Source organism: Streptomyces sp. NPDC054847 (genome assembly GCF_053610925.1).
In genome coordinates this window covers 1-50,468 of record NZ_JBSGZJ010000004.1, presented here as the reverse complement: position 1 = coordinate 50,468, position 50,468 = coordinate 1, and the positions used below count along the sequence as shown (strand labels likewise).

Below are 50,468 nucleotides of genomic sequence, written 5' to 3'. Positions count from 1 at the left end.
CGCGCCCCCCCCCGCGGGCTCACCCCCTTGCCCAACCACCCCGGGGCGCCGCGCGCGGTGCCCCCGGCGGGGCCACGGCCACGCCCGCCGGACACGACCGCGCCCCCGGCCCGGCCCGCACGGCGCAGCGGGGCCCGGACGCCCTGGCTCTATCTCGCACCCGCCCTCGTGGTGCTCGCCGGACTGCTCGTCTACCCGATCTACCAGCTCGGCCTGATCTCCTTCCTGGAATACACACAGGCACAGGTCAGCGGCGGTGAACCGACCACCTTCCAGGGCCTCGGCAACTACCGGACGCTCTTCGCAGACAGCCAGTTCTGGCAGGTGCTCCTCGCAACGGTGCTCTTCGCGGCCGCGTGCGTGGTCTCCACACTCGCCGTCGGCTGCGCCCTGGCCGTCCTGCTGACCCGCGTACGCGCCCTGCCGCGGCTCGCCCTGATGCTGGCGGCGCTCGGTGCCTGGGCGACCCCGGCCATCACCGGCTCCACCGTGTGGGTCTTCCTCTTCGACCCCGACTACGGCCCCGTGAACCGGATGCTGGGACTGGGCGACTTCTCCTGGACGTACGGGCGCGTCAGCGCCTTCGCCCTCGTCATGTTCGAAGTCGTGTGGTGCTCCTTCCCGTTCGTGATGGTCACCGTGTACGCGGGCATCAAGGCCATTCCGGGAGAGGTGCTCGAGGCGGCCTCGCTGGACGGCGCCTCGCAATGGCGCATCTGGCGGTCCGTCACGGCGCCGATGCTCCGGCCCATTCTCGTGGTCGTCACCATCCAGTCGGTCATCTGGGACTTCAAGGTCTTCACCCAGATCTATGTGATGACGAACGGCGGAGGCATCGCCGGACAGAATCTCGTGCTCAATGTGTACGCCTATCAGAAGGCCTTCGCGTCCTCCCAGTACAGCCTGGGCTCCGCGATCGGCGTCGTCATGCTGCTGATTCTGCTGGCGGTCACGCTCGTGTATCTGCGGCTGCTGCGCCGTGAGGGAGAAGAGATATGAGCCTGATTCCCGCGCCGCTGAGGGTGCGGCGCCCCGGGCGGCTGCTGGCGGAGGCCGCGGCGCTGGTCATCGCGATCGTCGTCGCCTTCCCGCTGTACTGGATGGTCCTCTCCGCCTTCAAACCCGCCGGGGAGATCCAGTCGACGGACGCGAAGCCGTGGACCCTTTCCCCGTCGCTCGACTCGTTCCGCCGGGTCTTCCAACAGGAGGAATTCGGCCGGTATTTCGTCAACAGCCTGATCGTCGCCGGCACGGTCGTCGTCGCCTCCGCGCTGATCGCCTTCCTGGCCGCCACCGCCGTCACCCGCTTCCGTTTCAGGTTCCGTACGACGCTGCTCATCATGTTCCTGGTGGCGCAGATGGTTCCGATCGAGGCGCTGACGATTCCGCTGTTCTTCCTGATGCGCGACTTCGGACAGCTCAACACCCTCGGCTCGCTGATCCTGCCGCACATCGCCTTCTCGCTGCCGTTCGCGATCTGGATGCTGCGCGGCTTCGTCAAGGCCGTTCCGGAGGCGCTGGAGGAGGCGGCTTACATCGACGGAGCGAGCCGCGCGCGCTTCCTGTGGCAGATCCTCTTTCCGCTGGTCTTCCCCGGGCTGGTGGCGACGAGCGTGTTCTCGTTCATCTCGACCTGGAACGACTTCCTGTTCGCCAAGTCGTTCATCATCAGCGACACCTCGCAGTCGACGCTGCCGATGGCGCTGCTGGTCTTCTTCAAGCCGGACGAGAACGACTGGGGCGGGATCATGGCGGCCTCTACCGTGATGACCGTGCCGGTGCTCGTCTTCTTCGTACTCGTTCAGCGACGTCTGGTCTCCGGCCTGGGCGGCGCGGTGAAGGACTGACGCGATGACTTCCACAAACCTGATCCCGGCGCCGCGCGTCGTGCGCTCCATCCCGGCCGCAGGCGGCTTCGTCCTGGACGAGTCGACCGTCGTGGACGCGGGCCCCGGCACGGAGGCGGCCGCGCGATGGCTGCGCCGTACTGTAGGCGCGGCCACCGGGCTGCCATTGGCATCCGGAGCCGGTGATGACGGAGAAACGATCCGACTGCGCGTCGACACCGCGGACGCCGGGCATCTCGGTCCCGAGGGCTACAAGCTGTACGTCGACGGCGACGGCATCACCGTCCACGGCGGCGGAGCCGCCGGAGTGTTCTGGGGCGTGCAGACGCTCCGTCAGCTCCTTGGGCCCGAGGCGTACCGCAAGGCGCCCGTGGCGACGGACGGGCGCTGGGAGGTGCCGTACACCGTTGTGGAGGACGCGCCCCGGTTCTCCTGGCGCGGCCTCATGCTCGACGTGTCACGGCACTTCATGCCCAAGGAGGGCGTGCTGCGCTACCTCGACCTGCTCGCCGCGCACAAGCTCAACGTCTTCCACTTCCACCTCACCGACGACCAGGGCTGGCGCATCGAGATCAAGCGCCACCCGAGGCTGACCGAGGTGGGCGCCTGGCGGTCGCGGACCAAATACGGGCACCGGGCCTCACCGCTCTGGGACGAGGCCCCCCACGGCGGTTACTACACCCAGGACGACATTCGGGAGATCGTCGCCTACGCCGCCGAACGGCACATCACCGTCGTCCCCGAGATCGACATCCCCGGGCACTCGCAGGCCGCCATCGCCGCGTATCCGGAACTGGGCAACACCGACGTCATCGACACGGCCTCCCTGACCGTCTGGGACAACTGGGGCATCAACCCCAACGTACTCGCCCCCACCGACACCACCCTCCGCTTCTACGAGGGCGTGCTCGAGGAGGTCCTCGGTCTCTTCCCGTCCACCTTCGTGCACATCGGCGGCGACGAATGCCCCAAGGACCAGTGGAAGGCGTCGGCCGCCGCCCAGGCACGCATCAAGGAACAGGGCCTGGCCGACGAGGACGAGCTCCAGTCGTGGTTCGTCCGGCACTTCGACCGCTGGCTCACCGACCGTGGCCGCCGCCTCATCGGCTGGGACGAGATCCTCGAAGGGGGTCTGGCGCCCGGCGCGGCCGTCTCCTCCTGGCGCGGATACCGCGGCGGCATCGCCGCCGCGGAGGCCGGCCACGACGTCGTCATGTGCCCGGAGCAGCAGGTGTACCTGGACCACCGGCAGGCCGCCGGCGACGACGAGCCCATGCCCATCGGCTACGTACGCACCCTCGAGGACGTCTACCGCTTCGAGCCCGTACCACCGGCGCTCGCCCCGGAGGCCGCCCGGCACGTACTGGGCACCCAGGCGAACGTCTGGACCGAGGTGATGCAGGACAGCGCCCGCGTCGACTACCAGGTCTTCCCGCGACTTGCCGCGTTCGCCGAGGTCGCCTGGTCCACGCTGCCCCCGTCCGCGGAGCGCGACTTCGCGGACTTCGAACGCCGAATGACCGCCCACTACGCGCGCCTTGACGCGCTCGGGGTCCACTACCGGCCCCCCGGCGGCCCGTTGCCGTGGCAGCGTCGCCCCGGCGTCGCCGGACGTCCGATCGACGGTGTGCCCCCGAACGTGTGAGCCCGGCCGGAGGCCGCCTCCCGGCGGCCCCGGCCCTGAGACGGTAGGAGAGTGGCACGGCAAGGAGAAAGGCGTACAAGCGCCGCTGAAGAACGGCAATCCGCCCGCGGCGGTACGGGAGTACGAAACCGGACGATTGTCGCGGGTCCGCACGTGTGGGGCGGATGTGCCCTTCGCGGACCCTCCCGACGGTCCGCCCGGAAGATGTGCCAGAGTTGCCACGTCCGGCCTGTGAGCACGTACGGTACGGCAACACAGGCGGGACAGCCGGGACACCGGGAAGGGGCAGCTTGGTGACCACGCACGCACCGCGAACGGCACAGTCGGTGACGCTGCCGGCCTCGCTCGACGAGGCCGTGGCGGCGCTCAGCGCCATGCCCGCCGCCGTCCCCGTCGCCGGCGGCACCGACCTCATGGCCGCGGTCAACAAGGGCCAGCTCCGCCCCGCGGGCCTCGTCGGCCTCGGCCGCATCAGCGAGATCCGCGGCTGGCGCTACCAGGACGGGCACGCCCTGCTCGGCGCCGGCCTCACCCACGCCCGGATGGGCCGGCCCGACTTCGCCGCCCTCATCCCCGCCCTCGCCGCGTCCGCGCGTGCGGCCGGGCCGCCCCAGATCCGCAACGCGGGCACCCTCGGCGGCAACATCGCCAGCTCCGCGCCCACCGGCGACAGCCTGCCGGTGCTGGCCGCCCTCGAGGCCGACCTGGTGATCGCCGGCCCGGGCGGCGCCCGCCGCGAGATCCCCGTGTCGCACCTGCTGGCCGGCCGGGAGATGCTCGGCCCGGCCGAACTGATCGGCTTCGTACGCGTACCCCTCCTGCACGCCCCGCAGGTCTTCCTGAAGGCGACCGGCCGCACCGGCCCGGGCCGCGCCACGGCCTCCGTGGCCCTCGTCCTCGACCCGGCCCGGCGCGGTGTGCGCTGCGCGGTGGGCGCCATCGCGCCCATGCCGCTGCGGCCGCTCGAGGCCGAGCGGTGGATCGGCTCGCTCATCGACTGGGACGGCGAGCGGGGCCTCGAGGGCGAGGCGCTGACGGCGTTCGGCGAGTACGTCGCCGCGGCGTGCATCCCCGACCCTGCTCCGGCGCCCGAGGGCGAGGAGCAACCGGTGCTGTCGCCGGCCGTACTGCATCTGCGGCGCACTGTCGCCGCGCTGGCCCGACGGGCACTGGGGAGGGCGCTGTCGTGAGCAACGAGAACAACCCGCACGGCCTTCCGCCGGAGTTCCAGGAGCTCCCGGAGGGCTTCGAGCCCGATCGCGACGGCGACCGGTACGACGGTCAGGACCAGCGGGATCCCTACGGCCGGCAGCACGGCCAGGGGGGACCGTACGAGCAGCACGGTCACGGCGAGTCGTACGGGCAGCACGGTGATGCGGAGCCGTACGGGCAGTACGAACAGGGCGAGTCGTACGGGCAGTACGAGCAGGGGCAGCCTTATGGGCAGCCCGAGCACGGGGAGGCGTACGGCCGGCACGAGCCGCCGCAGGGTTCCTACGGTGATTCGTACGGCTCGTACGGGGACCAGGGCGGCGGCTGGCAGCCCACGCCGCAGGGCGGCGAGTACGACGGCGAGGCCACGGCCTTCTTCCAGCTGCCGCAGGAGTTCACCACCTCCGACTCCGCCCCGCTCGAGGCGCCGGGGCACGGCTACGTACCGCCGATGATCAGGCCGCTGACGCCTGCCGCGGGTACGGACCCGACGGCGGCCGGCGGCTGGGCGACGCCGTGGCCGGAGCCTGCCGGGCAGGGGGCGGACGGCGCGTCCGACGCGAACACGAACGTGAACGTGAACGAGACGGGGCAGTGGGCCTTCCACGAGTCTCAGGACGTCCACGAGACGCACAACGCCCATGACTCCCACGACGCCCATGGCACCCACGAGGCTCATGGCGCCCAGGGCTTTCAGGATGCGCGCGATGTGCAGGATGTCCCCGGTGCGCATGGTGCGCGCGAGGCCTATGAGGCCCGTGAGTCAGGGCAGTCCGCGGAGCCCCATGCGTTCCAGGGTGCTCCGGATGCCCAAGGGCCGCAGGCGGCCTCGCACTTCCCCCAGTTCCCACAGTTCTCCGAGTTCGCGGAGGCGCAGGAGGCGGAGCCCGCTGCGGCGTCCGATTCCGACTCCGGCGAGTTCCCGCTACCGCCCGGCGCCGACGCGCCCTGGGGCAATGCGACCCCGTCCGCGACGCTCCCCGGAGGCGCGCCGGCGCCCTGGGCGACGCTGCCGGGCGGCGCCTCCGCGCCCTGGGCGGCGGACGAGTCGCAGCGGGCGGAGGAGCCGGGCGGGTCCGGGCCGGAGTCTGTGGCCGCTGAGGAGGACGCCGCGGAGGACGTGGCGGTGACCGGACCGGTCCAGGCCGCGGAGCCCGCCGCCACGGTGCGGGAGCCGGGCGAGACGTCCGCCGGGGCCGAGGCCGAGGTCGAACACCCGTCTCGGCCCGAGGCCGGATCCCGATCGGAATCGGGATCCGAGCCCGAGCCGGTGGCCGGACCCCAGGCCGAGGCCGGAGCCGACACCGAAGCAGCAGCCGACGCCGAGGCCGTGCCGGCCGACCCCGCCCCGGCCGATGAGCCCGTGGCGCCCGCCGGGACCGAGGAGCACCCGCCCACCTCGTACGTCCTGCGCGTCAACGGCACGGACCGCCCGGTCAGCGACGCCTGGATAGGCGAGTCACTGCTCTACGTCCTGCGCGAGCGCCTCGGCCTCGCGGGCGCCAAGGACGGCTGCTCCCAGGGCGAATGCGGCGCCTGCAACGTGCAGGTCGACGGCCGGCTCGTCGCCTCCTGCCTGGTTCCCGCGGCGACCGCCGCCGGCTCCGAGGTGCGCACGGTCGAAGGCCTCGCCACCGACGGCGAACCCTCCGACGTCCAGCGGGCGCTGGCGGCGTGCGGCGCCGTCCAGTGCGGCTTCTGCATCCCCGGTATGGCGATGACCGTCCACGACCTCCTCGAGGGCAACCACGCCCCCACGGAACTGGAGACCCGCCAGGCCCTGTGCGGCAACCTCTGCCGCTGCTCCGGCTACCGCGGCGTCCTCGACGCCGTGCGCGAGGTGGTCGCCGAACGCGCGGCGAGCGCCACCGCCGCCGCCGAGGAGGCGGAGGCCGGTGACGAAGCCCGCATCCCGCACCAGGCGGCACCCGGCGCAGGTAGTGTGCAGATTCACCCGCACGACGGAGGCATGGCGTGAGCAACGACGCGGCCACCACTGCGATGCCGCAGCCGGTCGACAGCCCCCGGCCGGAGGCTCCGGCCCACGGCCTCGGCGCGTCGCTCCCCGCCGCCGACACCCGCGCCAAGAGCGAGGGCACGTTCCCCTACGCCTCCGACCTGTGGGCAGAGGGCCTGCTGTGGGCGGCGCTGCTGCGCTCGCCGCACCCGCACGCCCGCATCGTGTCCGTGGACACGTCCGCGGCCGTCGAGATGCCGGGCGTACACGCCGTGATCACCCACCAGGACATTCCCGGGGACGGTGCGTACGGCAGGCGCATCGCCGACCGGCCCGTCTTCGCGTCCGAGATCGTCCGCCACCACGGCGAGGCGATCGCCGCGGTCGCCGCCGACCACCCCGACACGGCCCGCCTCGCGGCGGCGGCCATCGCGGTGGAGTACGAGGTCCTCGAGCCGGTCACCGACCCCGAGAAGGCCTTCGCCGCCGAACCTCTGCACCCCGACGGCAACCTCATCCGCCACATCCCGCTCCGCTACGGCGACCCGGACGCGACGGGCGACGTGATCGTCGAGGGCCTGTACCGCATCGGCCGCCAGGACCCGGCACCCATCGGCGCCGAGGCCGGCCTCGCCGTGCCCCGTCCCGACGGCGGCGTCGAGCTCTACGTGGCGTCCACCGACCCGCACACGGACCGCGACCTCGCCGCGGCCTGCTTCGGCCTCGAACCGGAACGCGTCAAGGTCGTCGTCACCGGCGTACCGGGTGCGACGGGCGACCGCGAGGACCCGGGCTTCCAGCTGCCCCTCGGACTGCTCGCCCTGCGTACCGGCTGCCCGGTCAAACTCGCCGCCACCCGCGAGGAGTCCTTCCTCGGCCACGCCCACCGCCACCCGACGCTGCTGCGCTACCGGCATCACGCTGACGCGGAGGGCCACCTCGTCAAGGTCGAGGCGCAGCTGCTGCTCGACGCGGGCGCGTACGCCGACGCCTCCTCCGAGTCGCTGGCCGCCGCCGTAGCGTTCGCCTGCGGACCGTACGTCGTCCCGCACGCCCACATCGAGGGCTGGGCGGTACGCACGAACAACCCGCCCTCCGGCCATGTACGGGGCGAGGGAGCGATGCAGGTCTGCGCCGCGTACGAGGCGCAGATGGACAAGCTCGCCGCGAAACTCGGCCTGGACCAGACCGAGATCCGCCTGCGCAACGTTCTCGCCACCGGCGACATCCTGCCCACCGGCCAGACCGTCACCTGCCCGGCGCCCGTCGCCGAACTGCTCCAGGCCGTACGGGACTTCCCGCTGCCGCCCCTCCCCAAGGACTCCCCGGAGGACGACTGGCTCCTCCCGGGCGGCCCCGAAGGAGCCGGCGAACCGGGCGCGGTACGCCGCGGCGTCGGCTACGCCCTCGGCATGGTCCACATGCTCGGCGCGGAAGGCACCGACGAGGTCTCCACGGCCACGGTCAAGGTCCACGACGGAGTCGCCACGGTCATCTGCGCGGCTGTCGAGACGGGCTCCGGATTCACGACGCTCGCCCGGCAGATCGTCCAGGAGACCCTGGGCATCGACGACGTCCGCGTCGCCTCCGTGGACACCGACCAGCCACCGGCCGGCCCCGCCGCCCACGGCCGCCACACCTGGGTGTCGGGCGGCGCGGTCGAACGCGCCGCGAAGATGGTCCGCACACAGCTTCTCCAGCCGCTGGCCCACAAGTTCGGCATGTCCACCGAACTGCTCCAGATCACCGACGGCAAGATCACGTCGTACGACGGTGTCCTGTCGACGACGGTCACGGAGGCCATGGACGGCAAGGAACTCTGGGCCACCGCCCAGTGCCGCCCTCACCCCACAGAGCCGCTCGACGAGTCGGGCCAGGGCGACGCCTTCGTGGGCCTGGCGTTCTGCGCGATCCGCGCGGTGGTGGACGTCGACATCGAGCTGGGCTCGGTCCGCGTGGTCGAGATGGCGGTGGCGCAGGACGTCGGCCGCGTCCTCAACCCCGCGCAGCTGGCCACCCGCATAGAGGCCGGCGTCACCCAGGGCGTCGGCGCGGCCCTCACGGAGAACCTCCGCACGGCCCGCGGCGTGATCCGCCACCCCGACCTCACCGGCTACGCCCTCCCGACGGCCCTGGACGCGCCGGACATTCGCATCGTGAAACTCGTCGAGGAACGCGACGTGGTGGCCCCCTTCGGGGCCAAGCCCGCGAGCGCCGCGCCGGTGGTCACGTCCCCGGCCGCGGTCGCTTCCGCGGTCCGCGCGGCGACGGGCCGCCCGATCAACCGCCTCCCGATCCGGCCGCAGGCGGCGGTGGCTGTTCCAAACTCGTGACGTAGTCGGCGGGTTGCTAGTGCAATCCAGGGGTGCGCTGTGTCATGCCCACTCGGTAGAGTGATCCCTGCAGACGTGTGTAAACGGGGAGGCATTCGTGGCGGAGGACGACGGGACGGGGCGGCCGGTGTACGGCCCGCCGGTACCGAGGCCGAGTGCGCCGAGCGGGGGTGGCAGCGGCAAGGACCTGGATGTCGATGCCGGGGAACTCGCCGCGTTCAAGGGGCGGGTGGACAAGCTCCTTCTGCGGCTCGAGGGGTCACCGGCGGCACCGGGGAAGCTCGCTGACGGAGAGATTCCCGAAGGAGACATGGGCACGGGCTTCAGCGAGGCCAAGGCGCTTTTCGGTATCTATCAGCGGGTGCACGCAGAGCTCAAGAACCTGTCCAAGGGGCTCGCTGGTCAGATCGAAGGCCTGGGCATCGCGGTGGATGGGTCGTCAAAGGGCTATCAGAACATCGACGACGACATCAAAGAGCGCATGCGGCGCATTAGTGCCGACGCTCAAGCAGCCGTCGATCGGCGCGAGCAGGAACGACGCGAGGCTGAGAAGCCCAAGGACGAAAAGCCGAAGGACGAGGCCGGCCAGGGCGACTCCTCGGGCGGCACGGACTTCTGATGTCGGCAGACATGAAGGCACGGGGAAGGGTGGGGAAGAATAATGGCTGAACCGAGCGAGGGCGGCGGAGTGGTCATGCCTCCGCTGGGAATCCTGGGTCTCTTTTTCGGAACCACCGACTTCGAGTCCAAGACGCATGAACAGATGCTCGCCATGGTGAAGGCGGCGAACCCGGAGACGCTCAAGAATCTGTCCGACCAGCTGACCGACGCCGGGAAGACGATCACTGAGATCGGCGAAGACCTCAGGGCGTACATCAAGGGCGTCCGCTGGGAGGGTGAAGCCGGCAAGGCCATGGAGACATGGGGCGACCAGGCATGGAAGGCGACGCTCCAGCTCGGGACGTACAGCGCTGTCGGCGGTACGTGGATCGGCAATGCGGCTCAGACACTCCGAGAGGTGAAGGCCAACCTCCCGGAGAAGGACGCGACTGCCCAAGCCAACTACGACGCCGCCGTCAAGTACCGCAACGACCCTGACTCCGAGGACATCCGGCGCGAGGCGTGGTCCAAGATGACCGAGGACCACGCCCAGGCTGTGCAGCAGATGAACAAGCTGGCCCAGTCCTACTCGTTCTCGACGTTCGTGATCAGCGCAGCGGAGCCGCCGACGTTTCCGCCGCCGCCGGGTGAATTCGTGCCGCCTGAGCCCAGGAACAGCCGGTCCATCGGCGGCACGGCCGATCGCAGCATCGGGATGGATCGCGGAACGGCTGACCAGTATGTGCCTGCCTCGAATCCTGACGTCAAGGGGGGTCGACCCGACTCCACCACGGTCGTACAGACCGATGTGATCGCGCCAAAGCAAGAGCGCCCTGTGGAAATGGGAATCGACAGCCTGGACACGCTGCCGCCTCAGACACAGCTTCCCCCGACGCCCGTTGGGCCGTCTCCTACCGGCCGGCCCGAAACCAATGTGCTTCCACCAGTTGTGGGAATCCCGCCGACGCAGATGGGTAAGACCGTGGGGCCCGCCTCCGCGCCTCCGGGCGGTGGCAAGGGCTTCCCGAACGCGAGGAACGTCGTGCCGCCGAGTGGTGGCGGCATCAATTCCAGAATGCCCCGAGACAGCGGCATCACGGGTGGCCGCCCTGTCGCACCTTCCGTCGGTCGGCCGACGGGCGGGATTCCGCGCACCAACGTCATCGGCGGTGAAGGTAACGCCCGTGGACCTATGGGACGCGGCATGGGGCACATGCCAGGGATGCCCGGCGGCCCCACCGGGGCCGGACAGAGTGGTGCTTTCAGCGGCCGTCGTCTGGCTTCGGAGAGTGGTGGCGTAATCGGTGGCCGCCCGCCCCAGGCGGGTCAGGCAGGAGCCCGCCCGTTCACAGCAGGTGGTTCTGGTCTGGTGCGTGGTACGCCCACTGGCGGCGGGGCGGGATCAGGCCAAGTAGGACGTACGGGCGCGATGGGCGCGGGGACCAACAGCAGTGGTCGGCGTCGGGACGACGAACGTGGTGAGCGCCCCGACTACCTGTCAGAGGACGACGAGACCTGGCAGCAGGGCGCCCGGCGGGTCGTTCCACCCGTCATCGACTGAAGTAGGTAGAGCGAAGGATGAGGATGAACACCAGCAGCCGTCAACAGCTTCGGCTTGGCCGAGCGCTATCGGCCACTTTGGGACTGCTGCTGGTGGGCATCGCAGCTACACCCGCTCATGCGGAATCTCTTCGGTCGAAGCAATGGCACCTCGACGCCATGAATGCCGATGAGATGTGGAAGACGAGTACCGGCGAGGGCGTAACGGTCGCCGTCATCGACACGGGAGTGGACCCAAGTCTTCCTGATCTGCGCGGTCAGGTACTGGAGGGGCGGGACTTCTCCCCTGAATCCGGGACTTACGCCGACGACGTCGACGGCCACGGGACGGGCATGGCGGCTCTGATCGCCGGAACCGGCAAGGGTGGCGGAAGCTACGGCCTTGCACCCGGCGCCAAGATTCTGCCCATCCGCCTCTGGAAAGAGGACGGCGAGCAAATGGGCATGGACGCCGAGAGAGCAGAAGCAGCGGCCATCCGCTACGCTGCAGACTCCTCCGCCAAGGTCATCAATATTTCCTTGGGCGGGGTCATGCAGTCCGAGGTTGTTGAGGAAGCTGTGCAATACGCCCTCGGCAAGAACAAGCTTATTTTCGCCGCCGCGGGCAACTCGGGAACCTCATTCGTCGAATATCCGGCAGCGGTGCCTGGCGTTGTGGCAGTCGGCAGCGTGGACAAGAAGGTGAACAAGACGGCTGAGTCGGCAACCGGCCCGGAAGTCGACTTGGTTGCGCCAGGTGTGGACATCGTCTCTGCCTGCAAGGAGGCCGGCCCGGGTCGCTACTGCGTATCCAACGGCACGAGTGATGCCACCGCCCTCGCCTCCGCCTCCGCCGCCCTGATCTGGTCCAAGTACCCGGAATGGACCAACAACCAGGTCCTGCGCGTCATGCTCAACACCGCAGGCGGTCCTCGGAGCGGCAACAAGCGCAACGACTCGATCGGTTACGGCGTCGTCCGCCCGCGCATCGCGCTCAAGTCGCCCGGAGACCCTGGCCCTGCCAACGAGTACCCGCTGCCCGACCTGGCGGAGGCTGCCTCTCCGTCCTCGGCGCCGTCGCCCGATGCTTCGGAGCCTGCTGCAGGAAGCGAGGACAGCAAGGAACAACCGGCCGTGGCCGCTCCTGCGTCCGAGGACGAAAGCAATTCGGGCCTCTGGATCGGTCTGGGGGTGGCCGCGGCGCTGCTCATCGGAGCCGCGATCGGCATTCCCGTCGTCCGGGCACGTCGAGGCTGAAGCCAGGGCGCGCCCCCTACAGGACAGGCACAGCGGTCACGTTTCCGTCGCTCACGAGGAACACCCGACGGCCGGCACCCGCCATCACGGTCGGCGCCCCTGTGTCGGACTTGTAGACCCAGGCACGCCTGGAGGGAGGGTCGTAGAAGACCGACACCCCCTCAGCTCCGTCGACCAGGAGGCTTCTGCCCTCGGCCACGGGTGGAAGGCTGCTCAACACGTCCGCTTCCATCGAGTCGTTCCCCATCAAGTCCGTGTCTCCATTGGACATGCGCACCGCTTGCGGCCTGCCGCCGACGATGGCACAGACATTCAGCTCCTTGACCCACGGCGCGCCCCATCCGTCCGCGGCGGAGGAGGTGTAGCCAGAGACGGTCCATCGCTCCGTGCCGTCCGCCACCATCAGGGCGGCGAGTTCTCTGCCTCCGAGATACACACTGGACCGGTCGATGGCCGGCATGGCCGGCCCGAACCCTTGGCTACGCCGCCAGACTTCACGTCCGGTGTCCGTGCTCAGGGCGATCACGACTCCGTTCGAACCCGAGACGACAAGGCGCTCGGCACCGGCCGCGGCGAGCGGCCGGTCGGCAGACTGCATGCCCTCCGGCGCAGTCACCGTCCACAACGGCTTGCGCCCGGAGATCTCCACGGCACGGATCTCCTCGGCCCGTGTGAGTACATAGACGCATGTTTCGTCCAGAGCGAGCAGCTGGACCGCCTCCGCGGACGCTGCCCATTGCTGTTCTCCTGTGGAGGCGTCCAGGGAAGCCACCTCGCCGCCGTCCGTCACTGCGATGAAGTGCGTCTCTGATAGTTGGAGCATGCCCGCTGTGCCGGACGCTTCAGATAGATTCCACACCTCCTCGCCGTCTACGGCCTTGTGCGCAGCAAGGCCACCGTCACGAGCGCTGAAGATCACTACCCCATGCATTGCGATCGGCGGCGGGACCGGGCCTTCTGCCGCCACATTCAGCGGCCCCCACAGCGGCCGGGGGGTCCTTCCGTCGGCGTACTCCTGGTTTGCCACCGGCTCCGCGTCCGGTGGGATCGCAACCGGCCCGCCCGCAATGTGGTTCAGCCACCAGGCCGTGGTCCCGCCGGCTGCTGCCAGCACCGCGCCTCCGGCCGACAGCGACGCGACGAGGAACCGGCGGCGCGACGGCTGTTGTCCCGCTCGCGGTCCGACGGCTGTCACGAAGCGATTTACTTCCGTCTCGCGCTCCTTGATGTCGGAAGCGAGGGCACCGGTGCGCCAACTCTTTTCGTCTCCGCGCCGAGTGGCGAACGCCTGTGCAATGTGCTCAGGCCGAGGGCGATTTCCAGGGGCTTTCGACAGACAGGGCTCGATGAGACTGCGGAACTGCCAAGGTACGGCGTCGAGTCGCGGCTGCCCGTGGACGACCTCGTACTGCACAGCCGCGACGTGCGCGCCGTCGAACACGCGGCGCCCGCTGGCCGCGTAGGCGAGAACGGCGCCCAGCGAGAACACGTCGGCCGAAGGATCCACCCGCTGGCCGAGCACCTGTTCCGGCGCACCGTACCCGGGTGTTGCGGGTGCCTGCCCGGTGGTCGTGAGCGTGAGGCCGTGCTCGGGCCGAGCGATTCCGAAGTCGATGATGCGTGGACCGGTCCTGGTGAGGATGATGTTGGACGGCTTGATGTCCCGGTGGATCAGCCCGGCGCGGTGGATGTCGCAGAGGGTGTGGGCCAGCGAATGGGCCAGGTGGCGCAGAGCGCGCTCGTCGAACGGGCCGTGGCGTTCCACGGCACTGTCGAGCGTCGGTCCGGCCAGGAATTCGGTGGAGATCCACAGCCTCCGGGCCTCCGTCTGAGCGGCGAGCAACCGGGCCACGCCGGGGCTCGTCACCGCTTGTGCGGCCTCCGCCTCACGCACGAACCTCTGGGTGAGATTCAGGTCGTTCGTCAGGCCGGGGTGCAGCACCTTCACCGCGGCGGTCCGACCCGAACCGTCCCGACCGAGGTACACCCTTCCCATACCCCCGGCTCCCAGGACTCCCAGGAGCCGATAGGGGCCGAGTCGAATCGGATCGCCGGGGCCGAGGGGCTGCATCGAAACTCTTTCCGTGTGGGGGAGGGGGGAACGGGGGGTACGTCACTCCACGGAGTAGCCGGCAATCACGTCCGTCTGTACAGCGACGAACATGCCGTTGTCCGCGCGGACGTAGCGGGCGTCCTGCGGCATCGTCACGGTGTTGCGCGTCCGGCGCGTACGAATGTCGATCACCTCGAGCCCGGCCTTACCGATGATGTAGAGGTCCTGTTCGCCGACGAAGGCGACGCCGTAGCGGTCCGGTACGGGAGACGACTCCCAGACGAGGCTTCCCTCGGCGGCGTCGATCGCTGTGACGATCCCGCCGAAGCGCATGGTGTACAGCACGTCCCCGCCGAGGACCGGATGCGGTAGGTCCTGGGGGACGTCCTCGCCGTACTCCCACACCGTTCTTCCGTCTGTCAGACGCACGGCGATGACCTGATGGCGTTCGGTGCTGAGCCCGAAGGTATTGGCGCCCAGGTACACATGTCTCTCATCCATCACGATGCCGGCGACAAGAGGGGCATCGGGCTTGACCGCCCAGCGGAAGGAGCCGGTCGCGGCGTCGTAGCACTCGAGGCGCGCCTCGCTCTCGGAGTCGCCGACCGTCATGAGGAAGCTCCCCGCGAGGGAGCGTGCAGAGTAGAAGGACTTCAGGGCCGGGTTTTCCAAAGGGCCCAGCTCGCTGCGCCAGAGCTCCTCGCCGGAGGAGACGTCGGCGGCGACCAGATACCAGGTGGCGCGGGCATCGGTTTCCCCTTGGCCGGCGACGAGGAAGGCGGTGCCGTCCGAGACGCAGAGCAGCTTCCCGTTCTTGAGGGCGCTGTTGAAGTCGTCGAGTACCAGTACGAGTTCCAGAGAGCCGTCCGCCAGGTCCACCGTACAAAGGGTCAGTTCACTCGGATCCGGCGTGATTGCGTAGATGCGCCGGCCATCGGTTGTCACCGCACTGGCCGACACCATTTCCTTGCGGAGCCACCTGTCCTCTCCCGTCGCTACATCGACACCGATCAGGCCTTCGACTGTCGTGATCGCCAGGCAGTCACCCGCCAGCAGCGGAGCAGTGTCGACTTCCTGCGAGTTCCTCGAGATGCCCCTGGTCCAGACAGAGCCCGGCAGTTTGGGGACCCCAGAGGCAGGGGACGGCGCAGCCGTGTCCTCGGCGGCGCTTGTACCGCGGTTGTCGAGCCAGGCCCAGATGCCGGCTCCGAGCGCGATTGCGCCTGCGGCGGTTCCTCCACCGCGCTTGAGAAGCGTGCGACGGGAGACCGCGGCGCGTCCAGCGGCTGCTTCCGTGATCGGCGGGGTATGCGCCGGCTCTGGAAGCCGGTGGGGGTGGTGGGCCCACACGTCCGTGGCGCGTCGCGCGATGTCGGTCAGGAGGGCATGGGGCAGGTGGTCGGCGAACTGACCCTTCCCGTCGTGAAGTTGGGCGGCCAGCTCTCCGGTGGTGGGGCGCTCGGCGGGGTCCTTGCTGAGGCAGCGGCTGAGGACGGGCGCGAGGGCCGAGGGGAGCCCTGTGAGGTCGGGTTCGGTGTAGCGGATGCGGTAGAGAAGGTCGGCCGCCTGTCCCGTGCCGAAGGGCGGCCGGCCGGTGGCGGCGTACACCAGGACGCCGGCGAGGGCGAAGGTGTCGCCGGCGGGGGTGTGTTCCTGCCCGGTGGCCTGCTCGGGGGACATGTAGGCGGGAGTGCCCGCCGCGGCTCCGGTGCGGGTGAGGCGGTCGTCTCCCGCGGCGCGAGCGATGCCGAAGTCGATGATCTTGGGCCCGTAGGCGGTGATCATGACGTTGGAGGGCTTGAGGTCGCGGTGGACGACGTCCGAGGTGTGGAGCTGGGTCAGGGCCCCGGCGAGGGCGGCGCCGATGGCGCGGACGGAGGCTTCGGGGAGGGGCCCGCAGAGGTCGACGGCGTCGTCGAGGGGTGGGCCCAGGACGTATTCGGTGGCGAGCCAGGGCGTTTCGGCGGTGGGGTCGGCCCCGACGACGGTGGCGCCGTGGTGGCCCCCGATGATGCGGGCGGCGTCGGTCTCGAGGTGGAAACGGGTGCGGGCGGCGGGGTCCGTGGCGATGGCGGCGTGCATGGTTTTCAGCGCCAGGACGCGTCCGCCGGAGGTACGGGCGAGATAGACGGTGCCCATGCCGCCGTGACCGAGCCGGGCGAGCAGGCGGTGGCCGGCGATCTCGACCGGATCGTCGTGCGTCAAAGGGGAAAGCATCGCCGTCAGACTCCGGACATCCGACGGGCGGCACCTTGCGAAGTCCGGCCGACACGGGCCGGCGCGCGGTTCAGCCCGCGCATTGGCGCACGTTCCATCTGTGAATCCCCCCGAGGCATGGCTACGCAAGTGGAGCCTACCGGCGCACGCCGCTGCGTCCTGCTCCAGGGCATGTCCCTACCCGACACAACCCAAGCGGCACTTGGATGCAGAGATGCTGGGCGGGGCATTTGGTCTGTCCGGATTCCGTCGTAGGGTGGTTCGGTCCGACTGCCCATTGGCACGCCACCTATCGTTTGCACAGGTTCCGGGGGATTCATGTCGTTCGACACCGAGTGGTCTTCGGTCCGTTCCGAGTCGACTGCGAATGTCAGCATGCGTTTGAACCAACTGCCTGCGGAGGGGGGTGGTGGCAGCAGCACGGCCGATCTTCAGGCCAATCAGGACAAGCTGGGTGCTATTGGAAACGCCGCATTCCTCCTGCACGGCCGCTTGAACACGGTCGGGAAGAAAGCGAATGCGAGCACGTCGGAAGCGGCGACGATGATGACCGTCAACGGTTTCCGGACCGGTGCCGCGATGGCGACGGTGCACGAGACCTGGGGCTCTCAACTGCAGACGCTGCTCGATGCGTGCGCGAACATCTCGAACCATCTCGATTACAGCGCCGCGTCGCACGCGCAGGACGAGAAGGACATCGCGGCGTCCCTGAGCGTGTCGAAGATCAACGAGTACCTGAAGTAGGCGGGGGAGCCATGCTGACGTTCGACAACGTGTACCACGCTCCACTCGACAAGCTGAAGGCGTCGGTGGACGACTGGTCGAAGATGACGACCGACCTCGAGACGCTCGCCACCGACGCGGGTTCCACCATGGCGGCCAAGGCGAAGGACGACTACTGGCGCGGGGTGAACGCCGAAGTCACCAAGCCGTTCGTCGACAAGACGGCCAAGGAGTTCGACGACGCGGCGAAGGCGGCCAAGGGGATCAAGCAGATCCTCTCGGACGGGTACGAGGCGTTCAAGAAGGCCAAGGACGACCTCAAGAAGCTCATGGACACCGAGGCGCCGGCCCAGCATCTCGTCATCACCGCCCAAGGCAAGGTCGAGGCGTCGTATCCCCTCGAGAAGGACCAGGGAGCGCGGCACGACCCCGACTATCCGGAGGCGTTGCGGGCTCAGCGGGCGAAGATCGAGGCCATGCAGAAGCGTGTCGACGCGATCATCGAGACGTGCGACGACGCGGACATCGCCGTGTCCAACGCCCTCAAGGCGAACATCACCGGCGACAAGCACAACTTCAGCGCTCCGAAGTACAGCAGCATCGACGCCGAAGAGGCCCAGCGGGCGGTCGATCTCGCGAAGAAGGGCCGCGACCTCTCGCACAAGGAGCTTGAGCAGCTCAACGAGCTCCTCAAGGACAACCACGACTCGAAGGTGTTCTCCCGGACCTTCTACGACGGCCTCGGGCCGAAGGGCTCCCTGGAGTTCTTCGGGCAGCTCTCCACGGACACGTATGACTTGTCGAAGCAGGACAAGGAGCGGCTGAAGGACGTTCAGGAGCTACAGAGAAATCTGGGTCTCAACCTTGCCACAGCAACTGACCCCACTGGCAAGGATGACAAGTGGACCCAGAAGTGGGGCGACGAGATGCGCAAGCTGGGCACCGAGCGCATCCCGTTGACCAAGCATGACTACAGCGGTCCCTTCGGATATCAGTTGCTCGGCGGCATCATGCGGTACGGCAACTACGACCCGAAGTTCTTGAATCCGATCGCGGAGCATGTGGTCCAGCTGCATGCCAAAGACCCGTACATGTTCGCCGACTCGAAGGGCATGGCCGGTTACGACAAGCATCCCTTGAACCCGTCGGGCAAGAACGGATCCGGCTACGACCCGGTCGTCAGTATGTTGGAAGCGCTTGGGCACAGCCCAGAGGCCTCGAAGGAGTTCTTCTCGTCCGAACCGAAGGCGTATAACGAGGACGGCAGCTACAAGGGTGGCGCCCCGAAGGGTGCCGACGGCAAGGAAATTACGAGCTATTTTGACTACTTCACAAACAAGGACTACAAGTCCTTCCCGGACATCGTCGGGCATAATCTGGATGAAGCCAAAGAGTCGTTGAACTTCATGCCCGATGCTTTCGGGCACGCCCTGGAATCGGCGACGCTCGGTCACGCCTACGATGATCCGAACCCCAAACTCGTACGGGACGAGGCGTCCGCCGAGCTTATGGAGAAGGTCGTCGAAAAGTACGGGGGAGACCCGGAGTTCCTCAAGAAGGATCATTCGGCGCTGGCCGACAGCCTGGGCCATATGGGTGCGGGATACGTTGATGACATCAACTGGGCGTTGAACGAGAACGAATCGGACAGCCTCTACGCGCCGGACAAGAACACGGAAGCGCACGGGGTCTTCGGTCGTGACGGAGCACGCCAGTTCCTCAGCGCACTGGGTCAGTACCCGGATGCCTATGCGTCCGTCTCCACAGCTGAGCGTGTCTACACGAGCAGCATGCTTGAGGCACAGGTCGGTCCGGGCGGCCAGATCAATGAGGCGCACGCACGAGAGGTGGTGCGTACGGGTTCGGAGGTCCAAGGCATGTTGGACCAGTCGCGCGCCGACCAGGTCGAGGCTGAAGGGCTCAAGAAGGACGAGGAGTACAACAAGGCTCTTGAGAAGCGCTCTGCGTGGATCAAGTTCGGCGCCGTGGCTGCGGTCGGCGCAGGAGTAGCCTTCCTGCCGGCGACGGCGGCCGGTGCTGGTGTGGCGGCCATCCTGGTGCCCCTTGCCGTTGACACCGCGAGCGGAGCCGTTGGGGAAAAAATCGGCCAAGTGGTCGGGGACTGGACAGAGACCAAGCAGCAGGACAGCAAGGACGATATTCAGCTTCAGCGACGAGAGATTTTCAGAGCTGGAGAACTCACAGCTGAATCGCCGATGAAGCACTTCATGCAAGAGCACAACGTCGACCCCAATGGCGATTTCGGTCAGGACATGGAGGAAGCTGTAATCTCCGGTTACGGCAAGGGTATCGATCGTGAGAATCAGCAGGGTCACCGTCCCGAAACAGATGACTGAGTGAAGTGACTGGAGAAACGAACGTGCGAAGGAGCGCGGCAGCGGCGATCGCGGTGGGTCTCCTCTTGACTGCAGTGGCGTGCACGGAGGGCGGCGATCCTGAGACAGGTAAGCCTTCCGAGGGTAAAATGGTGGGCGCGGCCCGGCTGTGCGACGGCGTCTTTCGGAGCCCATCGGCTTCTAGGGCGCTGGAGACCGTGACAGGTGCCCGGGAATTCGATCCTGAAGGCACCGGAGAAGGCCTTGAGGGTGCAGCTGCAACGCTGAAGGGTGAATTCGAACAGGCGGGCGTCTCCAAGGGTTCCGAGGTTGAACTCTGTTCCGTCTATGCATCGGCCTCCTCTGACCTGGACGATGTCAGTCTTGAATTTGCGCTGGACGATGGAGAATTTCTCGACAGTTCGGAGCATGCGGATGAGCTGACGCCGTACAAGGTGGGCCGAAAGGCGCTGGCAGGCTCCAAGCGGGCTTCTCTTTACTTCGAATGTGTCAGTCCGCTCCTTGGTGAACAAGCGGCGAAGGCAGTCATTCTGCGTGGCGAGATCTCGAACAGAGATGAGCCGACCGGCGACATGAAGCAGCTGCGTGAGGCGAATTTGACGCTTCTCAACGCGGCAGCGTTTGCCCTGGCCGGGGAACTGCGATGCGAGAAGCGGGGGGGCCTTTCCGAAACCGCGACCCTTGACCGGGCTTGACCGTGCGGACCAGGCGCTGCGACAACCTCGGGGGTTCAGCCTGATCCGGCGCAGGTTCACTGTGCCTGGTCGGCGATGTCCCGCACGGCGCGGCCGTCGGTCGTAGACGGCGATGACCTGACCGGGCAGGGATGTGATGGCAAAGAGGCCTTGGACGCGACGTCTGTCTGTCGGCGCGAGCCCGGACCCGTCGGTGCTCGTCTCTGGCGGATGTTGGGCCGACGTCGGCCGAATACCGTTGATCCGGTTGATCCGCTGACTCCGATCCTCAGACCCACAGCCCCGGCGCAACGAGGGACGTACGCGCGTGGCGACGCCGTCATGCGGGAGGTGCTTCGCCGTCAGACTGCGAACGTCCGGGGCGTACGGACTTCGGCGGCCAGCACTTCCGACGACTGACGGGCGATGGCCGCCACGACCCGCCCGGGCAGCCAGCCGGGTGCCAGGAGAGCGCCGGCGGAGTCCAGGACCGTGGCCGCGGGGGCGGCGGACGACGGGGGCAGCGCGTGCAGGAGTTCGGGCGCGGTCGGCCGGGCCGCCGCGTCGCGGGTCAGGCATCGCGCGATCAACGGGCGAAGGGATTCCGGGAGTTCGTCGCTGTCGGGGACCGTGTGGCCGGTGGCGGCGTAGGCCAGGACCGCGCCCAGGCCGTGGATGTCGCCCGGTGGGCGGGGGCGCCCGCCCGCCGCCGCCTCGGGCGCGAGGCTGCCGGGCTCGAGGCCGGCCAGGCCGGTGCGGCGTTCGCCGTCCGGTGCCGCCGCGCGTGCCGCGCCGAAGCAGGTGAGGCGAGGCCCGTCCCAGGCCAGCAGTACGGAGGCGGGGGAGACGCCCGCGTGGGTGATGCCGGCCGCGTGCGCGCCCGCGAGGGTCTCGGCAAGGGCCGTGCCCAGGGCTCGGACCGTGAGTTCGGGCAGCGGACCGCCGTGTACGGCCAGGGCCACGGGCAACGGCAGCACCGGGAGATAGGGACAGGCGTACCAGGGGGCTGCGGGCGTCGGTGAGAGCTCGGTGACCGGGAGGGTCCATGGGCCCTGGAGGCGACGGGCCGCGTCCGCCTCGACGAGGAAGCGGCCGGGATCGGCGCTTTCGTGCGGCGCGCTGATCAGGACCGTGCGCTCTCCGTCCGCGCTGCGCGCGATGAAGCGCTGCTCGGGGACGGCGGGGGAGCCGGGGCCGGTCGGGTCGAGGCGGGTGAGGAGGTGGTACGTGCCGAACCGGTGCGGCCCGCCCTGCCGTGGCCGTTCCGTCTGTGCGCGTTCCATCTGCGAATCCCCCTAGACATGACAACGGCATAGGAGACTACCGGCCCTCTGTTCCGTGCCGGGCGTACGGCCGGAGGGCTCCCCCGGGGGAGGACGCCCGACCGTCACCCGCGGGCACTTCCGGTCCCGGGCGCGCGGAGGTCGGGCCTGCGCGTCCGATGGGCGGACAGAAGCCGGGCGCCGCGGCCCGGGGTGGCCCTCGGCGAGCCCGCCGTCACCGGATCGGGGTCGCCCGGGAGCTCCGTCGTCGTGGCTCGCTCGGCGGGGCCCTGGCCAATTAGCGTTCAGCACCGGGAGCAACGCGGCCGGCACCCCGGACAGGTCCGGGGTGGAATGGCGGACCCGTGGACGCGGGGGACCGCCGCGAGCCGTCCTCACTCGGGTGCGACGACGGCCGCCCCCCGGTCATGAGGGGCGGCCGTCGTCGTACCGCTGTCCGCGGAGGCCGTGACCGGATTCGAACCGGTGTAACTCGAGTTGCAGTCGAGCCCCTGAGCCACTCGGGCACACGGCCGTGTCTTCCAACTCCTCGACCGTACGGGGCCGGTGCGGCGGGCCTCAACGATCCGGTCCGTGCCGCAACACGACTGCCATACGCCGTTCATGGTCGTACGACGAAGGGACCAGTCCGGCCCCGCCGACCGACAGGGCCCAATGGTGCTCTTGCCCCTTACTCTTGAGCCCATGACCGTCCCCCTCGAGCCGAGTGACGCCGATGTCGCTCCCCGCCCGGCAGCAGCAGCCGGAGCCTTCGCCGACGACAAGCGTGACGACGAGCGTGACGACGAGCCCGGTGGCCGGCACGGCGACCCGCAGGCCGCCGGGCAGGGCACCCGGTACGAGGGGCGGCCGGACGCCGCGCCGGACGGCGCGCACGACGTCCGGGCGGACGGCACGCACCTGGGCGCGCACCACGGCAAGCCGCAAGGCAGGCAGAGCGGTGTTCTCGGTCGTGAGCACCGGGCGCTCAGCATCGGGATCGTCGCCGTCGTCTTCCTGATCGCCTTCGAGGCCACCGCCGTCGGTACGGCCATGCCGGTCGCCGCCCGCGAGCTGCACGGCATCCCGCTGTACGCCTTCGCCTTCTCCGCGTACTTCACCACCAGCCTCTTCGGCATGGTCGTCAGTGGGCAGTGGGCGGACCGCAGGGGCCCGCTCGGCGCGCTGGCGGGCGGGATGAGCGCCTTCGCCGCGGGGCTGATGCTGTCGGGCACCGCGGGTGCCATGTGGGTGTTCGTGCTCGGACGCGCCGTGCAGGGCCTGGGTGGCGGACTGGTCATCGTCGCGCTCTACGTCGTGGTGAGCCGCGCCTATCCACGGCGGCTCCAGCCCGCGATCATGGCGGCGTTCGCGGCGAGCTGGGTGATCCCGTCGGTCGTCGGGCCGCTCGCCGCCGGCACGGTCACCGAGCAGCTCGGCTGGCGCTGGGTGTTCATCGGCATCCCCGCCCTGGTCCTCCTGCCGCTCACGCTCGCGCTGCCCGCGATCCGCCGCACCGCCGCCGGACCCGCGGACGCCTCCGCGCCCGTGCCGCCCTTCGACCGGCGGCGGATCCGGCTGGCCCTCGGCATCTCGATCGGCGCCGGCTTCCTCCAGTACGCCGGCCAGGACCTGCGCTGGCTGTCCCTGCTGCCCGCGGCCCTGGGCGCGGCGCTGCTCGTACCGTCGGCGCTCGGCCTGCTGCCCGCCGGGACGTACCGGGCGGCGCGCGGCCTGCCGTCCGTGGTCCTGCTGCGGGGCGTGGCGGCCGGGTCGTTCATCGCGGCCGAGTCCTTCGTCCCGCTGATGCTGGTCACGCAGCGTGGGCTGTCCCCGACGATGGCGGGCCTGTCGCTGGCGGTCGGGGGCGCGACATGGGCGCTGGGCTCGTACGTTCAGTCACGGCCGCGGACCGAGCCGTACCGGGAACGTCTGGTGGTGCTCGGCATGCTGCTCGTCGCGGCGGCCATCGCGACCGCGCCGAGCGTGCTGATCGAAGCGGTCCCGGTGTGGACCGTCGGGGTCGCCTGGGGCTTCGGGTGCTTCGGCATGGGACTGGTGATCGGCTCGACCAGTGTGCTGCTGCTGAAGCTGTCCGCTCCCGAGGAGGCCGGGGCCAACTCGGCCGCGCTCCAGATCTCCGACGCCCTGTCGAACGTGCTGCTCCTCGCGGCGGGCGGCGCGGCCTTCGCCGCCCTCGGCGGCGGCGTGGCGGGCGCGGCCCACGCCGTGTCCGACGGCGTCTCCGGCGCCCACCCGGCGGCCTTCGCGGCGGTGTTCCTGCCGATGGCGGGAGTGGCGCTGGCGGGGGCGTGGGTGGCCACGCGGCTGCGGGTGCCCTCCCCAACTTAGTACCACAATGACCCCACCGATGGTACCGTTCTGGTATGGCCATGAACCTGCGTCTTCGCGACGACCAGACGGAAGCCCTCAAGCGGCGCGCCGAGGAGGAGGGCACCAGCATGCACGCCATAGTGCTCACGGCCGTCGACGACTACCTGGCCAGAACCGCTCACCAGGCAATGGTCCGCAAGACCGCCAAGGAGCAGGTGGCCAAGTGGTCCGAGCTGCTGGAGCGGCTCAAGTGACGTGCGTCTACAACGACGCCGAGGACGTCCTGGCCATCGCCGCTGCCGCGGTGGATGACCAGGACGTAGTGGTTCGCGACCTGGGCCTGTTGGAGTCCGCGGTGCACCGCCCATCGGCTTCCATGTTCGGGCAGGAGGCGTACACCGATCTCTTCGACAAGGCGGCGGCACTCCTCCAGTCGCTGGCGGTCAACCACCCCTTCATCGACGGGAACAAGCGCACGGCGTGGACCTCCTGCATGGTCTTCCTCGCCATGAACGACGTGCAGCTGCGCCCGGACATCGATGCGGCCGAGCGTCTGGTGATCGCGGTGTCGACCGGCCGGATGGACGAAGTGAAAGGGATCTCGGAGGCGCTGCGGGCGCTGGCCGATCCAGGCGTGTGACATGGACCGCAATGCCGCCGGGCGCTGCCCCGTCTGTCCCGGACCGCGACCGGGCCACCGGTAGGGTGGCCCGGTTGTCGTACGTAACGACGCCGATGCCGACGCCCGCGCCCCGCACCGAGAGCCCGAACCGGAGACCGTGACTACTACCGCCTCCCACCACCTCTCACCCGCCTTCCCCGGCCGTGCCCCCTGGGGCACGGCGAACAAGCTGCGTGCCTGGCAGCAGGGCGCCATGGAGAAGTACCTCCAGGAGCAGCCGCGAGACTTCCTCGCCGTCGCCACGCCCGGCGCCGGCAAGACGACGTTCGCGCTCACCCTCGCGTCCTGGCTGCTGCACCACCATGTCGTGCAGCAGGTGACCGTCGTCGCGCCGACCGAGCACCTGAAGAAGCAGTGGGCGGCCGCGGCGGCGCGGATAGGGATCAAGCTGGACCCGGAGTACAGCGCGGGACCGCTGAGCAAGGAGTACCACGGGGTCGCCGTCACCTACGCCGGTGTCGGGGTGCGCCCCATGCTGCACCGCAACCGCTGCGAGCAGCGCAAGACGCTCGTCATCCTCGACGAGATCCACCACGCCGGTGACTCCAAGTCGTGGGGCGAGGCGTGTCTCGAGGCGTTCGAGCCGGCGACCCGCCGCCTCGCCCTCACCGGCACGCCCTTCCGCTCGGACACCAATCCGATCCCGTTCGTCACGTACGAGGAGGGCAACGACGGCATCCGCCGTTCCGCCGCCGACTACACCTACGGCTACGGCAACGCCCTCGGCGACGGCGTCGTCCGGCCCGTCATCTTCCTCTCCTACAGCGGCAACATGCGCTGGCGCACCAAGGCCGGTGACGAGGTCGCCGCGCGGCTCGGCGAGCCGATGACGAAGGACGCGATCTCGCAGGCCTGGCGCACCGCGCTCGACCCGCGCGGCGACTGGATGCCGAACGTCCTGCGCGCCGCCGACCAGCGGCTGACCGAGGTCAGGAAGGGCATCCCCGACGCGGGCGGCCTCGTCATCGCCTCCGACCAGGACTCGGCCCGCTCGTACGCCAAACTGATCCGCGAGATCACGGGGACCAAGGCCACCGTCGTGCTCTCCGACGAGGCCGCGGCGTCCAAGCGGATCGAGGAGTTCAGCGAGGACGGGTCACGCTGGATGGTCGCCGTCCGCATGGTGTCCGAAGGCGTCGACGTACCGCGCCTCGCGGTCGGTGTGTACGCGACGACGATCTCGACGCCGCTGTTCTTCGCGCAGGCCGTGGGCCGTTTCGTACGGTCCCGCCGGCGCGGCGAAACGGCCTCCGTCTTCCTCCCCACCATCCCGAACCTGCTCGGCTTCGCCTCCGAGATGGAGGTCGAGCGCGACCACGCCCTCGACAAGCCGAAGAAGGACGGCGACGAGGACCCGTACGCCGAGTCCGAGAAGGAGATGGCGGAGGCCGAGAAGCAGCAGGACGAGGACACCGGCGAGCAGGACATGCTGCCCTTCGAGGCGCTCGAGTCCGACGCCGTCTTCGACCGTGTGCTGTACGACGGGGCCGAGTTCGGCATGCAGGCGCACCCGGGCAGCGAGGAGGAGCAGGACTACCTGGGCATCCCCGGGCTCCTCGAACCGGACCAGGTGCAGCTGCTGCTCCAGAAGCGGCAGGCACGGCAGATCGCGCACAGCCGCAAGAAGCCCGACGAGGAGGCCGACCTCCTCGAGCTGCCGGCCGAGCGCCGCCCGGTCGTCTCCCACAAGGAACTGCTGGAACTGCGCAAGCAGTTGAACACGATGGTCGGCGCGTACGTACACCAGAGCGGCAAACCGCACGGGGTGATCCACACCGAGCTGCGCCGGGTGTGCGGCGGTCCGCCGAGCGCGGAGGCGACGGCCGGTCAGATCCGGGAGCGGATCAAGAAGGTCCAGGAGTGGGCCACGCGGATGCGCTGACCCGGCGCCGCCCGCGCCGTACGCCACCGGACGACCGTCGTCCGGCGCCGCCGACCGCACCACGGCGGACGACGGCCGGGCCGCATCGCGCCGCGGCCGACGGCGGTCGTGCCGGCGCCAGCCCACATGGCCCGTACGGGGATCAATAACCCGTCGTTGAAGGAAGATCGCCCGGATTCTGGACGAGGGCTTCCGCTGAGCGGTGCCGGTCGCTACTGTCCCCGCAATGCAAACGCCCCGTGGCAGCGCCGCCGCGGAGCGCAGTCGGTGTGCCATGGCCTGCCGGCGGCCTCTGGGTGCGTCGCCGATGGGACCGGTGCCGCGACATCCCTTGTGAGGATCGCCGTCACTCACTCCGAAGGAGAGGGCGTCGTGACCGCGGAGACCTCCCAGACGCTCGACAGGGGACTACGTGTCCTCAAGCTGCTCGCCGATACCGACCACGGGCTGACCGTCACCGAGTTGTCCACCAAACTCGGCGTCAACCGCACCGTCGTCTACCGGCTGCTCGCCACCCTCGAGCAGCACGCCCTCGTCCGACGCGACCTCGGCGGCCGCGCCAGGGTCGGCCTGGGCGTGCTGCGCCTCGGCCGCCAGGTCCACCCGCTGGTGCGGGAGGCCGCGATGCCGGCCCTGCGCTCGCTCGCGGAGGACATAGGGGCAACGGCCCACCTGACCCTCGTCGACGGGGCGGAGGCCCTCGCGGTCGCCGTCGTCGAACCGACGTGGACGGACTACCACGTGGCCTACCGGGCCGGCTTCCGGCACCCGTTGGACCGGGGCGCGGCCGGCAAGGCGATCCTCGCCGCCCGCCAGACCAAGAGCACCGAGCCCGGATACACGCTCACCCACGGGGAACTGGAGGCGGGCGCGAGCGGCGCCGCCGCGGCCCTGGTGGGGGTGACGGGCATAGAGGGCAGCGTCGGTGTGGTGATGCTGGCAGACGCCGTACCGGAGAGGGTGGGGCCGCGCGTCGTGGACGCGGCGCGCGAGGTCGCGGACGCGCTCCGGTAGCGATCGCGGCCCGCGGACGGCGGGCCGCGGCACCGGACCCGCCGCCCGCCGACCGCGACGGGTCCGCGCCGGATAGATTGACGCCGTGCTCTCCAGTCTCACGCGCCCCCGCGCCCTCGCTCTCTGTGCCCTGCCCGTCGTGGCGCTGTTCGCCGTCGCCGGGCTGGCACCCCTGCCGTTCGTCGTCGCCCAGCCGGGCATGACCGCGGATGTGCTCGGCGAGGACCAGGGGACGCCGGTGATCACGATCTCCGGTGCGCCGACCCGCGAGACGGAGGGGGCGCTGCGGATGACGACGATCGTCGCGACGGGACCGGCCACCGACGTCGACCTCGGGGACGTGGCCGACGGCTGGTTCCGCGCCGACCGTGCCGTGCTGCCGCGCGACGCCGTCTACCCGGCGGGCAAGTCGGACAAGGAGATCGAGCGGCGCAACGTCGCGGACATGGAGAAGTCGCAGGACGTCGCCGCCCGTGCGGCCCTCTCCTACCTCGGTGAGGACCCCGCCGAGGTCAAGGTGTCGCTGCACCTCGCCGACGTGGGCGGGCCCAGCGCCGGGCTGCTGTTCTCCCTCGGCATCATCGACAAGCTCGCGGGCGACGGCGCGGGCGGCGACCTCACCGGTGGCCGCAACATCGCGGGTACGGGGACGATCAGCGCCGACGGCAAGGTCGGCGCGGTCGGCGGGGTGTCGCTGAAGACCCAGGCGGCGCGGCGTGACGGGGCGACCGTCTTCCTGGTGCCCAAGGACGAGTGCTCCGACGCGCAGGCCGAACTGCCCGAGGGAATGCGCCTGATCCCCGTGACGACGCTCAAGGGCGCGGTGGAGTCGCTGCGTTCGCTGGAGAAGGGCGGGAAGGTCCCGAGCTGCTGAGGTCCGGACCGTCGGTCTTGGCCCCCGGGCTCCCGTCGGCGACGCCGTCGGCCTTCGGACCCGGACCGCCGTCGACGACGCCGCCGTCCGCGGGCGCCGCGTCCATCTCGCGCCAGCGCGGGAACACCGCCGGGGCAAGGGTCGTCAGGAAGTACAGCCCGCCCAAGGTCAGCAGCGCCGTCGCCAGGCCCGCCTGTTCGATGAGGTAGCCGGCCGCCAGGCCGCCGAGCGGTGTGGTCATCAGCACCCCGGCGGTGCTGGCGCTCGCGACCCGGCTGCGCAGCCGCTCGGGCACGCGCTCGTACATCACCGTGGTCAGGATCGGGTTCAGCATCCCGGCCGCCAGCCCGCCCGCCGCCATGGTCACGGCGAGCGGCACCGTGCCGTCCACCAGCGCCGCCACGACGAACCGTGGCAGGCCGCAGATCAGGAACGCACAGGTGAAGAGCGTCCACCGGCGGAAGCGGTGCCCGACCGCCGCGTACAGCAGGGCTCCGAGCAGTGCGCAGCCCCCGAAGGCGGCGACCAGCAGACCGAGGTCACGGGCGCCGTCCAGGTTCTCCTTGGCGTGCACGGGCAGCAGCACCGAACTCCAGCCCTGGTCCAGGCCGTTGGTGACCATCACCATCAGTACGACGCCGAGCAGCAGCCGGGCGCGCAGCAGGAAGGCGTAGCCCTCGCGCAGTTCGGCCCGGTACGCCGTGAAGGACACCCGGGGCGCGTCCCGCCGTGGTTCGGCGGCGGCGACCCGCCGCAGCCCCAGGCGGATCAGCAGCGCGGAGCCGCAGAAGGTGGCCGCGTCGACCAGCAGGACGGCCTCCGCGCCGATCAGGGCGATGAGTACGCCGGCGAGCGCCGCGCCGGACATCCGCGCGCCGCGCGAGACGGCGTCGAAGAGGCTCGCGGCCCGCGACAGGCTGGTTCCCGCGACCCGGGCCAGGTCGGGCACGAGCACGTAGCGGGCGGTCTCGCCGGGGGCGTGGAACAGGCCCGTGACGGCCATCAGCGCGCACAGCATCCAGAACCGGAGCGCTCCCGCGTAGTGCAGCAGGGGGATCGCGGCGAGGGTGAGGGCGCAGACGAGGTCGGTGACGATGCTGACGCGGCGCCGGCCGACGCGGTCGATGACCGGGCCGCCGGCGATCGCGGAGATGACGACCGGCAGGGTCGCGCAGAAGGCGACCAGGCCGGCCTTGGCGGGGCTGCCCGTGGTCTGGAGGGCGAACCACGGTACGCCGATGAGTGTGAGCGAATTGCCGGTGATGGAGACGGCGTTGGCGGCCAGCACGGCGGCCAGCGGTCCGCGCCGCCCCCGCGCGGCCACGGCCGCGGCGGTTCCCCCCTGCCCGCTCATGCGAGACGGGTCGTGCACCGGGCCTGCGCGGGCGGCTGCCGCAGCAGCCGCATCCCCCACTCGACGAGGGCGAGGCCCAGTCGGGTGCGCAGCCGTTCGCGTGGCACGTGGCCGGTGGCCGCCGCGCGCAGTTCACCGGCGCGCAGCTCGTGCAGTGTCAGATGTATGTCGGTGTGCATGACCCTGTGTCCCCTCAGCCGGTGGAGCGTGGGAATGCGTGCGTGTGCAGGCGGACCTGTGCGGCGCCTTCGGTGCCGGGCGCGGGCTCGAGGTCGCGGTAGCTCTCGATGAGCTCGTGGATCTTCTGGTTGAGTTCGTACATCTGCGCCGCGGTCAGGAGCAGTGTGAAGTCACTGAGGTCGGAGCTGCGCCGCCACTCCTCGGGCCAGTCCCGCTGGTTGCCGAGCCAGGTGGCGACCTCCTGGGTGTGCATGGTCGCGTGCTCGTGGAGGTACAGGTCCGCCGCTCCGCGCACCGCCGGGTCGGGGTCGCTGTACAGCGACTCGTCGAAGAGCATGCCGTCCATGGACGCCTTCCACCACCGCTCCCGGCCCTTGCCGCGCTCCGGATCGTCCTCGACGAAGCCGTGCGCCGCGAGCTGGCGCAGGTGGTAGCTCGTGGCGCCGCTGGACTCGCCGAGCTTCTCCGCGAGCCGGGAGGCGGTCGCGGGGCCGTCCTGTCGCAGCACCGTCAGCAGGCGCATCCGCAGCGGGTGGGCGATGCCGCGCAGGGAGCGTGGGTCAAGTCTGTGGAGCTTGCGTGCGCCGGGTCCCGCCTCGGCCGCACGTTCTTCCTCGTGCTCGCTCATGCATGCAAAGGTAGCGTTGCAAAGAAATCCTTGCAACGCTTTTTATGCAACCAGTTCTTTGTAAGTGCCTCAGGATGCCTTGGAGTCCTCCGCCGCCTGCTCCACGAGCGGGATGATCCGCAGCGGCACCGGGTTTTCCATCACGATCGCCGTCGACGCGCGCACGATCCCCTCGAAGCCGACGACTCGGTCGATCACCCGCTGGAGGTCCGCGTTGGAACGGGCGACCAGCCGGCAGAGCATGTCCCCGTGACCGGTGGTGGTATGCAGCTCGAGCACCTCCGGGACGGTCGTGAGGTGCGCCCGCACGTCCGCGCCCTGCCCCTGCTTGATCTCCAGCGTCGCGAACGCCGTCACCGGATAGCCGAGCGCCGCCGGATCGACGTCCGGCCCGAATCCGCGGACCACCCCCTGCGACTGGAGCCGGTCCATCCGCGCCTGCACCGTCCCGCGCGCCACCCCCAGCCGCCGCGACGCCTCCAGCACGCCGATCCTCGGTTCCCGCGCCAGCAGCACGATGAGCCGCCCGTCCAGATGATCGATCGCCATGGCGCCCTCCCGATGGTCATCCTGTACACAACGTCCGCCGATTCCGGACCTCGTCTGGGCAGATTGCCCAGCCGACACACAAACTATTGCGCACCTTGTGGATCGGCGGGAGCCTTCTTCCATGACTGAGACCATCGATCACACCCCCGACACCGCGCGGCAGGCCGACCCCTTCCCGGTGAAGGGAATGGACGCGGTCGTCTTCGCCGTGGGCAACGCCAAGCAGGCCGCGCACTACTACTCCACGGCCTTCGGCATGAAGCTCGTCGCCTACTCCGGACCGGAGAACGGCAGCCGCGAGACCGCGAGTTACGTCCTCACCAACGGCGCCGCCCGCTTCGTCTTCACCTCCGTGATCAAGGCGTCCACCGACTGGGGCCGCTTCCTCGCCGAGCACGTCGCCGCCCACGGCGACGGCGTCGTCGACCTGGCCATCGAGGTGCCGGACGCCCGCAAGGCGTACGCGTACGCCGTCGAGCACGGCGCCACCGGCATCACCGAGCCGTACGAGGTCAAGGACGAGCACGGCACCGTGGTGATGGCCGCCATCGCCACCTACGGCAAGACCCGCCACACCCTCGTCGAGCGCGGCGGCTACGACGGCCCGTACCTGCCCGGCTTCGTCGCCGCCGACCCGATCGTCGAGCCGCCGGCCAAGCGCACCTTCCAGGCCATCGACCACTGCGTGGGCAACGTCGAGCTCGGCCGGATGAACGAGTGGGTCGGCTTCTACAACAAGGTCATGGGCTTCACCAACATGAAGGAGTTCGTGGGAGACGACATCGCCACCGAGTACTCCGCGCTCATGTCGAAGGTCGTCGCGGACGGCACCCTCAAGGTGAAGTTCCCGATCAACGAGCCGGCGATCGCGAAGAAGAAGTCGCAGATCGACGAGTACCTCGAGTTCTACGGCGGCGCCGGCGTCCAGCACATCGCGCTCGCCACGAACGACATCGTCGCCACCGTCCGCTCGATGCGCGCCGCGGGTGTTCAGTTCCTCGACACCCCCGACTCGTACTACGACACCCTCGGCGAGTGGGCCGGCGAGACCCGGGTGCCCGTGGAGACGCTGCGCGAGCTGAAGATCCTCGTCGACCGCGACGAGGACGGCTACCTGCTGCAGATCTTCACCAAGCCGGTCCAGGACCGCCCCACCGTCTTCTTCGAGATGATCGAGCGGCACGGTTCGATGGGCTTCGGCAAGGGCAACTTCAAGGCGCTCTTCGAGGCGATCGAGCGCGAGCAGGAGAAGCGCGGCAACCTGTAAGGGCTGCCCCTGCCCACGACTGCGGCCCCACGGTCCTGACCCGTGGGGCCGCATCGTCGTTCTGTCCGCCGACCGTTCCGGCGGACAGGCCGGTCAGCCGTTCCCGGGCGCCACCGTCGCCGGTGCCGGGCTCGTGGAGCGCTGCACCGGCCGCAGCTGCGGAGCGGGCCGGGCGGCGGGCGGCGCCGGCGCCGGTGAGACGACCGTACGTCCGGAAGCCTCCGGAGCCGCAGCGCCCGAAGCATCCGAAGCGTCCGAAGCATCCGAAGCGTCCGAAGCATCCGAGGGGGACGAGGGGGCCGAGGGGGAGGGGGACGCGGGGGAAGAGGGGGACACGGGGAGCGGAGCGGCCGCAGAGGCCGCCGGCGCGGGAGAGGCCGCGGCGGACGACGAGGGCGACGACGCCGACGGCGAAGGCGAGGCCGCACCGGACGGCGCGTCGGCCGGCGGATCCAGCGGCCAGTACCCGTCACCCTCCACGTCCGCGGGCCCGCCCGGCTCGGGCTCGCCGAGCGCGTCCTGCGCCTCACGCGCCTTCTCCGCGAGGAGCGGCGAGAAGTGCGGGTTCGTCTGCAGCGCCTCGTCGATGTGACGCCGTGCGGGGCCGAAGTCGCCGAGAGCGCGCTCGATCTCGCCGAGGTGGTAGGAGAACAGCGCACTGCGCAGCCCCTGGCCGGTGGCCAGCTTCGCGAACGGGAGCGCGTCCTTCGGCCGGCCCGCCCGATACAGCGCCCACCCCATAGTGTCGGCCACGTGCACATTGCGGTGGCCGCGCCGCCATTCGCCCTGGAGCCTGCGCACCGCGTCGGCCGGGTCCCCGTGGTCGGCCTCGTAACGCGCCAGCACCAGGTCCCCGTCGACGCCGTGCTCGCCGGCACGGGTGACCTGCTCGCGCAGGAGCTCGTAGAGGGTCGTGGCGTCCCCGTTCAGCCCCAGCGACTCGTACAACTCACCGGCCTCCAGGGCGTACTCGGGCAGCGGCAGCTTCTCCAGCGCTGACCGGTAGTCCTCCAGCGCCTCGTCCGTACGGCCCAGCGCCGCCAGGGCGCGCGCACGGCCCGCCAGCGAACGGTGGCTCTCGGGAACGGCCCTCAGCGCGGCGGTGTAGTGCTCCACGGCCTCCTCGGCCTCACCCCGCTCCCAGGCCAGCTCCCCCTCGCGGTGCAGGGCGACGGCCTTCTCCGCGGGGGTCCGGGAGTTCGCGGTCGCGCCGTACGCCAGGGCCGCGGCGTCCTCGCGCCAGCCCTTGTTCCAGTAGACCCGCGCCTCCCGTCCCAGCACCTGCGGGCCGGTCTGAAGCTCCAGCAGCTTGTCCATGGCCTTGCCGGCGGCCGCGTACCTGCCGAGCCCGTTGTACGCGTCGATGAGCGCCGGATACACCGCCCAGCGCTCCGGCTTCTGCCTCCTGGCGCTCTCCGCGTAACCGCGCGCACCGGCGAAGTCGTGCCGGGCGTTCGCCAGCTCGGCCATCCCCACCAGCGCGTCGACGTTGCCCTCGGCAGCCGGTACCGCCTTCAGCGACCGCTTGAGCGCCTCCTCGGCCTTCGGGTAGTACGCCGTGTCCCCGAGCCGCGTGCCCCGCTCCACGTACGCGGAGCCCAGCACCGCCCAGGACTCCTCGTCACCCGGATGGTCGCGGACGAAACGCTCGCGGTCGCGGATCAGCGCGTCCAGGTCGGAGAGCGAGGCCGGCGCGCCCGACCCTGCCGCGGTCATCGCCCTGGCCACCGGCCCGGACGCGGGCGGCGATGTGTCCTTCCCCCAACCGGGCGCGAGCACGATCACCCCGGTGACCAGTGTCGCGCCGACCAGCGTGCTGACAGCGGCGTTCTTCAGGGTTTCGCTCTTCATGGCGCTCACTGTGCGGCAGCAGACAGCCAATACGAAGAACACACTCTGACCCGCGGAGCGGAACGCAGACGGGTTCACACCGATGGCCCCCGGTGCGAGGCTTGGGATCATGGACGATCTCCTCGAGCGGCTGCGCGCCGGTCTTCCCGCGGAAGCCCTCATCACCGATCCGGACGTCACCGCGTCGTACGGCAACGACATGGCGAGCTTCTGCGCGGCGGGCACCCCCGCCGTCGTGGTCCTGCCGCGCTCCGTGGAACAGGTCCAGCACGTCATGCGCACCGCCACGGAACTGCGGGTGCCCGTCGTGCCGCAGGGCGCCCGCACGGGCCTGTCGGGCGCGGCCAACGCCTGTGACGGCTGCATCGTGCTGTCGCTGACGAAGATGGACAAGATCCTCGAGATCAGCCCGGTCGACCGGATCGCCGTGGTCGAACCGGGCGTCGTCAACGCCGTACTGTCGCGCGCCGTGGGCGAGCACGGCCTGTACTACCCGCCGGACCCCTCCAGCTGGGAGATGTGCACCATCGGCGGCAACATCGGCACCGCGTCCGGCGGCCTGTGCTGCGTCAAGTACGGGGTGACGGCCGAGTACGTCCTCGGCCTGACGGTGGTCCTCGCCGACGGGCGGCTGCTGAAGACCGGCCGGCGCACCGCCAAGGGCGTCGCCGGATACGACCTCACCCGGCTGTTCGTCGGCTCCGAGGGCAGCCTCGGCATCGTCGTCGAAGCGGTCCTGGCGCTACGGCCCCAGCCGCCCGCGCAGCTCGTACTGGCCGCCGAGTTCCCCTCCGCGGCCACCGCCTGCGACGCCGTCTGCGCGATCATGGAGCGCGGCCACACTCCCTCGCTCCTCGAGATCATGGACCGCACCACCGTCCGGGCGGTCAACAAACTGGCCAACATGGGTCTCCCGGAGACGACGGAGGCCCTGCTCCTCGCTGCCTTCGACACCCCGGACCCCGCGGCCGACCTGGCCGCCGTCGGGGCCCTGTGCGAGGCCGCGGGCGCGACCGAGGTGGTGCCCGCGGACACCGTCGCCGAGTCCGAACTGCTGCTCCAGGCCCGCCGGATGTCGCTGACCGCGCTGGAGACGGTGAAGTCGGCCACCATGATCGACGACGTCTGCGTACCGCGCTCCAAGCTCGGGGCGATGATCGAGGGCACGGCCGCCGTCGCGGAGAAGTACGACCTCACCATCGGCGTCTGCGCCCACGCCGGCGACGGCAACACCCACCCGGTCGTCTGCTTCGACCACCTCGACCCCGGCGAGTCGAGGCGGGCCCGGGAGTCCTTCGACGAGATCATGGCGCTCGGTCTGGAACTGGGCGGCACCATCACCGGCGAACACGGCGTCGGCGTGCTCAAGAAGGAATGGCTGGCGCGGGAACTCGGCCCTGTCAGCCTCGAGTTGCAGCGCGGCATCAAGCAGACCTTCGACCCGCTCGGCATCCTCAACCCGGGCAAGCTCTTCTGAACCGCGCCGCTCAGGCATCGCCGTCCTGCGGGTCGCCGGAGGAGCCGTGCGCCCGCAGTTCGTCGGTCCTGGTCGGCGCGAGGAGCGCGGCCAGGGCCTCGTCGATGCCGAGCGCCGCCGTCTCTGTCCCGGGCGGCACGATCCGCAGCGTCCGCTCCAGCCATGCCGACACCGCGGGGGACGACGCCTCCAGCAGCGCGTCACCGTCGGGTGAACTCAACGCCATGAGGATGACGCTGCGGCCGTCGGTCTTCGACGGCCAGACCCGCACGTCGCCGGTGCCGCACGGCCGGAACACCCCTTCCACGAGCAGCTCCCGGGCGAACGTCCAGCTGACGGGGTGGCTCGAGCCGACGTGGAAGACGATGTGCACGGCATAGGGGTCGTCCGCGCGGTAGGACAGCCGGGCGGGGACGGGGATGCTGCGCTCGGGCGACAGCACCAGGTTCAACTCGAGTTCGCGTTCCACCACCGTGTGCATGATCTCTTCCTTCCTGTACGCCTTCTGGGGCGGCCCGGTGAGCGGGCCTCACGGGAAGAGAGCGGCTACCCCCGGAGGCATTACGCGACTTCCGCACATAACTTTCCGTGACATACCCGTGACCTGAAAGTGGTCGTTACGGCAGGACCGGCCCAGGGGTGCGCGAGGGTCTGATAGATGTGGTCCCTCGAATTGAGGCATCGAAGAGATACGGGACCACGGTGATGAGCGCCCCAACCCCGGCAACCGGCGACGGCAGCCCCACACCCGGCTACTACCCGGACCCGTCCATTCCTGGATATGTCCGGTACTGGAACGGGGCGGCATGGGTGCCCGGCACGAGCAGGCCCGCCCCGAAGTCGGGCGAGGCGATGCCCGGCCCGCCCGCGTCGGCCGCCGCTTCCGGACCCGCGGTCCCCGCCGCGCCCGCACCCTCCGTGGAAGAGACCGGCCCGGTCTTCCTCGACGAGGAGCCGTCGGACGAGCCCGCCCGCCCCGAGCCCGCCACCGCCTGGCAGGCCGACACCTCACGCCAGGCCGGCTTCGGCGGCGACCTCGACAACCGCGTCTCATGGGGCGGCGACCCCCGCACGTCCGACCGGCCCGCCGCCGGTGACGCGCCGTCCGATCCGCGTCGTCCCGCCGCCGCCCGGACGTCGGAACCGCCCGCCGACCCCACTGGCGGCAAGCTGCCCGGCATGCGCTCCGCGGCTCCCCAGGCGGGTCCCGCGGCCGACGAGATCCCCGGCGGTGTCCGCCCTCTCGGCCCGTCCGCCCCGGGCGAGCCGCCGGTCGACGGTACGGTCGCGATCCGCGCGCTGCGCCCCGGCGGCGCGGCGGGCTCCGCCGACCCCGCCCGGCCGGCGGCGGAGGAGACACCGGTCCGCCGCACGCCGGGTCCCCAGCAGCCCGCGGAGAACACCGTCACCATCCGGGCCCAGCGGCCGGGGCAGGCCGACGGCACGATGACGATGCGTGCGGTCGGCAGGCCCGCGGAGGCGGACCCGTCCCGCCCGGCCCCGCAGTCCGCCGCCCCCGCCCCGCCGACGCCCGCACAGGCCCGGCCCCAGGCACCGGCGCAGCCTCAGGCACCCGCACAGCCCCTGGCACCGGCGCAGCCTCAGCCGCAGATGCCCGCACAGTCCCAGCCGCCGGTCACCAGCAGCGCCGGCGGCGGCGCGGCCTCCTGGCCGCAGCAGGTGCACCAGTTGGCGCAGACGTCGGCCTCCGCGGAGGGCGAGCCGGTCCTTCCGTGGAAGCCGCCCGTCAACGACCCGTTCCTCGCCGCCGCACAGGCCCAGGCCGCCGCCCGGCCCGCCGGCCTCGGCAAGCGCCTGGCCGCCCGCCTGATCGACACGGTGGTGCTCGGCGCGCTCGTCGGCGCCGTGGCCGTCCCCGTCGCCGCGCAGGCACGCGCCCACATCGACGAGAAGATCGAGGCGGCGAAACTGTCCGGGAGGACCGTGACCGTCTGGCTCCTCGACGGCACCACGGCGGGCCACCTCGGCATCGTCCTCGGCGCCCTGCTCGTCCTCGGCGTGCTCTACGAGTCGCTGCCGACCGCCAAGTGGGGCCGGACGCTGGGCAAGAAGCTCTGCGGCCTCCAGGTCCTGGACATCGAGACCCATGAGCCGCCGACGTTCGGCGCCGCGCTGCGCCGCTGGCTCCTCTACAGCGTGCTCGGCGTCCTCGTCGTCGGGGTTCTCAATGTGCTGTGGTGCCTCTTCGACCGCCCGTGGCGGCAGTGCTGGCACGACAAGACGGCGCACACGTTCGTGACCGGCTGACCCGTCCGGCCGTACGGCTCCCAGGAGGTCCCCCGAACGCCTGTGAGCCGTTGCGGGCCCCAGGGGCCCGGGGTGCACTGCCCCCATGAGCAACGACCAGCCGCCGCCCGACGACGATCCGTTCCGCAAGAAGCCGCAGGAGCCGCAGGGGCCCCAGGAACCGGGCGGACCGACCCCGCCGCCCGGGGGCGCTCCCGGCTCCGGCGGCAGTTCTCCCTATGACTCTCCCCTCGGCGGGGCAGGCGGGACGGGCGGTCCGTACGGCGGTGAGCGGCCGCCTCCGTACGACGGGGGAGCCTACGGAGGCGCGGACCCCCTTGCGGGCATGCCGCCGCTGGCGAGTTTCGGCAAACGGGTGCTGGCCCGGCTCATCGACATGATCATTGTTTTCGTGCCGCTGTTCCTCATCTCGCTGGCCTTCGGCGGCATCGAGGTGGCCGCGGGCGGCGAGGACTGGGAGGAAGTCACCGACCGGGTGAATTCGGGGGAGCAGTGGCTGTGGTCGCTGATCTCCCTTGTGGCGTACGTCGGTTACGACACGCTCATGACGGCGAAGTACAACGGGCAGACCGTCGGCAAGAAGATCATGAAGCTGCGGGTCGCGATGCTCAACGACGGCCGTGTGCCGGACGTCGGCTCCTCGCTTCTGCGCGCCCTCGTGCTGTGGGTGCCCGCGCTGGTGTGCTGCTACTGCATCTGGTGGCTCGTCATCATCATCACGGTGCTCGCCGACAAGCCCTACCGGCAGGGTCTGCACGACAAGGCGGGCAAGACGGTCGTGGTGTCAGCGGCGCAGTGAGTGCTGGCCGACCCTGGTCTCCGCCCCGGCGTGCGCGCGGGCCGCGGACGAGCGGGCGGTGAGTGCGTCGGTGGCGGTGGGCGGCGCGGCGGCGGCCCGCGGCCGGGCTGCCCGGTGGACCAGAGGCGGCGTGAGCGCGACCAGAAGTCCCAGTGCCAGCGAGGCGATACCGATCGCGGCGACCGCGATGCCGTCGGTGGCGCGGGTCAGCAGCAGGAGAGCGACGGTCGAGAAGACGACGGTGGCCGAACCGTAGGCGAGCTGTGCGGCGGTCGGACGCGGCATGACGGTATCCGTCCTGTGGACAGGGGCAGGGCCGGAGCCTTGGGGACAGTTCGCACTGACAGCAGACTCTACGACGGTGGATGCCCCTGTGGAACCGGCAGTAAGCGTGACCTAACCCACGGTGCCGGTGCATGGGGGGCGCACAGGGTCATTCGTCCCGCCAAGTGGCGGAAAATGTGCGCCTCTTGTCCTGATTTCCCCTCGTCCGGATACCGGGGCTCCGCACCCGCATAGTGTAGTTGGCCTGTCCAAGTCAAGGACTGTCTTTTCTTCCTCAACTCCGGTCGAATGTCGTCACTTGAGACGCGTATACCGCGCACGCGGACGACCCCACAACCCTGTCCGCAGCAGCGACGGAACGCGGGGGAGGACACCATCAAGTGACCAGCAAGCGACGGACGTTCAGAGCCTCCGCGGTGCTCGTGGCCCTTGCCGCGACGACCGCGACCGCATCGGCGTTCACCAGTGCCCAGGCCGACGGCCAGAAGCCGGCGGATCCTGCGGGCATCGAGCGGCACGACCCGGCACCGCACAAGGGCCATGTCGAGCACGACCTCGAGGGTCCCTTCAGCAAGCAGCAGGAGGAGCAGCGACAGGCCGCTCTCGAGCAGGTCATATCCGGCGACGCCAACGTGCAGCAGCGCGGCGGCTCCAAGGTCGTCAAGCTCGACGACAAGAAGTACGTCGAGCTCGCCCGGGAGAAGACCGAGAAGATCTTCACCATCCTCGTCGAGTTCGGCGACAAGGTCGACGACACGACGATGTACGACCCGGACGGCGCCGACGGCCCCAAGCCGCCGGTCAAGAAGTACGGCGGCACGCCCGGCCCGCTGCACAACCAGATCGCGGAGCCGGACCGGTCGAAGGACAACTCGACCGCCTGGCAGGCCGATTACAACCAGGAGCACTTCCAGGACCTGTACTTCGGCACCGGCAAGGACGAGAACGGGCAGCCGAAGCAGTCGCTGAAGACCTACTACGAGAAGACCTCGTCCGGCCGTTACTCGGTCGACGGCGCCGTCTCCGACTGGGTCAAGGTCGACTACAACGAGGCCCGCTACGGCTCCAACTACTGCGGCCAGAGCAACTGCGCCAACGTCTGGGACACGGTCAAGGACGGCGTGACCGCCTGGGCCGCCGACCAGAAGGCCAAGGGCAAGACCGACGCGGAGATCAAGGCGCAGCTGGCCGAGTACGACCAGTGGGACCGCTACGACTTCGATGCCGACGGCAACTTCAACGAGGCCGACGGCTACATCGACCACTTCCAGATCGTCCACGCGGGCGAGGACGAGTCGGCCGGCGGCGGCGCCGAGGGCACCAACGCCCTGTGGGCGCACCGCTGGTACGCCTACGGCACCGACGCCGGCAAGACCGGCCCGGAGAACAACAAGTCCGGCGGCACCCAGATCGGCAACACCGGCATCTGGGTCGGCGACTACACCATGCAGCCCGAGAACGGCGGCCTCGGTGTCTTCGCCCACGAGTACGGTCACGACCTCGGTCTGCCGGACCACTACGACACCTCCGGCGGCGGCGAGAACTCGACCGGCTACTGGACCCTGATGTCGGCCGGCTCCTGGCTCGGCACCGGCAAGGACTCCATCGGCGACCTCCCCGGCGACATGACCGCCTGGGACAAGCTCCAGCTGGGCTGGCTCAACTACGAGACGGCCAAGGCCGCCACGAAGTCGACCCACACCCTCGGCGTGTCGGCGTACAACACCGACAAGCCGCAGGCGCTCGTCGTCGAGCTGCCGAAGAAGCCCGTCACCACGACTGTCGTGAAGCCCTCCGAGGGCTCCAAGCAGTGGTGGAGCGACATGGGTGACGACCTCAAGAACACCCTGTCCCGCTCGGTGGACCTCACCGGCAAGTCGTCCGCCTCCCTGGAGCTCGACGGCTGGTGGGACATCGAGGCCGACTACGACTACCTCTACGCGGAGGTCTCGACGGACGGCGGCGCCAACTGGACGCCGGTGGACGGCACGGCCGACGGCAAGGCGATCACCCGTGACGCGGGCGACAAGCCGGCGCTGACCGGTCCGTCCGAGGGCCACAAGAAGCTCGTCTACTCGCTGGACGCCTACGCGGGCCAGAAGGTCGACGTCCGCTTCCGCTACCAGACGGACGGCGGCGTGGCGGGCAAGGGCTTCACGGCCGACGCCATCACGATCAAGGCCGACGGCGCGCCCGTCTTCTCGGACAACGCCGAGGGCGAGGTCGCCGGCTGGACCGCGAAGGGCTTCAACCGCATCGGTGAGTCCTTCACGCTCGAGTACGAGCAGTACTACATCGCCGAGAACCGCCAGTACGTGTCGTACGACAAGACCCTCGAGGTCGGCCCGTACAACTTCGGCTTCAAGGCGCCGCGCGACAACTGGGTCGAGCACTACCCCTACCAGAACGGTCTGATGATCTGGCAGTGGGACACCTCCCAGAAGGACAACAACACCAGCGCCCACCACGGCCAGGGTCTGATCCTTCCGGTGGACGCGCACGCCAAGCCGCTGAAGTGGTCCGACGGCACGGTGCTGCGCAACAAGATCCAGACGTTCGACTCGACGTTCAGCCGGTACCGCACGGACAGCTTCTGGCTGCACAACGCGGACAAGCCGCACTGGATCGCGTCCCAGCGGGGCAACCCGGTCTTCGACGACCGCAAGGGCGTCTACTGGTACCCGGAGAACCCGACGGGCAGCGTCAAGGTAACTGACACCAACACCAAGATCTCGATCGTCAAGGAGCCGCTGAGCGGCCGGACGATCACCATCAATGTTGGTCCGTCGACCAAGTAATCCGTAACACCCCAGGTCAAAGCATGATCGGCCGTCGCCCTCTAGCGGGCGGCGGCCGATCGTGTTTAGGTGCGTCTGACCGAGGTTCTTATTGACAGTGACTCACGGGGGAGTGGTTCCGCATGCCCGGCGGAGGTTATTGCAAGTTGCCAGGCGGCAGCGTCGTCGTCGCGATCAGCCTGCCGAGCCCGGCCGGGGGCGGTGCCACGGTCCGCTTCCTGGTCCACGCGGCGAACCGCGCGAGGGCGCTGACGCGGCTACGGAACCTCGGCTTCAGGGCGGTGTACCTGCGGGGGAACACGGCACCGCCGACGCCGGACGAGATCACGGCGGTGCTGCACCACCCCGACGGTCTGCTGTGGCGTCCCGACCAGACCGCGGGCGCGGAACTCTGGCACCCGGCCCGAGCCCTCCTGCGCCCGGCCCGCCCGGCGTAGGGGCAGGCCCGGCGGCGGAGCCGCACATCGGTACAGCGGGAAGCGGGCGGGACCGCGTCACACCACCGGCTTGCCCGACAGGTCGACGCCCGCCTCCCGCATCTCCTCCAGCGCCCGCGCCGTCGAGTCCGCCGACACCCCCGCCGTCAGCCCGAGCAGCACATTCGTCCGGAAGCCCTCCCGCGCGGCGTCCAGCGCGGTTGCCCGCACACAGTGGTCGGTCGCGATGCCGACGACGTCCACCTCGGTGACGTCGCGGGCGCGCAGCCACTCCGCCAGGGCCGTGCCGTTCTCGTCCGTCCCCTCGAAGCCGCTGTACGCCGCCGCGTACGCGCCCTTGTCGAAGACCGCGGAGATCGCGCCGGAGGCGACGGCCGGGGCGAAGTTCGGGTGGAATCCGACGCCCTCCGTGCCGGCCACGCAGTGCGGCGGCCACGAGCGGACGAAGTCCGGGTGGTCGGAGAAGTGGTCGCCCGGTTCGACGTGGTGGTCGCGCGTGGCGACCACGTGGCGGTAGCCGGGCTGGGCGTTGCCGATCAGCTCGGTGATGGCGGCCGCGACATCGGCACCTCCCGCCACGGCGAGGCTGCCGCCCTCGCAGAAGTCGTTCTGAACGTCGACCACGATCAAGGCGCGGTGCATGGCGGGTGTCCTTCGGTGGGAGAGGGCGGACTGCGGACTGCGGACGGAAGCGGGGCGGACGGGCCGCACACGACCGCCGGCGCACACGACCGGCGGCGAACAGAACTACTGAGCGTAGACACTCGCCACGCCGTACGGGAGGGGGTTGCGGCCCGCGCGGCGGGTCGTCGTGCTCCCTGCCCCTTTAAGGGTGGTTCATTCCGGCCTGCTCACACGTACTCGGTCGGGATGACCGCCTCGCCGCGCGACAGCTGGATCGCCGACATCGGCAGGCCCGCCCGTGCGGCGGCGTGCCGGGCGCGGGCCGCGTCCAGCGGCTCGCGGGCGACGACGTCGCCGCCCTTGACCAGCTCCACCAGCAGCTGCCCCTCCGCGAGCTCCGCGGGCACGTCGCCGACACCGACGACCTCGGCCTCCGCGATCCCGTCGGCGTCGAGACGGCGCGCGGCCCACTTGCGGCCGCCGACCGACATCTTGCCGCCCAGGGACTTCTTGGCGACGGGCTCGAGCGGCGCGGCAGTGTCCGTGGACCGGGCGCGGGCGACGAGCTTGTAGACCATCGAGCAGGTGGGGTGGCCGCTGCCGGTGACCAGTTGGGTGCCGACGCCGTAGGCGTCGACCGGCGCGGCGGCCAGGGAGGCGATCGCGTACTCGTCGAGGTCCGAGGTGACCACGATCTTGGTGTCGACGGCCCCGAGCTCGTCCAGCTGCTGGCGCACCCGGTGCGCGACGAGCAGCAGGTCGCCGGAGTCGATGCGGACGGCGCCGAGCTCGGGACCGGCGATGTCGACGGCCGTGCGGACGGCCTCGGCCACGTCGTAGGTGTCGACGAGCAGCGTCGTACCCCGTCCGAGTGACTCGACCTGCGCCTTGAACGCGCCGCGCTCGCTGTCGTGCAGCAGGGTGAAGGCGTGCGCGCTGGTGCCCACGGTGGGGATGGCGTAACGGAAGCCGGCCGCGAGGTCCGACGTGGAGTCGAAGCCGCCGACGTACGCGGCGCGTGCCGCGGCGACCGCCGACAGTTCGTGGGTGCGGCGCGCGCCCATCTCGATGAGCCGGCGTCCGCCCGCGGCGGCCGACATCCGGGAGGCGGCGGCCGCGATCGCGGAGTCGTGGTTGAGGATCGAGAGGATCACCGTCTCCAGCAGCACGCATTCGGCGAAGCTGCCCTCCACCCGGACGATCGGCGAACCGGGGAAGTACACCTCGCCCTCGGGGTAGCCCCAGATGTCGCCGCTGAAGCGGTAGCGGGCGAGCCACTCGAGTGTGGGCTCGTCGACGATGTGCTGTTCGCGCAGGAAGCCGAGGACGCCCGCATCGAAGCGGAAGTTCTCCACGGCGTCCAGGACGCGGCCGGTCCCGGCCACCACGCCGTAGCGGCGGCCCTCCGGCAGGCGTCGGGTGAAGACCTCGAAGACGGAACGCCGCTCGGCCGTGCCGGCCTTCAGCGCCGCCTGCAGCATCGTGAACTCGTACTGATCGGTGAAGAGCGCGGTCGACGGCACGTCCACCGGCAGCCCAAGGTCTGCTGTGTTCATGACGGTGATGCTAGCGCACATCTCGTCAATCTGACGAGATGTGCTTCCGGCGGGGCCGGGGGGCGTTTGTGCGATACGGCCTCCCGGGTGGCAGCATGGGTTGAGTGACGATGCCCGTAGAGATCGAACGAACCGAGTCGGCGGAGGAGGCGCACGCCGTCCCCGAGCCCGATGTGCCCTGGGTGACGCTGGTGCACAACGACCCGGTCAATCTGATGAGCTACGTCACCTATGTCTTCCAGGCCTATTTCGGCTACTCGAAGGACAAGGCGCACAAGCTGATGCTCGACGTCCATCACAAGGGGCGCGCCGTCGTCTCCAGCGGTACCCGCGAGGAGATGGAGCGTGACGTGCAGGCGATGCACGGATACGGACTCTGGGCCACGCTCACCCAGGACCGCGGCTGATGAGCTCTCACTTCGAGCCGCTCGACGGCGGCGGGGCCGCGGTCGCCCTGGACGAGGTGGAGATCGCCATCCTGCGCTCCCTCGCGGTTCAGCTCCTCGAACTCATCGGTCCCGGCGACGAGCCGGCCGAGGGGGCGGACCCGCTGGCGGCCCTCTTCGCGGAGGGACCGAGCGAGCCCCCGTCCGATCCCGCGCTCGCGCGCCTGTTCCCGGAGGCGTACGCCGATCCGGAGGCGGGAACGCCCGACGAGGAGCTGAGGGCCGCCTCCTCCGAGTTCCGGCGGTTCACCGAGAACGACCTGCGCACCCGCAAGCGGGAGGACGCCCTCGCCGTCGTGCGCAGCCTCGACGCCCTCACCCCGGCGGGTGACGGCGGCGCCGTCCTGAAGCTGGCGGCCGACGACTGCCTGCACTGGCTCGGCGCCCTCAACGACCTGCGGCTGACCATCGGCACCCGTCTCGACGTCGGTGAAGAGGACGAGAACGAGGACCTCTACCGCCTCCCGGACTCCGACCCGCGCAAGCCGATGGTCATGGCGTATCTGTGGCTCGGAGCGCTGCAGGAGACGCTCGTCGAGACCCTGATGCCCTGAGCGCTCCGTTCGCTCAACGGACTCTCAAATCCGGATAACGATCCCGTCAACGGGGCGTCACCGTTCCTCACGCGGCGGGTCGTTTGTCCGTATTTTCCTGTGGCGTGCGCCACTCTCCAGCCAGTGGATCACTGTTGCCGTCGTGATAGACCTTCACGACCGCTCGGGGAACGCCACCCCTGTTTCCCGAGTGCGCCCCGTCCGGCCGACCGCCGGAGGCACTCCATCCACATCCGGGGGGATCAGGACCTGATCCGCGGCCGCTCGACGAAGCGGGAGCGGATCGGCATGGAGAAAGGCGCATCACCAATGACCTCGGTACAGGTCGACAATCACGCCGGCGACGAGGCCGGGGGCAACACCTCTCAAGAGGGCTACGAGCGCGGACTCGGCAGCCGTCAGGTCCAGATGATCGCCATCGGCGGTGCCATCGGCGTGGGCCTGTTCATGGGAGCCGGCGCGAACATCGCCAAGGCCGGACCCAGCATCATCCTGATGTACGCCCTCGCGGGCGTCGTCATCTTCTTCATCATGCGAGCACTCGGTGAGCTGCTCCTGTACCGGCCCGTCTCCGGCTCCTTCGCCGAGTACGCGCGCGAGTTCCTCGGCCCGTTCTTCGGCTATGTCACCGGCTGGACGTACTGGCTGATGTGGATCGTCACCGGCATGGCCGAGCTCACCGCGGCGGCCATCTATATGCACTTCTGGTTCCCCGAGATCCCTCAATGGGTCAGCGCACTGGTCTTCCTGGTGGTGCTCTTCGGCGTCAACCTGATCTCGGTGAAGATCTTCGGCGAGGTCGAGTTCTGGTTCTCGATGGTCAAGGTCACCGCGATCATCGGCATGATCGTGATCGGTCTCGGCGTCCTCACCCTCGGCTTCTCCGACGCCGGTGACACCGCCTCCGTCTCCAACCTCTGGTCCTACGACGGAATCTTCCCCAACGGCATCGGCTCCAGCCTGATGACCCTGCAGGGCGTCATGTTCGCCTACCTCGCCGTCGAGCTCGTCGGCGTGACGGCCGGCGAGTCGGAGGACCCGGAGAAGACCCTCCCCAAGGCGATCAACACGCTGCCCTGGCGCATCATCATCTTCTACGTCGGCGCCCTGGTCGTGATCCTCTCCGTCGTCAAGTGGACCGAGTTCTCCGCGGGTCAGAGCCCCTTCGTGCACGCCTTCGAGAAGATCGGCATCCCGCTCGCCGCGGGCATCGTCAACTTCGTGGTGCTCACCGCGGCCCTGTCGTCCTGCAACTCCGGCATGTACTCCACCGGCCGGATGCTGCGCGACCTCGCCTCCAACGGCGAGGCGCCCCAGGCGCTCGGGAAGCTCAACCGCCGCCGCACGCCGGCGGTCGGCATCGCGGTCTCCGTCACCCTCATGGGCATCGGCGTGGTCCTCAACTACATCGTCCCGGAGAAGGCCTTCGGGTATGTGGTGTCCGTCGCCACCGCGGCCGGCATCTGGACCTGGATGATGATCCTCGTCAGCCACATCCGCTACCGCTCGGCCGTGGACGCCGGACGGCTGCGCGCTTCGTCCTTCCCGGCTCCGGGCGGCGCCCTCTTCAGCTGGGTCGCCCTGCTCTTCCTCATCGGCGTGACCGGCATGGTCGCCTTCGACGAGGCGGGCCGGATCTCCCTGTACGTCGCCGCCGCCTGGGCCCTCGGCCTCGCCGTCGGCTGGCAGGTGCTGAAGCGGAACAACCCGCGCGTCGTCGAGCGGGCGGCGCAGCGGGAGTACGCGGCGAAGTCCGACTGACGACGGCGCGGTCCACCGCTCGTCTCAACTGATGGCCTCCGGATCTCGGATCCGGAGGCCGTCTGCCTATCCTGTGGCCCATGCTGACCATCACCCAGGCCCTCTTCGACCAGATCGTCGCCCACGCCCGTGAGGACCACCCGGACGAGGCCTGCGGCGTCGTCGCCGGACCGGAGGGCTCCGGCCGTCCCGAGCGCTTCATCCCGATGCTGAACGCGGCCCGTTCGCCCACGTTCTACGAGTTCGACTCGGGCGATCTGCTCAAGCTCTACCGCGAGCTGGACGACCGGGACGAGGAGCCCGTGATCATCTACCACTCGCACACCGCGACCGAGGCGTACCCCTCCCGCACCGACGTCAGCTACGCCAACGAACCCGGCGCCCACTACGTCCTGGTCTCCACGGCGGACACCGACGACGCCGGGCCCTTCCAGTTCCGCTCGTTCCGCATCGTGGACGGCGAGATCACCGAAGAGGACGTGAAGGTCGTGGAGGCCTACTGAGCCTCCGCCGCGGGCGCCCGACGAGCCGGTCCCGCCGCGCCACGCACCCCCGGCGCGGAGCGGGACGAACCCCTCCGGGCGCCCCAGGTCCGCATCCTGAGCGCATAACGTCCATCATGCGAGATCACACTCCGGGGGGCGGACCGGGAATCGATACGATGAGCGCATGGTTCCCCATGACGTGAGCGACAAGACGCCGAGCACTCTGCTGCTCGTGGCGCGGCTGCACGTCGACCTGTGCCGCCTCGCCAGCGCGATGTGTACGGCAGCGCCCTGTCGTTCCCACGGCACAGCCTGACGGAACAGCGCACTCCAGCCACACCCCCTCGCGCGGGGGCCCACAGCCGCGCGCCCCTACGCCACCTTCCACCACAGGAGCCCACGTCATGGCCATCGAGGTCCGCATCCCGACCATCCTCCGCACCTACACCGGCGGCGCCAAGGCCGTCGAGGGCAACGGGGACACCCTCGCCGAGCTCCTCGCCGACCTCGAGTCCCGTCACAACGGCATCCAGGAGCGCATCGTCGAGGGCGACCAGCTGCGCCGCTTCGTCAACGTCTACCTGAACGACGAGGACGTCCGCTTCCTCGACGGCATCTCCACCAAGCTCGCCGACGGCGACAGCGTCACGATCCTGCCGGCCGTCGCCGGCGGCATGGTCTGATCGCTGATGCGATACGACTCCCCGCTCGCGGCCGTAGGCAACACGCCGCTGGTCCGGCTCCCGCGGCTGTCGCCCTCCGACGACGTCCGGATCTGGGCCAAGCTCGAGGACCGCAACCCCACCGGCTCGATCAAGGACCGCCCCGCGCTCCACATGGTCGAGCAGGCGGAGAAGGACGGCCGCCTCACCCCGGGCTGCACCATCCTCGAGCCCACCAGCGGCAACACCGGCATCTCGCTGGCGATGGCGGCCAAGCTCAAGGGCTACAGCATCGTCTGCGTCATGCCGGAGAACACCTCGCAGGAACGGCGTGACCTCCTGAAGATGTGGGGTGCCGAGATCATCCCGTCCCCCGCGGCCGGCGGCTCCAACACCGCCGTACGCGTCGCCAAGGAGCTCGCCGAGCAGAACCCGTCCTGGGTGATGCTCTACCAGTACGGAAACCCGGACAACGCCGGCGCCCACTACGCCACCACCGGCCCGGAGATCCTCGCCGACCTGCCGTCCGTCACGCACTTCGTCGCGGGCCTCGGCACCACCGGCACCCTCATGGGCGTCGGGCGCTACCTGCGCGAGAACAAGCCCGACGTCAAGATCGTGGCCGCGGAACCGCGCTACGACGACCTCGTGTACGGCCTGCGCAACCTCGACGAGGGCTTCGTCCCCGAGCTGTACGACGCGTCCGTGCTGACCACCCGCTTCTCGGTCGGCTCGGCGGACGCGGTCACCCGCACCCGCGAACTCCTCCAGCAGGAGGGCATCTTCGCGGGCGTCTCCACAGGCGCGGCACTGCACGCCGCCATCGGCGTCGGGAAGAAGGCCGTCAAGGCCGGCGAGTCCGCCGACATCGTGTTCGTGGTGGCCGACGGCGGCTGGAAGTACCTGTCGACGGGCGTCTACACCGCGGAGACGACGGAAGCGGCGATCGAGACACTCCAGGGCCAGCTCTGGGCATGACCCGGTCGAGGTCCGCCAAAGACGTGCAGGGCTGAACACCCGAAGACCGTGAGCGGTCACAACTTCATACGAACCAGGCGATGTCACCCCTCGTTCCCGGCCCGGGACGGGGGGTGACGTTACCCACAACACGGGGCGGCTGAGGAGCGACCGGCCGTTTCGCGCCTTACGCTCGACGCACCGCACGACCTTCCCCCAGCCCTCCCCGTCAACGGAGGTTCCAGCTCCATGAAGCTCACCGTCGTCGGCTGCTCCGGGTCGTTCCCGTCCGCGGAATCGGCCTGCTCGAGCTACCTCGTAGAGGCCGACGGCTTCCGGCTGCTCCTCGACATGGGCAACGGCGCCCTCGGAGAGTTGCAGCGCCACTGTGGTCTCTACGATCTCGACGCCATCTTCCTCAGCCACCTTCACGCGGACCACTGCATCGACATGTGCGGGTACTTCGTCGCCCGCTACTACCGCCACGACGGCGGCCGCTGCGCACCCATCCCGGTCCACGGCCCCGAGGGCACAGAACAGCGTCTGACCACGGCCTACGCCGACACGCCTTCCGCCTCCTCCATGAGCGAGGTGTTCGACTTCCAGACCCTGAAGCCGGGGCACTTCGAGATCGGCCCCTTCACCGTCTTCACGGAGCGACTGGCGCATCCCGTCGAGGCGTACGGCATCCGGCTGGAGCACGGCGGCAGGACACTGACGTACTCGGGCGACACCGGTGTGTGCGACGCGCTCGACGACCTCGCCGCGGGCGCGGACCTCTTCCTGTGCGAGGCGTCCTTCACGCACGGCAAGGAGGACATCCCGGACCTCCACCTCAACGGCCGGGAGGCCGGGGCCTACGCCCGGCGCGCGAACGCGGGCCGGCTGGTCCTGACCCACATCCCGCCGTGGACGGACCCCGGGCAGACGCTGCGCGACGCGCGGGCGGTGTACGACGGCCCGACGGAGGTCGCCCGTCCCGGCGCGGTCTACGAGATCTGACGCCCGGCCGGCCCACCGGGCCGGGCCGCGGAGCAAAGGCCAAGGCCCCTGCCCTCCCGACGGAGG

The 50,468-nt window shown here is 70.0% G+C and carries 44 protein-coding genes and 1 tRNA gene; 32 read left to right on the top strand and 13 right to left on the bottom strand.

What is annotated here, in order from left to right; genetic code table 11:
- The first annotated feature begins 57 nt into the window (after positions 1-57).
- The 9 genes from ACWGH4_RS01715 (at position 58) to mycP (ending at position 12,390) form a co-directional block, all read left to right on the top strand.
- Positions 58-999 (top strand): carbohydrate ABC transporter permease, encoded by a 942-nt coding sequence (locus tag ACWGH4_RS01715; protein ID WP_453454402.1) that lies wholly within the window; start codon positions 58-60, stop codon positions 997-999.
- On the top strand, positions 996-1,847 hold the full coding sequence (locus tag ACWGH4_RS01710) for a carbohydrate ABC transporter permease (protein WP_453454398.1): 852 nt from the start codon (positions 996-998) through the stop codon (positions 1,845-1,847). The genes ACWGH4_RS01715 and ACWGH4_RS01710 overlap by 4 nt, the downstream gene beginning before the upstream one ends.
- Positions 1,848-1,851: 4 nt before the next feature.
- Entirely contained in the window at positions 1,852-3,492 is a 1,641-nt protein-coding gene (locus ACWGH4_RS01705) for a beta-N-acetylhexosaminidase (protein ID WP_453454396.1), read from the top strand.
- 293 nt (positions 3,493-3,785) lie between these two features.
- Positions 3,786-4,682, top strand: coding sequence for an FAD binding domain-containing protein (locus ACWGH4_RS01700; protein ID WP_189467389.1), 897 nt, complete (start codon positions 3,786-3,788; stop codon positions 4,680-4,682).
- Between the two features lie 473 nt (positions 4,683-5,155).
- Positions 5,156-6,682, top strand: coding sequence for a 2Fe-2S iron-sulfur cluster-binding protein (locus ACWGH4_RS01695; protein WP_453454400.1), 1,527 nt, complete (start codon positions 5,156-5,158; stop codon positions 6,680-6,682).
- Positions 6,679-8,994 carry a molybdopterin cofactor-binding domain-containing protein gene (locus ACWGH4_RS01690; protein ID WP_441265474.1) on the top strand — a complete coding sequence of 772 codons (2,316 nt, stop codon included), beginning with the start codon at positions 6,679-6,681 and terminating at the stop codon, positions 8,992-8,994. Before ACWGH4_RS01695 ends, ACWGH4_RS01690 begins: the two co-directional genes overlap by 4 nt.
- 97 nt (positions 8,995-9,091) lie before the next feature.
- Positions 9,092-9,613 carry a hypothetical protein gene (locus ACWGH4_RS01685; protein ID WP_441265475.1) on the top strand — a complete coding sequence of 174 codons (522 nt, stop codon included), beginning with the start codon at positions 9,092-9,094 and terminating at the stop codon, positions 9,611-9,613.
- A 42-nt stretch (positions 9,614-9,655) separates the two neighbouring features.
- Positions 9,656-11,155 (top strand): WXG100 family type VII secretion target, encoded by a 1,500-nt coding sequence (locus tag ACWGH4_RS01680; RefSeq protein WP_453454394.1) that lies wholly within the window; start codon positions 9,656-9,658, stop codon positions 11,153-11,155.
- 23 nt (positions 11,156-11,178) lie between these two features.
- Positions 11,179-12,390 (top strand): type VII secretion-associated serine protease mycosin, encoded by a 1,212-nt coding sequence (gene mycP, locus ACWGH4_RS01675; RefSeq protein ID WP_453454392.1) that lies wholly within the window; start codon positions 11,179-11,181, stop codon positions 12,388-12,390.
- 16 nt (positions 12,391-12,406) lie between these two features.
- Here the strand turns inward: mycP and ACWGH4_RS01670 are convergent, their stop codons facing one another.
- Both ACWGH4_RS01670 and ACWGH4_RS01665 read right to left on the bottom strand, forming a co-directional pair.
- Positions 12,407-14,461, bottom strand: coding sequence for a protein kinase domain-containing protein (locus tag ACWGH4_RS01670; protein ID WP_453454390.1), 2,055 nt, complete (start codon positions 14,459-14,461; stop codon positions 12,407-12,409).
- A gap of 42 nt (positions 14,462-14,503) precedes the next feature.
- Complete coding sequence (locus ACWGH4_RS01665; protein ID WP_453454389.1) at positions 14,504-16,660, bottom strand: protein kinase domain-containing protein; 2,157 nt, start codon at positions 16,658-16,660, stop codon at positions 14,504-14,506.
- 318 nt (positions 16,661-16,978) lie between these two features.
- On the opposite strand from ACWGH4_RS01665, the gene ACWGH4_RS01660 reads away from it, so the two are divergent.
- The 3 genes from ACWGH4_RS01660 (at position 16,979) to ACWGH4_RS01650 (ending at position 20,435) form a co-directional block, all read left to right on the top strand.
- Positions 16,979-17,404 carry a hypothetical protein gene (locus tag ACWGH4_RS01660; protein WP_441265480.1) on the top strand — a complete coding sequence of 142 codons (426 nt, stop codon included), beginning with the start codon at positions 16,979-16,981 and terminating at the stop codon, positions 17,402-17,404.
- An 11-nt stretch (positions 17,405-17,415) separates the two neighbouring features.
- A complete protein-coding gene (locus tag ACWGH4_RS01655; protein ID WP_453454387.1) occupies positions 17,416-19,740 on the top strand; it encodes a hypothetical protein in 2,325 nt (774 codons plus the stop codon).
- A 197-nt stretch (positions 19,741-19,937) separates the two neighbouring features.
- A complete protein-coding gene (locus ACWGH4_RS01650; protein ID WP_453454386.1) occupies positions 19,938-20,435 on the top strand; it encodes a hypothetical protein in 498 nt (165 codons plus the stop codon).
- Between the two features lie 341 nt (positions 20,436-20,776).
- Here the strand turns inward: ACWGH4_RS01650 and ACWGH4_RS01645 are convergent, their stop codons facing one another.
- A complete protein-coding gene (locus tag ACWGH4_RS01645) occupies positions 20,777-21,697 on the bottom strand; it encodes a serine/threonine protein kinase (RefSeq protein WP_453454384.1) in 921 nt (306 codons plus the stop codon).
- 442 nt (positions 21,698-22,139) lie between these two features.
- Positions 22,140-22,211 (bottom strand) — tRNA-Cys (locus tag ACWGH4_RS01640).
- 170 nt (positions 22,212-22,381) lie between these two features.
- Between ACWGH4_RS01640 and ACWGH4_RS01635 the strand changes: the two genes are divergently transcribed.
- The 6 genes from ACWGH4_RS01635 to ACWGH4_RS01610 all read left to right on the top strand — a co-directional run bounded on the left by ACWGH4_RS01635 (position 22,382) and on the right by ACWGH4_RS01610 (position 28,462).
- Entirely contained in the window at positions 22,382-24,028 is a 1,647-nt protein-coding gene (locus ACWGH4_RS01635) for an MFS transporter (RefSeq protein ID WP_453454382.1), read from the top strand.
- Positions 24,029-24,063: 35 nt separating this feature from the next.
- Positions 24,064-24,264: a CopG family transcriptional regulator gene (locus ACWGH4_RS01630; protein WP_453454380.1), complete on the top strand. Its 201-nt coding sequence runs from the start codon at positions 24,064-24,066 to the stop codon at positions 24,262-24,264.
- Complete coding sequence (locus ACWGH4_RS01625) at positions 24,261-24,650, top strand: type II toxin-antitoxin system death-on-curing family toxin (RefSeq protein ID WP_453454378.1); 390 nt, start codon at positions 24,261-24,263, stop codon at positions 24,648-24,650. Before ACWGH4_RS01630 ends, ACWGH4_RS01625 begins: the two co-directional genes overlap by 4 nt.
- 139 nt (positions 24,651-24,789) lie before the next feature.
- Positions 24,790-26,574, top strand: coding sequence for a DEAD/DEAH box helicase (locus ACWGH4_RS01620; protein ID WP_307706666.1), 1,785 nt, complete (start codon positions 24,790-24,792; stop codon positions 26,572-26,574).
- 372 nt (positions 26,575-26,946) lie between these two features.
- The gene (locus ACWGH4_RS01615; RefSeq protein WP_441265488.1) at positions 26,947-27,588 is read left to right on the top strand and encodes a helix-turn-helix domain-containing protein; all 642 of its coding nucleotides are present in this window, start codon (positions 26,947-26,949) and stop codon (positions 27,586-27,588) included.
- 85 nt (positions 27,589-27,673) lie between these two features.
- Positions 27,674-28,462, top strand: a complete 789-nt coding sequence (locus tag ACWGH4_RS01610) for a YlbL family protein (protein WP_453454375.1) — start codon at positions 27,674-27,676, stop codon at positions 28,460-28,462.
- On the opposite strand, the gene ACWGH4_RS01605 is transcribed toward ACWGH4_RS01610, so the two are convergent.
- From ACWGH4_RS01605 to ACWGH4_RS01590, 4 genes are all read right to left on the bottom strand, one after another.
- On the bottom strand, positions 28,401-29,816 hold the full coding sequence (locus tag ACWGH4_RS01605; RefSeq protein ID WP_453454373.1) for an MFS transporter: 1,416 nt from the start codon (positions 29,814-29,816) through the stop codon (positions 28,401-28,403). The genes ACWGH4_RS01610 and ACWGH4_RS01605 overlap by 62 nt on opposite strands.
- The gene (locus ACWGH4_RS01600; RefSeq protein WP_453454372.1) at positions 29,813-29,995 is read right to left on the bottom strand and encodes a hypothetical protein; all 183 of its coding nucleotides are present in this window, start codon (positions 29,993-29,995) and stop codon (positions 29,813-29,815) included. Before ACWGH4_RS01600 ends, ACWGH4_RS01605 begins: the two co-directional genes overlap by 4 nt.
- A gap of 14 nt (positions 29,996-30,009) precedes the next feature.
- On the bottom strand, positions 30,010-30,624 hold the full coding sequence (locus tag ACWGH4_RS01595) for an ArsR/SmtB family transcription factor (protein ID WP_453454370.1): 615 nt from the start codon (positions 30,622-30,624) through the stop codon (positions 30,010-30,012).
- 69 nt (positions 30,625-30,693) lie between these two features.
- Positions 30,694-31,173 carry an Lrp/AsnC family transcriptional regulator gene (locus ACWGH4_RS01590; protein ID WP_453454368.1) on the bottom strand — a complete coding sequence of 160 codons (480 nt, stop codon included), beginning with the start codon at positions 31,171-31,173 and terminating at the stop codon, positions 30,694-30,696.
- 121 nt (positions 31,174-31,294) lie between these two features.
- On the opposite strand from ACWGH4_RS01590, the gene hppD reads away from it, so the two are divergent.
- Positions 31,295-32,440, top strand: coding sequence for a 4-hydroxyphenylpyruvate dioxygenase (gene hppD, locus ACWGH4_RS01585; protein ID WP_307706659.1), 1,146 nt, complete (start codon positions 31,295-31,297; stop codon positions 32,438-32,440).
- A gap of 93 nt (positions 32,441-32,533) precedes the next feature.
- Here hppD and ACWGH4_RS01580 read toward each other — a convergent pair whose 3' ends face one another.
- A complete protein-coding gene (locus ACWGH4_RS01580) occupies positions 32,534-34,291 on the bottom strand; it encodes a tetratricopeptide repeat protein (RefSeq protein WP_453454366.1) in 1,758 nt (585 codons plus the stop codon).
- Between the two features lie 109 nt (positions 34,292-34,400).
- On the opposite strand from ACWGH4_RS01580, the gene ACWGH4_RS01575 reads away from it, so the two are divergent.
- The gene (locus ACWGH4_RS01575; protein WP_453454364.1) at positions 34,401-35,768 is read left to right on the top strand and encodes an FAD-binding oxidoreductase; all 1,368 of its coding nucleotides are present in this window, start codon (positions 34,401-34,403) and stop codon (positions 35,766-35,768) included.
- Positions 35,769-35,778: 10 nt separating this feature from the next.
- Here the strand turns inward: ACWGH4_RS01575 and ACWGH4_RS01570 are convergent, their stop codons facing one another.
- Positions 35,779-36,249 carry an SsgA family sporulation/cell division regulator gene (locus tag ACWGH4_RS01570; protein ID WP_453454363.1) on the bottom strand — a complete coding sequence of 157 codons (471 nt, stop codon included), beginning with the start codon at positions 36,247-36,249 and terminating at the stop codon, positions 35,779-35,781.
- A gap of 224 nt (positions 36,250-36,473) precedes the next feature.
- Between ACWGH4_RS01570 and ACWGH4_RS01565 the strand changes: the two genes are divergently transcribed.
- On the top strand, positions 36,474-38,036 hold the full coding sequence (locus tag ACWGH4_RS01565) for an RDD family protein (RefSeq protein ID WP_453454361.1): 1,563 nt from the start codon (positions 36,474-36,476) through the stop codon (positions 38,034-38,036).
- Positions 38,037-38,121: 85 nt separating this feature from the next.
- Positions 38,122-38,835, top strand: a complete 714-nt coding sequence (locus ACWGH4_RS01560) for an RDD family protein (RefSeq protein WP_453454359.1) — start codon at positions 38,122-38,124, stop codon at positions 38,833-38,835.
- Here ACWGH4_RS01560 and ACWGH4_RS01555 read toward each other — a convergent pair.
- Complete coding sequence (locus ACWGH4_RS01555; protein ID WP_453454357.1) at positions 38,821-39,120, bottom strand: hypothetical protein; 300 nt, start codon at positions 39,118-39,120, stop codon at positions 38,821-38,823. The two genes, ACWGH4_RS01560 and ACWGH4_RS01555, sit on opposite strands and share 15 nt — an antisense overlap.
- A 380-nt stretch (positions 39,121-39,500) precedes the next feature.
- Here ACWGH4_RS01555 and ACWGH4_RS01550 point away from each other — a divergent pair, with 380 nt between their 5' ends.
- Both ACWGH4_RS01550 and ACWGH4_RS01545 read left to right on the top strand, forming a co-directional pair.
- Positions 39,501-41,918 (top strand): immune inhibitor A domain-containing protein, encoded by a 2,418-nt coding sequence (locus tag ACWGH4_RS01550; RefSeq protein ID WP_453454355.1) that lies wholly within the window; start codon positions 39,501-39,503, stop codon positions 41,916-41,918.
- A 122-nt stretch (positions 41,919-42,040) separates the two neighbouring features.
- Positions 42,041-42,355, top strand: a complete 315-nt coding sequence (locus tag ACWGH4_RS01545; RefSeq protein ID WP_441265501.1) for a hypothetical protein — start codon at positions 42,041-42,043, stop codon at positions 42,353-42,355.
- Positions 42,356-42,412: 57 nt separating this feature from the next.
- On the opposite strand, the gene ACWGH4_RS01540 is transcribed toward ACWGH4_RS01545, so the two are convergent.
- Together ACWGH4_RS01540 and ACWGH4_RS01535 are read right to left on the bottom strand one after the other, a co-directional pair.
- Positions 42,413-42,997, bottom strand: coding sequence for an isochorismatase family protein (locus tag ACWGH4_RS01540; RefSeq protein ID WP_441265502.1), 585 nt, complete (start codon positions 42,995-42,997; stop codon positions 42,413-42,415).
- Positions 42,998-43,206: 209 nt separating this feature from the next.
- Positions 43,207-44,535, bottom strand: a complete 1,329-nt coding sequence (locus ACWGH4_RS01535) for a nicotinate phosphoribosyltransferase (protein ID WP_453454352.1) — start codon at positions 44,533-44,535, stop codon at positions 43,207-43,209.
- 110 nt (positions 44,536-44,645) lie between these two features.
- Here ACWGH4_RS01535 and clpS point away from each other — a divergent pair, with 110 nt between their 5' ends.
- The 8 genes from clpS (at position 44,646) to ACWGH4_RS01495 (ending at position 50,402) form a co-directional block, all read left to right on the top strand.
- Complete coding sequence (gene clpS / locus ACWGH4_RS01530) at positions 44,646-44,942, top strand: ATP-dependent Clp protease adapter ClpS (RefSeq protein ID WP_441265604.1); 297 nt, start codon at positions 44,646-44,648, stop codon at positions 44,940-44,942.
- Positions 44,942-45,535: a DUF2017 domain-containing protein gene (locus ACWGH4_RS01525; protein WP_441265504.1), complete on the top strand. Its 594-nt coding sequence runs from the start codon at positions 44,942-44,944 to the stop codon at positions 45,533-45,535. Before clpS ends, ACWGH4_RS01525 begins: the two co-directional genes overlap by 1 nt.
- A 309-nt stretch (positions 45,536-45,844) precedes the next feature.
- Positions 45,845-47,296: an amino acid permease gene (locus tag ACWGH4_RS01520; protein WP_453454350.1), complete on the top strand. Its 1,452-nt coding sequence runs from the start codon at positions 45,845-45,847 to the stop codon at positions 47,294-47,296.
- Between the two features lie 80 nt (positions 47,297-47,376).
- Positions 47,377-47,799, top strand: a complete 423-nt coding sequence (locus tag ACWGH4_RS01515; protein WP_005317009.1) for a Mov34/MPN/PAD-1 family protein — start codon at positions 47,377-47,379, stop codon at positions 47,797-47,799.
- Between the two features lie 166 nt (positions 47,800-47,965).
- Entirely contained in the window at positions 47,966-48,097 is a 132-nt protein-coding gene (locus ACWGH4_RS01510) for a putative leader peptide (protein WP_307706644.1), read from the top strand.
- 88 nt (positions 48,098-48,185) lie between these two features.
- Positions 48,186-48,464, top strand: a complete 279-nt coding sequence (locus tag ACWGH4_RS01505) for a MoaD/ThiS family protein (protein ID WP_441265506.1) — start codon at positions 48,186-48,188, stop codon at positions 48,462-48,464.
- Between the two features lie 6 nt (positions 48,465-48,470).
- Positions 48,471-49,421, top strand: coding sequence for a cysteine synthase (locus ACWGH4_RS01500; RefSeq protein WP_441265507.1), 951 nt, complete (start codon positions 48,471-48,473; stop codon positions 49,419-49,421).
- Between the two features lie 228 nt (positions 49,422-49,649).
- Complete coding sequence (locus tag ACWGH4_RS01495) at positions 49,650-50,402, top strand: MBL fold metallo-hydrolase (protein ID WP_453454347.1); 753 nt, start codon at positions 49,650-49,652, stop codon at positions 50,400-50,402.
- The last annotated feature ends 66 nt before the right edge of the window (positions 50,403-50,468 follow it).

Coding starts and splice junctions, on each gene's coding strand:
- ACWGH4_RS01710 (WP_453454398.1), top strand. CDS start 996: ATGAGCCTGATTCCCGCGCCGCTGAGGGTGCGGCGCCCCGGGCGGCTG.
- ACWGH4_RS01705 (WP_453454396.1), top strand. CDS start 1,852: ATGACTTCCACAAACCTGATCCCGGCGCCGCGCGTCGTGCGCTCCATC.
- ACWGH4_RS01695 (WP_453454400.1), top strand. CDS start 5,156: ATGATCAGGCCGCTGACGCCTGCCGCGGGTACGGACCCGACGGCGGCC.
- ACWGH4_RS01680 (WP_453454394.1), top strand. CDS start 9,656: ATGGCTGAACCGAGCGAGGGCGGCGGAGTGGTCATGCCTCCGCTGGGA.
- mycP (WP_453454392.1), top strand. CDS start 11,179: ATGAACACCAGCAGCCGTCAACAGCTTCGGCTTGGCCGAGCGCTATCG.
- ACWGH4_RS01670 (WP_453454390.1), bottom strand. CDS start 14,461: ATGCAGCCCCTCGGCCCCGGCGATCCGATTCGACTCGGCCCCTATCGG.
- ACWGH4_RS01665 (WP_453454389.1), bottom strand. CDS start 16,660: ATGCTTTCCCCTTTGACGCACGACGATCCGGTCGAGATCGCCGGCCAC.
- ACWGH4_RS01660 (WP_441265480.1), top strand. CDS start 16,979: ATGTCGTTCGACACCGAGTGGTCTTCGGTCCGTTCCGAGTCGACTGCG.
- ACWGH4_RS01655 (WP_453454387.1), top strand. CDS start 17,416: ATGCTGACGTTCGACAACGTGTACCACGCTCCACTCGACAAGCTGAAG.
- ACWGH4_RS01645 (WP_453454384.1), bottom strand. CDS start 21,697: ATGGAACGCGCACAGACGGAACGGCCACGGCAGGGCGGGCCGCACCGG.
- ACWGH4_RS01635 (WP_453454382.1), top strand. CDS start 22,382: ATGACCGTCCCCCTCGAGCCGAGTGACGCCGATGTCGCTCCCCGCCCG.
- ACWGH4_RS01630 (WP_453454380.1), top strand. CDS start 24,064: ATGGCCATGAACCTGCGTCTTCGCGACGACCAGACGGAAGCCCTCAAG.
- ACWGH4_RS01605 (WP_453454373.1), bottom strand. CDS start 29,816: ATGAGCGGGCAGGGGGGAACCGCCGCGGCCGTGGCCGCGCGGGGGCGG.
- ACWGH4_RS01600 (WP_453454372.1), bottom strand. CDS start 29,995: ATGCACACCGACATACATCTGACACTGCACGAGCTGCGCGCCGGTGAA.
- ACWGH4_RS01595 (WP_453454370.1), bottom strand. CDS start 30,624: ATGAGCGAGCACGAGGAAGAACGTGCGGCCGAGGCGGGACCCGGCGCA.
- ACWGH4_RS01590 (WP_453454368.1), bottom strand. CDS start 31,173: ATGGCGATCGATCATCTGGACGGGCGGCTCATCGTGCTGCTGGCGCGG.
- hppD (WP_307706659.1), top strand. CDS start 31,295: ATGACTGAGACCATCGATCACACCCCCGACACCGCGCGGCAGGCCGAC.
- ACWGH4_RS01580 (WP_453454366.1), bottom strand. CDS start 34,291: ATGAAGAGCGAAACCCTGAAGAACGCCGCTGTCAGCACGCTGGTCGGC.
- ACWGH4_RS01575 (WP_453454364.1), top strand. CDS start 34,401: ATGGACGATCTCCTCGAGCGGCTGCGCGCCGGTCTTCCCGCGGAAGCC.
- ACWGH4_RS01570 (WP_453454363.1), bottom strand. CDS start 36,249: ATGCACACGGTGGTGGAACGCGAACTCGAGTTGAACCTGGTGCTGTCG.
- ACWGH4_RS01565 (WP_453454361.1), top strand. CDS start 36,474: ATGAGCGCCCCAACCCCGGCAACCGGCGACGGCAGCCCCACACCCGGC.
- ACWGH4_RS01560 (WP_453454359.1), top strand. CDS start 38,122: ATGAGCAACGACCAGCCGCCGCCCGACGACGATCCGTTCCGCAAGAAG.
- ACWGH4_RS01555 (WP_453454357.1), bottom strand. CDS start 39,120: ATGCCGCGTCCGACCGCCGCACAGCTCGCCTACGGTTCGGCCACCGTC.
- ACWGH4_RS01545 (WP_441265501.1), top strand. CDS start 42,041: ATGCCCGGCGGAGGTTATTGCAAGTTGCCAGGCGGCAGCGTCGTCGTC.
- ACWGH4_RS01540 (WP_441265502.1), bottom strand. CDS start 42,997: ATGCACCGCGCCTTGATCGTGGTCGACGTTCAGAACGACTTCTGCGAG.
- ACWGH4_RS01535 (WP_453454352.1), bottom strand. CDS start 44,535: ATGAACACAGCAGACCTTGGGCTGCCGGTGGACGTGCCGTCGACCGCG.
- clpS (WP_441265604.1), top strand. CDS start 44,646: ATGCCCGTAGAGATCGAACGAACCGAGTCGGCGGAGGAGGCGCACGCC.
- ACWGH4_RS01525 (WP_441265504.1), top strand. CDS start 44,942: ATGAGCTCTCACTTCGAGCCGCTCGACGGCGGCGGGGCCGCGGTCGCC.
- ACWGH4_RS01520 (WP_453454350.1), top strand. CDS start 45,845: ATGACCTCGGTACAGGTCGACAATCACGCCGGCGACGAGGCCGGGGGC.
- ACWGH4_RS01515 (WP_005317009.1), top strand. CDS start 47,377: ATGCTGACCATCACCCAGGCCCTCTTCGACCAGATCGTCGCCCACGCC.
- ACWGH4_RS01510 (WP_307706644.1), top strand. CDS start 47,966: ATGGTTCCCCATGACGTGAGCGACAAGACGCCGAGCACTCTGCTGCTC.
- ACWGH4_RS01505 (WP_441265506.1), top strand. CDS start 48,186: ATGGCCATCGAGGTCCGCATCCCGACCATCCTCCGCACCTACACCGGC.
- ACWGH4_RS01500 (WP_441265507.1), top strand. CDS start 48,471: ATGCGATACGACTCCCCGCTCGCGGCCGTAGGCAACACGCCGCTGGTC.
- ACWGH4_RS01495 (WP_453454347.1), top strand. CDS start 49,650: ATGAAGCTCACCGTCGTCGGCTGCTCCGGGTCGTTCCCGTCCGCGGAA.